58 protein-coding genes (1 of these 58 cut by a window edge) are annotated in these 55687 nt (G+C 70.8%); 24 read left to right on the top strand and 34 right to left on the bottom strand.

What is annotated here, in order from left to right:
- A protein-coding gene (locus ACFWW9_RS04635; protein ID WP_390371347.1) for a 2-hydroxy-3-oxopropionate reductase crosses the window boundary here: on the bottom strand, positions 1 to 807 show its 5' portion. It extends 72 nt beyond the left edge of the window; 807 of the gene's 879 nt are visible here — the first part of the coding sequence; the start codon lies at positions 805 to 807; its stop codon lies off the left edge, out of view.
- A complete protein-coding gene (locus ACFWW9_RS04630; protein ID WP_390371344.1) occupies positions 804 to 1595 on the bottom strand; it encodes a hydroxypyruvate isomerase family protein in 792 nt (263 codons plus the stop codon). Before ACFWW9_RS04630 ends, ACFWW9_RS04635 begins: the two co-directional genes overlap by 4 nt.
- Positions 1596 to 1750: 155 nt before the next feature.
- Here ACFWW9_RS04630 and uraD point away from each other — a divergent pair, with 155 nt between their 5' ends.
- The 4 genes from uraD (at position 1751) to ACFWW9_RS04610 (ending at position 5003) form a co-directional block, all read left to right on the top strand.
- Positions 1751 to 2230 (top strand): 2-oxo-4-hydroxy-4-carboxy-5-ureidoimidazoline decarboxylase, encoded by a 480-nt coding sequence (gene uraD / locus ACFWW9_RS04625; RefSeq protein ID WP_390371341.1) that lies wholly within the window; start codon positions 1751 to 1753, stop codon positions 2228 to 2230.
- Positions 2231 to 2259: 29 nt separating this feature from the next.
- Positions 2260 to 3138: a factor-independent urate hydroxylase gene (pucL, locus tag ACFWW9_RS04620; RefSeq protein ID WP_390371338.1), complete on the top strand. Its 879-nt coding sequence runs from the start codon at positions 2260 to 2262 to the stop codon at positions 3136 to 3138.
- 10 nt (positions 3139 to 3148) lie between these two features.
- Positions 3149 to 4585 carry a hypothetical protein gene (locus ACFWW9_RS04615; RefSeq protein WP_390371335.1) on the top strand — a complete coding sequence of 479 codons (1437 nt, stop codon included), beginning with the start codon at positions 3149 to 3151 and terminating at the stop codon, positions 4583 to 4585.
- Positions 4586 to 4697: 112 nt separating this feature from the next.
- On the top strand, positions 4698 to 5003 hold the full coding sequence (locus tag ACFWW9_RS04610; RefSeq protein ID WP_390371332.1) for an STAS domain-containing protein: 306 nt from the start codon (positions 4698 to 4700) through the stop codon (positions 5001 to 5003).
- A 12-nt stretch (positions 5004 to 5015) separates the two neighbouring features.
- On the opposite strand, the gene ACFWW9_RS04605 is transcribed toward ACFWW9_RS04610, so the two are convergent.
- Positions 5016 to 6206, bottom strand: coding sequence for a DUF6986 family protein (locus ACFWW9_RS04605; protein WP_390371330.1), 1191 nt, complete (start codon positions 6204 to 6206; stop codon positions 5016 to 5018).
- A gap of 1 nt (position 6207) precedes the next feature.
- A complete protein-coding gene (gene aceB / locus ACFWW9_RS04600) occupies positions 6208 to 7755 on the bottom strand; it encodes a malate synthase A (RefSeq protein ID WP_390371328.1) in 1548 nt (515 codons plus the stop codon).
- Positions 7756 to 7881: 126 nt separating this feature from the next.
- Here aceB and ACFWW9_RS04595 point away from each other — a divergent pair, with 126 nt between their 5' ends.
- Positions 7882 to 8637 (top strand): IclR family transcriptional regulator, encoded by a 756-nt coding sequence (locus ACFWW9_RS04595; RefSeq protein WP_390371325.1) that lies wholly within the window; start codon positions 7882 to 7884, stop codon positions 8635 to 8637.
- On the opposite strand, the gene ACFWW9_RS04590 is transcribed toward ACFWW9_RS04595, so the two are convergent.
- Together ACFWW9_RS04590 and ACFWW9_RS04585 are read right to left on the bottom strand one after the other, a co-directional pair.
- Positions 8627 to 9244, bottom strand: a complete 618-nt coding sequence (locus ACFWW9_RS04590) for a caspase family protein (RefSeq protein ID WP_390371323.1) — start codon at positions 9242 to 9244, stop codon at positions 8627 to 8629. The two genes, ACFWW9_RS04595 and ACFWW9_RS04590, sit on opposite strands and share 11 nt — an antisense overlap.
- Position 9245: 1 nt before the next feature.
- Positions 9246 to 9539, bottom strand: coding sequence for a hypothetical protein (locus ACFWW9_RS04585; RefSeq protein ID WP_390371320.1), 294 nt, complete (start codon positions 9537 to 9539; stop codon positions 9246 to 9248).
- Positions 9540 to 9714: 175 nt separating this feature from the next.
- On the opposite strand from ACFWW9_RS04585, the gene ACFWW9_RS04580 reads away from it, so the two are divergent.
- Together ACFWW9_RS04580 and rfbH are read left to right on the top strand one after the other, a co-directional pair.
- Positions 9715 to 10872 (top strand): nucleotide disphospho-sugar-binding domain-containing protein, encoded by a 1158-nt coding sequence (locus ACFWW9_RS04580; protein ID WP_390371317.1) that lies wholly within the window; start codon positions 9715 to 9717, stop codon positions 10870 to 10872.
- Positions 10869 to 12188 carry a lipopolysaccharide biosynthesis protein RfbH gene (gene rfbH / locus ACFWW9_RS04575; RefSeq protein WP_390371315.1) on the top strand — a complete coding sequence of 440 codons (1320 nt, stop codon included), beginning with the start codon at positions 10869 to 10871 and terminating at the stop codon, positions 12186 to 12188. Before ACFWW9_RS04580 ends, rfbH begins: the two co-directional genes overlap by 4 nt.
- A gap of 18 nt (positions 12189 to 12206) precedes the next feature.
- Here the strand turns inward: rfbH and ACFWW9_RS04570 are convergent, their stop codons facing one another.
- Positions 12207 to 12707: an FBP domain-containing protein gene (locus ACFWW9_RS04570; protein ID WP_390371312.1), complete on the bottom strand. Its 501-nt coding sequence runs from the start codon at positions 12705 to 12707 to the stop codon at positions 12207 to 12209.
- Between the two features lie 42 nt (positions 12708 to 12749).
- Positions 12750 to 14042 carry a signal recognition particle-docking protein FtsY gene (gene ftsY / locus ACFWW9_RS04565; protein ID WP_390371310.1) on the bottom strand — a complete coding sequence of 431 codons (1293 nt, stop codon included), beginning with the start codon at positions 14040 to 14042 and terminating at the stop codon, positions 12750 to 12752.
- Between the two features lie 107 nt (positions 14043 to 14149).
- On the opposite strand from ftsY, the gene ACFWW9_RS04560 reads away from it, so the two are divergent.
- Together ACFWW9_RS04560 and ACFWW9_RS04555 are read left to right on the top strand one after the other, a co-directional pair.
- Positions 14150 to 15298, top strand: a complete 1149-nt coding sequence (locus ACFWW9_RS04560; RefSeq protein WP_390371307.1) for an anhydro-N-acetylmuramic acid kinase — start codon at positions 14150 to 14152, stop codon at positions 15296 to 15298.
- Positions 15285 to 16826, top strand: coding sequence for a sodium:solute symporter (locus tag ACFWW9_RS04555; RefSeq protein WP_390371305.1), 1542 nt, complete (start codon positions 15285 to 15287; stop codon positions 16824 to 16826). Before ACFWW9_RS04560 ends, ACFWW9_RS04555 begins: the two co-directional genes overlap by 14 nt.
- Here ACFWW9_RS04555 and ACFWW9_RS04550 read toward each other — a convergent pair.
- A complete protein-coding gene (locus ACFWW9_RS04550) occupies positions 16812 to 17744 on the bottom strand; it encodes a GNAT family N-acetyltransferase (protein WP_390371303.1) in 933 nt (310 codons plus the stop codon). The two genes, ACFWW9_RS04555 and ACFWW9_RS04550, sit on opposite strands and share 15 nt — an antisense overlap.
- Positions 17745 to 17794: 50 nt before the next feature.
- Here ACFWW9_RS04550 and ACFWW9_RS04545 point away from each other — a divergent pair, with 50 nt between their 5' ends.
- The 8 genes from ACFWW9_RS04545 to ACFWW9_RS04510 all read left to right on the top strand — a co-directional run bounded on the left by ACFWW9_RS04545 (position 17795) and on the right by ACFWW9_RS04510 (position 23279).
- A complete protein-coding gene (locus ACFWW9_RS04545) occupies positions 17795 to 18370 on the top strand; it encodes a maleylpyruvate isomerase N-terminal domain-containing protein (RefSeq protein WP_390371301.1) in 576 nt (191 codons plus the stop codon).
- 82 nt (positions 18371 to 18452) lie between these two features.
- Positions 18453 to 18863, top strand: coding sequence for a hypothetical protein (locus ACFWW9_RS04540; protein ID WP_390371298.1), 411 nt, complete (start codon positions 18453 to 18455; stop codon positions 18861 to 18863).
- A gap of 5 nt (positions 18864 to 18868) precedes the next feature.
- Complete coding sequence (locus ACFWW9_RS04535) at positions 18869 to 19471, top strand: DUF3558 domain-containing protein (RefSeq protein ID WP_390371295.1); 603 nt, start codon at positions 18869 to 18871, stop codon at positions 19469 to 19471.
- 3 nt (positions 19472 to 19474) lie between these two features.
- Positions 19475 to 20797 (top strand): hypothetical protein, encoded by a 1323-nt coding sequence (locus tag ACFWW9_RS04530; protein WP_390371293.1) that lies wholly within the window; start codon positions 19475 to 19477, stop codon positions 20795 to 20797.
- A 47-nt stretch (positions 20798 to 20844) separates the two neighbouring features.
- Positions 20845 to 21654, top strand: a complete 810-nt coding sequence (locus tag ACFWW9_RS04525; protein WP_390371290.1) for an ESX secretion-associated protein EspG — start codon at positions 20845 to 20847, stop codon at positions 21652 to 21654.
- A 49-nt stretch (positions 21655 to 21703) separates the two neighbouring features.
- Entirely contained in the window at positions 21704 to 22042 is a 339-nt protein-coding gene (locus tag ACFWW9_RS04520; protein ID WP_106188068.1) for a hypothetical protein, read from the top strand.
- Between the two features lie 23 nt (positions 22043 to 22065).
- Positions 22066 to 22806: a lysophospholipid acyltransferase family protein gene (locus ACFWW9_RS04515; RefSeq protein WP_390371287.1), complete on the top strand. Its 741-nt coding sequence runs from the start codon at positions 22066 to 22068 to the stop codon at positions 22804 to 22806.
- 179 nt (positions 22807 to 22985) lie between these two features.
- Positions 22986 to 23279, top strand: coding sequence for a hypothetical protein (locus ACFWW9_RS04510; protein WP_390371285.1), 294 nt, complete (start codon positions 22986 to 22988; stop codon positions 23277 to 23279).
- A 30-nt stretch (positions 23280 to 23309) separates the two neighbouring features.
- On the opposite strand, the gene smc is transcribed toward ACFWW9_RS04510, so the two are convergent.
- The 4 genes from smc to ACFWW9_RS04490 form a co-directional block, all read right to left on the bottom strand.
- Entirely contained in the window at positions 23310 to 27137 is a 3828-nt protein-coding gene (smc, locus tag ACFWW9_RS04505) for a chromosome segregation protein SMC (RefSeq protein WP_390371283.1), read from the bottom strand.
- Positions 27138 to 27243: 106 nt separating this feature from the next.
- Positions 27244 to 27942: an anti-sigma factor family protein gene (locus tag ACFWW9_RS04500; RefSeq protein ID WP_390371281.1), complete on the bottom strand. Its 699-nt coding sequence runs from the start codon at positions 27940 to 27942 to the stop codon at positions 27244 to 27246.
- A complete protein-coding gene (locus tag ACFWW9_RS04495; RefSeq protein WP_259628025.1) occupies positions 27939 to 28427 on the bottom strand; it encodes a sigma-70 family RNA polymerase sigma factor in 489 nt (162 codons plus the stop codon). Before ACFWW9_RS04495 ends, ACFWW9_RS04500 begins: the two co-directional genes overlap by 4 nt.
- Positions 28428 to 28478: 51 nt before the next feature.
- Positions 28479 to 28775 (bottom strand): acylphosphatase, encoded by a 297-nt coding sequence (locus ACFWW9_RS04490; protein WP_390371600.1) that lies wholly within the window; start codon positions 28773 to 28775, stop codon positions 28479 to 28481.
- Positions 28776 to 29025: 250 nt separating this feature from the next.
- Here ACFWW9_RS04490 and ACFWW9_RS04485 point away from each other — a divergent pair, with 250 nt between their 5' ends.
- The 3 genes from ACFWW9_RS04485 (at position 29026) to ACFWW9_RS04475 (ending at position 30666) form a co-directional block, all read left to right on the top strand.
- On the top strand, positions 29026 to 29562 hold the full coding sequence (locus ACFWW9_RS04485; RefSeq protein ID WP_390371278.1) for a hypothetical protein: 537 nt from the start codon (positions 29026 to 29028) through the stop codon (positions 29560 to 29562).
- A gap of 128 nt (positions 29563 to 29690) precedes the next feature.
- Positions 29691 to 30212: a hypothetical protein gene (locus ACFWW9_RS04480; RefSeq protein ID WP_390371276.1), complete on the top strand. Its 522-nt coding sequence runs from the start codon at positions 29691 to 29693 to the stop codon at positions 30210 to 30212.
- 19 nt (positions 30213 to 30231) lie between these two features.
- Positions 30232 to 30666 (top strand): VOC family protein, encoded by a 435-nt coding sequence (locus tag ACFWW9_RS04475; RefSeq protein ID WP_390371274.1) that lies wholly within the window; start codon positions 30232 to 30234, stop codon positions 30664 to 30666.
- Positions 30667 to 30675: 9 nt separating this feature from the next.
- On the opposite strand, the gene ACFWW9_RS04470 is transcribed toward ACFWW9_RS04475, so the two are convergent.
- Together ACFWW9_RS04470 and ACFWW9_RS04465 are read right to left on the bottom strand one after the other, a co-directional pair.
- Positions 30676 to 31359: a response regulator gene (locus ACFWW9_RS04470; RefSeq protein WP_390371271.1), complete on the bottom strand. Its 684-nt coding sequence runs from the start codon at positions 31357 to 31359 to the stop codon at positions 30676 to 30678.
- Positions 31356 to 33848 carry a DUF4118 domain-containing protein gene (locus tag ACFWW9_RS04465; protein WP_390371597.1) on the bottom strand — a complete coding sequence of 831 codons (2493 nt, stop codon included), beginning with the start codon at positions 33846 to 33848 and terminating at the stop codon, positions 31356 to 31358. Before ACFWW9_RS04465 ends, ACFWW9_RS04470 begins: the two co-directional genes overlap by 4 nt.
- A 311-nt stretch (positions 33849 to 34159) precedes the next feature.
- On the opposite strand from ACFWW9_RS04465, the gene ACFWW9_RS04460 reads away from it, so the two are divergent.
- Positions 34160 to 34600 (top strand): MarR family winged helix-turn-helix transcriptional regulator, encoded by a 441-nt coding sequence (locus tag ACFWW9_RS04460; RefSeq protein ID WP_390371269.1) that lies wholly within the window; start codon positions 34160 to 34162, stop codon positions 34598 to 34600.
- 45 nt (positions 34601 to 34645) lie between these two features.
- On the opposite strand, the gene ACFWW9_RS04455 is transcribed toward ACFWW9_RS04460, so the two are convergent.
- From ACFWW9_RS04455 to ACFWW9_RS04415, 9 genes are all read right to left on the bottom strand, one after another.
- The gene (locus ACFWW9_RS04455) at positions 34646 to 35779 is read right to left on the bottom strand and encodes an HAAS signaling domain-containing protein (protein ID WP_390371267.1); all 1134 of its coding nucleotides are present in this window, start codon (positions 35777 to 35779) and stop codon (positions 34646 to 34648) included.
- A complete protein-coding gene (locus tag ACFWW9_RS04450) occupies positions 35776 to 36099 on the bottom strand; it encodes a PadR family transcriptional regulator (RefSeq protein ID WP_390371266.1) in 324 nt (107 codons plus the stop codon). The genes ACFWW9_RS04455 and ACFWW9_RS04450 overlap by 4 nt, the downstream gene beginning before the upstream one ends.
- Before the next feature lie 117 nt (positions 36100 to 36216).
- Positions 36217 to 37086, bottom strand: a complete 870-nt coding sequence (mutM, locus tag ACFWW9_RS04445; RefSeq protein ID WP_390371264.1) for a bifunctional DNA-formamidopyrimidine glycosylase/DNA-(apurinic or apyrimidinic site) lyase — start codon at positions 37084 to 37086, stop codon at positions 36217 to 36219.
- Between the two features lie 24 nt (positions 37087 to 37110).
- Entirely contained in the window at positions 37111 to 37353 is a 243-nt protein-coding gene (locus tag ACFWW9_RS04440) for a hypothetical protein (RefSeq protein WP_390371262.1), read from the bottom strand.
- Positions 37354 to 37357: 4 nt separating this feature from the next.
- Complete coding sequence (rnc, locus tag ACFWW9_RS04435) at positions 37358 to 38119, bottom strand: ribonuclease III (RefSeq protein ID WP_390371260.1); 762 nt, start codon at positions 38117 to 38119, stop codon at positions 37358 to 37360.
- Between the two features lie 72 nt (positions 38120 to 38191).
- Positions 38192 to 38374: a 50S ribosomal protein L32 gene (rpmF, locus tag ACFWW9_RS04430; RefSeq protein WP_106188086.1), complete on the bottom strand. Its 183-nt coding sequence runs from the start codon at positions 38372 to 38374 to the stop codon at positions 38192 to 38194.
- 2 nt (positions 38375 to 38376) lie between these two features.
- The gene (locus tag ACFWW9_RS04425; RefSeq protein ID WP_390371258.1) at positions 38377 to 38964 is read right to left on the bottom strand and encodes a YceD family protein; all 588 of its coding nucleotides are present in this window, start codon (positions 38962 to 38964) and stop codon (positions 38377 to 38379) included.
- A 98-nt stretch (positions 38965 to 39062) separates the two neighbouring features.
- Positions 39063 to 39779 carry a DivIVA domain-containing protein gene (locus tag ACFWW9_RS04420; protein ID WP_390371257.1) on the bottom strand — a complete coding sequence of 239 codons (717 nt, stop codon included), beginning with the start codon at positions 39777 to 39779 and terminating at the stop codon, positions 39063 to 39065.
- A 90-nt stretch (positions 39780 to 39869) separates the two neighbouring features.
- The gene (locus tag ACFWW9_RS04415; protein ID WP_390371255.1) at positions 39870 to 40280 is read right to left on the bottom strand and encodes a ribonuclease domain-containing protein; all 411 of its coding nucleotides are present in this window, start codon (positions 40278 to 40280) and stop codon (positions 39870 to 39872) included.
- Positions 40281 to 40396: 116 nt separating this feature from the next.
- Between ACFWW9_RS04415 and ACFWW9_RS04410 the strand changes: the two genes are divergently transcribed.
- Positions 40397 to 40789: a GNAT family N-acetyltransferase gene (locus ACFWW9_RS04410; RefSeq protein ID WP_390371594.1), complete on the top strand. Its 393-nt coding sequence runs from the start codon at positions 40397 to 40399 to the stop codon at positions 40787 to 40789.
- Between the two features lie 729 nt (positions 40790 to 41518).
- Here the strand turns inward: ACFWW9_RS04410 and coaD are convergent.
- From coaD to ACFWW9_RS04375, 7 genes are all read right to left on the bottom strand, one after another.
- Positions 41519 to 42001, bottom strand: a complete 483-nt coding sequence (gene coaD / locus ACFWW9_RS04405; RefSeq protein WP_259625715.1) for a pantetheine-phosphate adenylyltransferase — start codon at positions 41999 to 42001, stop codon at positions 41519 to 41521.
- A 54-nt stretch (positions 42002 to 42055) separates the two neighbouring features.
- The gene (gene rsmD / locus ACFWW9_RS04400) at positions 42056 to 42622 is read right to left on the bottom strand and encodes a 16S rRNA (guanine(966)-N(2))-methyltransferase RsmD (protein ID WP_390371253.1); all 567 of its coding nucleotides are present in this window, start codon (positions 42620 to 42622) and stop codon (positions 42056 to 42058) included.
- 5 nt (positions 42623 to 42627) lie between these two features.
- Positions 42628 to 43476, bottom strand: coding sequence for an arginase family protein (locus ACFWW9_RS04395; protein ID WP_390371251.1), 849 nt, complete (start codon positions 43474 to 43476; stop codon positions 42628 to 42630).
- On the bottom strand, positions 43469 to 44557 hold the full coding sequence (locus tag ACFWW9_RS04390; protein WP_390371250.1) for an MBL fold metallo-hydrolase: 1089 nt from the start codon (positions 44555 to 44557) through the stop codon (positions 43469 to 43471). Before ACFWW9_RS04390 ends, ACFWW9_RS04395 begins: the two co-directional genes overlap by 8 nt.
- A 45-nt stretch (positions 44558 to 44602) precedes the next feature.
- Positions 44603 to 45139 carry a hypothetical protein gene (locus ACFWW9_RS04385; RefSeq protein WP_390371248.1) on the bottom strand — a complete coding sequence of 179 codons (537 nt, stop codon included), beginning with the start codon at positions 45137 to 45139 and terminating at the stop codon, positions 44603 to 44605.
- Between the two features lie 21 nt (positions 45140 to 45160).
- The gene (locus ACFWW9_RS04380; protein ID WP_390371246.1) at positions 45161 to 45964 is read right to left on the bottom strand and encodes a polyprenyl synthetase family protein; all 804 of its coding nucleotides are present in this window, start codon (positions 45962 to 45964) and stop codon (positions 45161 to 45163) included.
- 160 nt (positions 45965 to 46124) lie between these two features.
- Positions 46125 to 49502, bottom strand: a complete 3378-nt coding sequence (locus tag ACFWW9_RS04375) for a pyruvate carboxylase (RefSeq protein WP_390371244.1) — start codon at positions 49500 to 49502, stop codon at positions 46125 to 46127.
- 384 nt (positions 49503 to 49886) lie between these two features.
- On the opposite strand from ACFWW9_RS04375, the gene ACFWW9_RS04370 reads away from it, so the two are divergent.
- On the top strand, positions 49887 to 51236 hold the full coding sequence (locus ACFWW9_RS04370; RefSeq protein ID WP_390371242.1) for a hypothetical protein: 1350 nt from the start codon (positions 49887 to 49889) through the stop codon (positions 51234 to 51236).
- 49 nt (positions 51237 to 51285) lie between these two features.
- Here ACFWW9_RS04370 and ACFWW9_RS04365 read toward each other — a convergent pair whose 3' ends face one another.
- A complete protein-coding gene (locus ACFWW9_RS04365; protein ID WP_390371240.1) occupies positions 51286 to 52392 on the bottom strand; it encodes an exo-alpha-sialidase in 1107 nt (368 codons plus the stop codon).
- A gap of 121 nt (positions 52393 to 52513) precedes the next feature.
- Between ACFWW9_RS04365 and ACFWW9_RS04360 the strand changes: the two genes are divergently transcribed.
- Positions 52514 to 54040, top strand: coding sequence for a hypothetical protein (locus ACFWW9_RS04360; RefSeq protein WP_390371238.1), 1527 nt, complete (start codon positions 52514 to 52516; stop codon positions 54038 to 54040).
- Here ACFWW9_RS04360 and ACFWW9_RS04355 read toward each other — a convergent pair.
- Complete coding sequence (locus ACFWW9_RS04355) at positions 54037 to 54750, bottom strand: hypothetical protein (RefSeq protein ID WP_390371236.1); 714 nt, start codon at positions 54748 to 54750, stop codon at positions 54037 to 54039. The two genes, ACFWW9_RS04360 and ACFWW9_RS04355, sit on opposite strands and share 4 nt — an antisense overlap.
- 7 nt (positions 54751 to 54757) lie before the next feature.
- Positions 54758 to 55456, bottom strand: coding sequence for a hypothetical protein (locus ACFWW9_RS04350; protein ID WP_390371235.1), 699 nt, complete (start codon positions 55454 to 55456; stop codon positions 54758 to 54760).
- Between the last annotated feature and the right edge of the window lie 231 nt (positions 55457 to 55687).

The following is a 55687-nucleotide window of genomic DNA, read 5'->3' as shown; positions in this document are numbered from 1 at the left end:
CCGTCCCGCCGCGATGAGCTGGGCGATCAGCCCCGTCACCGGAAGTGCGACGTCGACCTGCCGGGCCGCGGCCAGCGCGATGCCCATGTCCTTGTGGTGCAGGTCGATCCGGAAGCCGGGAGCGAACTCGCGGGCGATCATGCTGTCCCGCTTGAGGTCCAGGATCCGGTTGGCGGCCAAGCCGCCCGCGAGCACGTCGAGGCCCGCCTTGGCGTCCACACCGGACGCCTCCAGCAGCACGATGGCCTCCGCGACGAGCGCGTAGATGCCGCCGACCATCAGCTGGTTGGCCGCTTTCACGACCTGGCCCGCGCCGTGCGGTCCGACGTGGACGACGGTCTTGCCGACCGCGTCCAGCACCGGCCGGGCCGCCGCGAAGTCCGCTTCCTCACCGCCGACCATGATGGACAGCGACGCCTGCCTGGCCCCGGCCTCACCGCCGGACACCGGCGCGTCCAGCACCCGGATCCCCTTGGCGGCAGCGGCTTTCGCCACGGCCACCGAGGTCTCCGGCCGGATCGTGCTCATGTCGATCAGCAGCGTTCCGGGGGCCGCCAGTTCCAGCACACCGCCTTCGCCGAGGACGACGTCCTCGACCTGCGGGTGGTTCGGCAGCATGGTGATCACGACGCCCGCGCCCGCCACCGCGTCGGCGACGCTCGCCGCCGCCGTGCCGCCCGCCGCGACGAGCTTCGCGACCGAGTCGGCGCTGAGGTCGAAGCCGGTCACGGCGTGCCCGGCCGCGACGAGGTGCCCGGACATGGGCGAGCCCATGATGCCGAGGCCGATGAACCCGATGGTGGTCACTGGTCTTCCTCCCTGGTCAGCCAGCCGAAGCTGGCGGCGCTGGGGCCGGTCGGCTGGTACTCCGCGCCGACGAACCCCTGGTAGCCGTTGGCGTCGAGCCGGGCGAGCAGTCGTGGCAGTTCCAGCTCGCCGGAACCCGGTTCGCCGCGGCCGGGGGCGTCGGCGATCTGCACGTGGCCGATCCGCGCGGTGTGCTCGGCGATCACGGCGTCGAGGTCGTCGCCGTTGACGGCGAGGTGGTAGAGGTCGGCCAGCAGCGCCACGTTGGGCTTGCCGAGCCGGTCGACGACGGCGAGCGCGTCGGCCGCCGTGAGCAGCGGGTAGGCGGGGATCGCGCTGACCGGCTCCAGCAGCACGGTCGCGTCGATCGCGGCGGCCGCGTCGGCGGCGAACGCGAGGTTCCACAACGCCAGCGCGTCCTGCTCCGCGGGGTCCACGCCCTCGATCCGGTTGCCGTACAAGGCGTTGAACGCCCGGCAGCCCGTCTCACGGGCGATGCCGATCGCGATGTCGACGCTCGCCTTGAACTCGCCTTCCCGGCCCGGCCACGACACCAGGCCGCGGTCGCCGCCCGGCAGGTCGCCCGCGAAGAAGTTGAGGCCGACGAGCCGCACGCCCGCGGCGGTGATCGCGCCGACGAACTCCGCGACCTCGCGCTCGTCCGGCTGGGCGGTCGCGAAGGGCCACCAGAACTCCACCGCGTCGAACCCGGCGGCGCGGGCGGCGGCGGGTCGGTCGAGCAGCGGCAGCTCGGTGAACAGGATCGAGAGGTTGACGTCGAACCGCATGAGCAATCCTTCCACAATGCGGAAGTTAATTTCCGTACAACGAGAGCGTAGGCGGCAATCGCGGAAGAGCGCAAGACTGTTGACAGCACTCGACGCCGCTCGTACCGTCCCTCACTGCGGAAAAGGAATTCCGCGATACAGAAAAGGACACGCCCTTGCCGGGACTGCCAGGCTTCAACTCCGCACCGGCGGACGACCTCCGCCCCCTGCTCGCCGAATGCCTCGCGGTCCCCCGCTGGGTCGACGCCGTCGTGGACGGCAGGCCCTACGCGGACGTGGACGCGCTCGCGGCCAAGGCCGAGATCGACCTGGAGACCCACGAGATCCTCGGCGCCATCGCGGGCCACCCCCGCATCGGCGAACGCGCGAAGCACGACGGGATCTCGGCGAAGTGGTCGTCGGCCGAGCAGTCCGGGGTCGACGTCTCGCTCGCGGACCGGCTCGTGGCGGCGAACCTGGCCTACGAGGAGCGGTTCGGCCACATCTACCTGGTGTGCGCGACCGGCCTGAGCGGCGAGCAGATGCTCGCGGACTTGGCGGCCAGGATGGACAACGACCCCGACACCGAACTCCGCGTGGTGAACCGCGAACTGGCCAAGATCGCCGCCCTGCGGCTGCGCAAGGCCGTCGCGTGACCCCGCCGACCAGCAGAAGGAGCTGACGAATGGCCATCATCCTGGGGCCGAACCAGTACGGGAAGGCGGAGAACCGCCTCGTCGCCGTGTCCCGCGACGGGTCCGTGCACACGATCAAGGACCTCACCGTCAGCACCTCGCTGCGCGGCGACCTCGCGGACACCCACCACACCGGCGACAACTCCAAGGTGCTCGCGACGGACACGCAGAAGAACACGATCTACGCGTTCGCCAAGCAGGCGCCGATCGGCGAGATCGAGGACTTCGCCCTGCGGCTCGGACGGCACTTCGTCGACACGCAGGAGGCCATCACCGGCGCGCGGATCCTGGTCGACGAGCACGGGTGGAACCGGATCGACGCCAACGACCACTCGTTCGTCCAGGGCAGCAACGAGAAGCGCACCACCGCCGTGACGATCGCCGGGGCGGACGCGTGGGTCGTGTCGGGGCTGAAGGACCTCGTGGTGCTGAAGTCGACCGGGTCGGAGTTCCACGGGTTCCCGAAGGACCCGTACACGACGTTGAAGGAGACGGACGACCGCATCCTCGCCACGTCCGTGACGGCCCGGTGGCGCTACCTGGGCACGGACGTCGACTGGGCGAAGAGCTCCGCCGAGATCCGCGAGGTGCTGCTGGCGACGTTCGCGACCAAGCACAGCCTCTCGTTGCAGCAGACGCTGTACGCGATGGGCGAGGCCGTGCTGCTGGCCCGGCCGGAGGTGGCCGAGGTGCGGATGTCGATGCCGAACAAGCACCACTTCCTGGTGGACCTCAGCGCGTTCGGGCTGGAGAACGACAACGAGGTGTTCTACGCGGCCGACCGGCCGTACGGGCTCATCGAGGGGACGGTGCTGCGCGACGACGTCGAGGGCGCCGGGCACGCGTGGGACACGCTGCCCGCGTTCTAGCATCGGGGCCGTGCAGCCCTTGATCGTCCGGCGCGTGCTCGGCGACGGACCGTTCGCCGAGATCGGTGATCCCCTGGCGCTGGTCGAGCACGGGGACCTGGTCGCCGTGGGCGGGCACGTGTCGTGGCTCCAGCGGATCGGGATGTCGGCCGCGGGACGGGGGTGGAAGCCCCACGCGATCGGCGTCTACGACCGCGCGGACCTCCGGTGCCGGTTCCTCGTGCGGTCGCGGTACCCGGTGCGCTCGATGGCCTTCCACCCCCGATCACCGCTGCTGGCCATCGGCACCGGCAGCTACGACGGCGGGATGTCCTTCCACGGCGAGCTGCTCCTGCTGAACCTCGACACCGGCGAGGTCGTGTCGGCGCTGGAGTCGGGGCCCGAGGTGCGGGTGGTCGTGTGGCGGGCGTGGCGGGACGGGCAGGTGCTCGACCTCGCCGTGTCCCCGTACAGCGACGAGGAGTTGGGGCGGGATTCCTACACCGTCGGGTTCGACGCGATGGTCGTCCGCGAGGACTGGACGGCCGTGCGGGACGGGGAGATCGGCCGCCGGGAACTGGACGGGCCGATGCGGGAGAGCGGCGCGTCGGCGAGCGCGGAGGAGGCCCGCGCGCGCGTCGTGGGCCTCTGCCCGGAGTGGGCGCCACGACGGGACGTGTGGGCGGTGGAGCACCTGCCGGACGGCCGGGTCCTGGCCGCTCTGGACGGCGCCCGCGTCGAGTGCTGGTCCGCGGCAGGCGAGCGGGAGTGGGCGGTGGTGGACGGGAGCGTCGGCCAGCAGTTGGACCTCGCGCCCGAGTCGGTGTGGTGCGTGGCGCGAGTGGGCTGGGGCGCGTCGGTCGGCCTCCACTCGCTCCGGGACGGGAAGCCGCTGGACCCGCCAGACCCCCGTGTCGTCGACCTGCTGACGGCCCGCGCCGAGCACCGGATCGCGGTCCGGCACGGCTCCGCGTGGTACTTCCGGCACTCCCCGGACCACGACGTCGACCACTTCGTCCTGTCGCTGCGGGACGTCCGGGTCGCCACGGCGACTCCGGACGGCCTGGTGCGGCTGTTCCCGCTGGACTGGACCGGTGAGCACCGCCGGACGCCGTGGTGCGGGCCCGCCGTCGAGGTGGCGGGCGCGCTCGTGCTCACGGGCGTCTCGATCGACGGACCGCCGCGCGCCACCCTGGTCCGCAGGCGGCTGCCGGGCGGTGAGGTCGACTGGCACACCCACCTCGACCACCAGGTGACCGCGGTCGAGGTGAGCGGGGCGGTCCTCTACGCCGCGCTGGACTCCGGGGCGCTGCTGGCGCTCGACGTCGGGACCGGCGAGGTGCTGCGGGAGCACGCGCTGGTCGTGAACGGCCACCCGACGGTGGGGCTGTCGCTGGCTTCCGCCGGGCCGGGGCGGCTGCTGGTCGGCACGGTGGACGGGCGGGTGCTGGAGCTGCACCAGCCCTGACCTGCGATGTTCACCCGATAGTGGCGCAAGTCACTCGTTCGGCGGAATATGGTCGCTCACAGAGCACCGCTGAGTGACTGCAAGATGACGAAAAGGCCGTACTCTCGCAAACATGAGTGATGTCAAACGGGGTCTCTCGCCGGTCACGATGTTCCTGGACGACGAAGCCGTGATCACCGTGTCGGGGGCGCTGGACGCCACGACGGCTCCGGACTTCAAGCGCATGGTCGCCGACTTCTTCGAGGTGGCCGACCGCCCGGACGTCGACGTGCTGACCCTGGACCTCTCCTCCGTGTCCGCCTGCGACCAGGCCGCGCGCGACCTCGTCCGCTACGCGCAGGCCATCTGCGCCGACCGCGCGCTCGCCCTGCGCGTCGTGCCCAGCGCCCCTGTGAGCCGGGCCCTCACGAAGCACTAGGAACCGCAACAACTAGGCACTCCGGCTCGCCAACGCCCGCAGGTCCTCGACCGTCAAACCCGTCTCCCGCAGCACCTCGGCCTCGTCGAGCGCGCCGCAGTCCAGCGCGCGCAGGAACGAGGACGACAGCGCTTGCGCGGTCGCGGGCTCGTCGAGCACCGTCCCACCGGCCCGGTCCACGTACGCCTTCAACCGGCGAGCGTCGGCCTCGACGCCCTCCAGGTAGAAGGCGTGCACGGCCGCGTACCGGGTGACGAGCTGCGCCGGGTGCAGGTCCCAGCCCTGGTAGAAGCCGTGCGCCAACGACCGCCGCACGAGCCCGTAGTGCGTCCGCCAGCCCTCCGCCACGGCGTCGCCGACCGGCAGCACGTTGGTCGACCCGTCGGACACCCTGACCCCGGCGTTGGCCGCCGCCACCTGCATCACGTTGCGCGCGAAGTCGCACGCCCCGTGCGCCAGGTGCTGGTGCGCGGCCCCGAGCCCGCAGCCCGCCGTGTAGTCGTACGTGCCGAAGTGCAGCCCCGACACACGCCCGCGACCGGCCGCCAGGAACCGCGGGATCGCCAGCCTGCCCTCGGGGTCCACGATCGACTGCGTGGTCTCGACCTGGATCTCGAACCGCAGCGGGATCCCGAACAGGTCGAGGACCTCGCCGAACACCTCCACCTGCTCGACCGACGTCACCTTGGGGAACGTGATCACGAAACCGGGCGGCGGATCGCCCAGCGCGGTCAGGAACACGTCCAACGTCCGGAGGCCGCGCTCGCGCAACGCCTTGGTGTCGAACGACTTCATCCGCAGCCCGACGTACGGCGGCAGCCCGCCGTCGTCGCGCCAGCCTGCCACGACCCGCGCGGTCCGCTCGGCGTCGGCGTCCTCCACGGCGTCGTCCGGAGCCCCGTAGCCGTCCTCGAAGTCGATCCGCAGGTCCTCCACGGGTTCGGCGGCGAGCTTGGCGCGCACCCGGTCGAGGACGCGCGGGGCCAGGGCCTCCGGCAGCAGGGCGGTCACCGCGTCGGGCTGGGAGTCCAGCGCGGCAAGCGCTTGCGCGCCCCAGGAGCGGACGACGTCCTCCGTCACCGCCGACGCGGGGACGTAGCAGGTGTGCACGGGCTGGCGGCCGTCCGGCAGCACCCGCTCCACATCGGACAGCCGCGCGGTGGCGGCCGCGACCGCCACCGCGTCGAGCGAGGTCCTCACCACGTCAGGGGATCTTGGCGTAGGCGGGGACGGTGAGGAAGTCCGCGAACTCCTCGGACAGGGCGACCTGCTCGAACAGCTCGGCCGCCACGTCCACGTGCTCGCCGGACAGCTCGGACTTGGTGCGCGCCAGCACTTCCCGCACCAGGTCCGCCGTCACGGGTGTGCCGTCGCTGAGCACAACCTCGTTGTGCACCCACTGCCACAGCTGGGACCGGCTGATCTCGGCGGTCGCCGCGTCCTCCATCAGGTTGTGGATGGCCGCCGCGCCGTTGCCGCTCAACCAGGACACGAGGTAGCGCAGGCCGACGTCCACGGCGGACTCGACGCCCGCCCTGGTCGCCTCGCCGCCGGTGGCCTTGAAGTCCAGGAGCTGCGCGGCCGTCACGGACACGTCGTCGCGCTGCCGGTCGAGCTGGTTGGACTTGCCGCCGAGCTGGGCGTCGAAGATCTCCCGGCACACCGGCACGAGGTCCGGGTGCGCGACCCACGAGCCGTCGAAGCCGTCGGTGGCCTCGCGGGTCTTGTCGTCGCGGACCTTCGCCAGCGCCCGCTCGGTGACCTCGGGGTCGCGCCGGTTCGGGATGAACGCGGCCATGCCGCCCATCGCGAACGCCCCGCGCTTGTGGCAGGTGCGCACCAGCAGTTCGGTGTAGGCGCGCATGAACGGCGCGGTCATGGTGATGCTGTTGCGGTCCGGCAGCACGAAGTCCGCGCCCGCGTCGCGGAAGTACTTGATGACGCTGAACAGGTAGTCCCAGCGGCCCGCGTTCAGGCCCGACGCGTGGTCGCGCAGCTCGTAGAGGATCTCCTCCATCTCGAACGCGGCCGGGATGGTCTCGATCAGCACGGTCGCGCGGACCGAGCCGTGCGGGACGCCGAGCTGCTTCTCGGCGGCGGTGAACACGTCGTTCCACAGCCGCGCCTCGAGGTGGCTCTCCATCTTCGGCAGGTAGTAGTACGGCTTGCCGAGCGAGGCGTTGTGGAAGAAGTGCAGGCCGAAGTCGACCAGCGCGCCCACGGCGGGGCGGCCGTCGATCTCCAGGTGCCGCTCGTCGAGGTGCCAGCCGCGCGGGCGGACCACGATCGCCGGGCGCTCCACGTCGTCCTTCAGCGCGTAGTGCTTGCCCTCGGGCGAGGTGAACTCGATGGTGCCGCGCGCGGCGTCGTAGAGGTTGACCTGGCCGGAGACCACGTTCTCCCAGTGCGGGGTGTTCGCGTCCTCCAGGTCGGCGAGCCACACCTTGGCGCCGGAGTTGAGGGCGTTGATCGCCATCTTCCGCTCGGTCGGCCCGGTGATCTCGACGCGCCGGTCGGTCAGCGCGGGCGGGGCGGCGGCGACGCTCCAGTCACCCGCGCGGACGTTCGCCGTCTCGGGCAGGAAGTCCAGCTTCCCGGTCGCGCGGCGTTCGGCGCGGCGCTTCAGCAGGTCGTCGCGGGTCGAGGCGAACGCCCGGTGCAAACCGGCCACGAAGTCGAGCGCCTCCGGGGTGAGCACCTCCTCGTCCCGTTCGACCTGGGAGCCGAGTACAGCGACACCGATGTCGGGCATGGAGGTCCTCACTCTTTCTTGGACACACAGCTTCTGGGGGTACTTTTCTACTTCGCGGACTATAGTTTTTGCATAGCGGAACTGCAACGACGACTAGACTCCACCCGGCCGACTACGGGAGTGATCATGGCGCGCGAGTCCTCAGGTGGAGTGCAGTCCCTCCAACGCGCCTTCGACCTGCTCGAACGACTGGCCGACGCGGGCGGCGAGGCGAGCCTGTCCGAGCTGGCCGCCACCACCGGGCTGCCGCTGCCGACCATCCACCGCCTCATCCGCACCCTTGTCACGCTGGGGTACGTGCGGCAGAACCGCAACCGTCGCTACACCCTCGGTTCGCGGCTGATCCGGCTCGGCGAGAGCGCGGGCCGCCAGTTCGGCACGTGGGCGCGGCCGTTCCTGACCGAACTGGTCGACGAGGTCGAGGAGACGGCGAACCTCGCGGTGCTCGACGGCGACGAGGTCGTGTACGTGGCGCAGGTGCCGTCGAAGCACTCGATGCGGATGTTCACCGAGGTCGGCCGACGGCTGCTGCCGCACGGGACGGGCGTCGGCAAGGCCATGCTGTCGCAGCTGCCGCGCGCCGAGGTCGTGGCGCTGCTGGAGCGCACCGGGCTGCCCGCGTACACGCCGAACACGATCACCGACCCGCAGGAGCTGCTGGACTCGCTGGCCCAGATCGCCGAGCAGGGCTACGCGCTGGACGAGAGCGAGCAGGAACTCGGCGTGCGCTGCATCGCCGTGCCGCTGGTGGGCGCTCCGACCCTGTCGGCCGTGTCGGTGTCCGGTCCGGAGGGCCGTCTCACCAAGGACGCCGTCGCGCGGATCCTGCCCGAGGTCTTGGCCATCGCGAAGCGGTTGACGGACCAGGCCGCTAGTTCCTGAGCGTCCAGGGCTTCGGCCTCCCGGCGCCCAGCAACCCCCGGTAGACCACGCTCAGCCGGTCCGCGGTGCCCTCGGCCCGCAGGACGTCGACCAGGCGGCGGGTCAGCAGCCCCGAAGCGCGGGCGGCCACCAGCGTGGGCACGCCGGGGATGTCGAGCTGCTCGGAGAGCACCGACCGCGGATCTCCCAGCGCCGCAAGGACTTCAGGGGCGAACGCGCAGTCCAGCACCAGCACCCGCTGGTGGGCCGGGGCGTCCAGCAGCACGTCCCGGACGTCCCGGAACGGCAGCGCGGTCCACCGCACCCGGTCGAGCCTGGTGTCCGGGGTGGCGAGGAACAGCCTGCCCCGCCCGTCCAGCAGCCCGTGGCCCGAGTAGTACGCGAACAGCAGTTCCTCGGCCTGCGAGGCGGCCAGCTCCAACTCGTCGCCGAACACCCGGACGGTCCGGTCCGCCAGCACCGAGCAGCGCAGGCCCCCGTCGACGAGGACCTCGGCCAACTCCGCCAGGTCGCTCCGCACCGCGGGCAGCTCGGCCAGGCCGGGGTCCGCCGCGCGGCTGGTGCCCATCAGCACCGCGCGCGACCGGACGCCGTCGGGTAATCGCACGTCACTCCCGACCGCGGGTCAGCTCGGCGGTCCCGCCGTCCGGCGCGGTGAGCAGCACGGTCACCTCGGCCTCCCGCCGGTCGAGCCACGCCGACACCGACTCGGCGAGCGGGGACGTGCCACCTGCTCCGAGCGAGACCAGGACGACGGTCGCGAGACCGCCCTTCTCCCCCGGCTGGGCGCCGGGCAGCTCGAAGGTCACCCGGTCGTGGAACTCGGGGGTGCCCGCGAGCCAATCCCGCAACGCCAGCAGGTCCCCGTGCGTGCCACCGGCCACCTGAAGTCGCGCCCGCACCGCAGCCCCCTTGATCAGCGAGAAACAGCAGGTTACTCCACCCCTAGGCAGGTTTCGAACCCACGTTAGGGGCCCGCCAGGGGTGTTCGCCCACTGACGGTGTCCCTATCGTTTTATCTCGAGTATCGCCATTCCGCCATATCGCGGTAACGACTGGAGAAGGCGGCGCATTCGCATGAAGGTATTGGTTACAAGCTGCCCCAACCAGGGGCATTTCTACCCGATGATCCCGCTGTTGTGGGCGCTTCGGAGCGCTGGTCACCACGTCGTCGTCGCGATGCCGAAGACCATGGCGGGCGTGACCGCGTCGGCGGGGGTGTCGGCGATCTCCCTCGGCGACGACGTGCCGCTGGCCGAGCTCGTGGCCGACCACGCCCGGCGGCCCCCGCAGGACGCCAGCGTCGAGTCGCTGGCCGAGCACGTCGCCGACTACTACGGCCCGCTGGCGGAGCGGCACGTCGGGAAGCTGTTCGAGATCGCCGAGCGCTGGCGGCCGGACGTCGTGATGCACACGTCGTGGGAGTACGCGGGCCCGATCGTGGCCGCCCGGCTCGGCATCCCGACGGTGAAGCACGGCTGGGGCCTGACGCTGCCGCCGGAGGTCGACGAGCTGGTGCACCAGCGGCTGGCGTACCTCTACCGCGACTGGGGCCTGCACGGCGCGCCGCCGCCGCCCGTGCGCTGGATCGACGTGTGCCCGCGCAGCATGCAGGTCGGCAAGCCGCCCGCCGAGTCGCTGCCGATGAGCTGGATCCCGTTCAACGGGTCCGCCGTGCTGCCGGACTGGCTGCTGGACAAGCCGCTGGGCAAGCGCGTGGCCGTGACCTTGGGGAACGTGCCGATCCGGGGCAAGCACTCGGAGGTGCTGCACACGACGCTGGAGGCGATGCGGGACATCGACGCCGAGGTCGTGGTGGCCGCGGGCTGGGGCCTGGACCACGACGGCGACCTGCCCGCGAACGTTCGCGTGGTGCGCGGGATGCCGCTGCACGACCTGCTGCCGACGTGCGACCTGGTGATCAACCACGGTGGCGCGGGCAGCCTCCTCGCCACGATCGCGCACGGCCTGCCGCAGGTGGTGCTGCCGCAGATGTGCGTGCACTTCCAGCACGGCGACCGGCTCGCGGCCATCGGCGGCGCGGTGTCGCTGCACCCGGCCGAGCAGACCGTGGAGAACATCCGCGAGGCCGTCTGCGGGCTGCTCACCCACTCCGGCGCGCGGCTCGTCGCGGCCCGGCTCCAGCAGGAGAACGACGACCAGCTGTCCCCCGCGTCCGTGGTGAAGCACCTCGAGACCGTGGTGTCCCCGCGCACCGAATGGGCTGCCGCATGAGCCTCGAGGAAGAAATCCTGGAAACCGTCCGGAAATACCACCGGGAGAAAGCGGAGACCGCGGAATTCATTCCCGGTGAAACGCCGATCCTCACCGGAGGGGCGGTGTTCGACGAGGACGACCGGGTGGCCGTCGTCGAGGCCGCGTTGAACATGCGGATCGTTTCCGGGAAGTCGACGCGGGAATTCGAGACGGCGTTGGCGCGGACGTTCGGCCTGCGCAAGGCGTACATGGTCAACTCGGGCTCGTCGGCGAACCTGGTCGCGGTGACCGCGCTGACGTCCCGCAGCCTCGGCGAGCGCAGGCTCCAGCGCGGCGACGAGGTCGTGACCGTCGCGGCGGGCTTCCCGACCACGGTGAACCCGATCATCCAGAACGGTCTCGTGCCCGTCTTCGTCGACGTGCAGCTGGGGACCTACAACGCCACCGCCGAGGCCATCGCGTCCGCGGTCGGCCCGAAGACCAAGGCGATCGTGCTCGCCCACACGCTGGGCAACCCGTACGAGGTCGAGGAGATCGCCCAGATCGCCCGTGACAACAACCTGTGGCTCGTCGAGGACAACTGCGACGCCTTGGGTTCCACCTACCGCGGCAAGCTGACCGGCACGTTCGGCGACCTGGCGACCGTGAGCTTCTACCCCGCGCACCACATCACCACGGGTGAGGGCGGCTGCGTCGCGACCGGCAACCTGAAGCTGGGCAAGATCGTCGAGTCGGTCCGCGACTGGGGCCGCGACTGCTGGTGCGAGCCCGCGCACGACAACACGTGCCACAAGCGCTTCGGCTGGCAGCTGGGGACGCTGCCGCAGGGCTACGACCACAAGTACACGTACACGCACATCGGCTACAACCTGAAGTCCACCGACCAGCAGGCCGCGCTGGGCGTGACCCAGCTGGCGAAGCTGGAGACGTTCTCCGCGGCCCGCAGGCGGAACTGGCAGCGGCTGCGCGACGGGCTGGCCGACGTGCCGGGCCTGGTCCTGCCGGAGGCCACGAAGGACAGCGACCCGAGCTGGTTCGGGTTCCTGCTGACGCTGGGCCGCGAGCTGCCGTTCCGGCGGGCCGAGCTGGTGTCGTTCCTGGAGGGCCGCAAGATCGCCACGCGGCTGCTGTTCGGCGGCAACCTGACCCGCCAGCCCGCCTACCAGGGCGCGGAGTACCGCGTGGTGGGCGACCTGACGAACAGCGACGTCATCACCGAGCGCACGTTCTGGCTGGGCGTCCACCCGAAGCTGACCGACGAGATGATCGACTACATGACGTCGTCGATCCGCGAGTTCGTCCGCTCGAAGGTGGGGTCGCTGGCCGCTGTGTGATCCGTGGGACGAGGTCCTCTACGCGTTGTCGGTGAGGACCTCGTCCACGAACCGGTTCAGGTTCGACACGGTGCGCTCGATCCGCTCGTCCACGCTCAGCGCCTCGGTCGGCTTCGGGCCGGACGCGCTGCGCCTGCCGCGGGTGTACTGGCAGCAGGCCAGGTCCGCGCAGATGTACGTGCCGACGGTGTTGCCGAGCTTGCCCGCCGCCCCGACCCGGCGGGCCGAGAACAGCGACACGTCGGCCTGGCCGTGGACCGTGCAGCAGAACGCGCACATCGACTGCTTGACCCGGCCCTTGGGCTGGGTCGCGGACGACAGCGCGAGGCCCACGAGCCCGTCCTCGCGCGGCAGCACGACGTAGGCGTTGTTCACCGCCTTGGGGTCGCGCCAGCCCAAGAAGTCCAGGTCCGACCACGCGATGTCGGCCAGCTTCCCCGGCAGCGTCAGGCGCTTCGCCTCGCCCTTCGAGCAGTTGACGAACGAGTTCCTGATGGCACTTTCGGCTAGCGCGTCCACGGGCCGATCATCCGTTCCGGTCTCGGTGCGGGGCAACCGGATTTAGCCGAGCAGGGCGTCCACGAAGGCGCCCGGCTCGAACGGGGCCAGGTCGTCGGCCCCCTCGCCGAGGCCCACGAGCTTGACCGGGACGCCGAGTTCGCGCTGCACCTGGAAGACGATGCCGCCCTTGGCGGTGCCGTCGAGCTTGGTGAGGACGATGCCGGTGATGGCGACGACCTCGGCGAACACGCGGGCCTGGGTGAGGCCGTTCTGCCCGGTGGTGGCGTCGAGGACCAGCAGCACCTCGTCCACTTCGGACTGCTTCTCCACGACCCGCTTGACCTTGCCCAGCTCGTCCATGAGGCCGGTCTTGGTGTGCAGGCGGCCCGCCGTGTCGATGAGGACGGTGTCCACGCCGAGGTCGATGCCGCGCTTCACGGCCTCGAACGCCACCGAGGCCGGGTCGCCGTTCTCCGGGCCGCGCACGGTGTCCGCGCCGACCCGTGAACCCCAGGTCTGGAGCTGGTCGGCGGCGGCGGCGCGGAACGTGTCCGCCGCGCCCAGCAGCACCGTGCGGCCGTCGGCGACGAGCACGCGGGCCAGCTTGCCGGTGGTGGTGGTCTTGCCGACGCCGTTGACGCCGACGACCAGCGCGACGGCGGGCTTGCCGTCGGCGTGGGGCAGGGCGCGCACGGAGCGGTCCAGGTCGGGGTGCAGCTTCTCGATCAGCACCTCGCGCAGCAGCGCGCGGGCCTGGTCGGGGGTGCGCACGCCGCGCGAGACGATCTCCGCGCGGAGGGTCTCGACGATCTCCATCGTGGTGGCCGCGCCGAGGTCGGCGAGCAGCAGCGTGTCCTCGACGTCGGTCCAGGAGTCCTCGTCCAGGTCGCCCGCGCCGAGCAGGCCCAGCAGGCCGGTGCCGAGCGTGGAGCGGGACCGGGAGAGCCTGCCGCGCAGGCGTTCCAGCCTGCCCGAGGTGGGCTCGATCTCGTCGAGCGCGGGCTCGTCCTCGACGTGCTCGGGTTCGGGTTCGGCCTTGGGTTCGACCACGACCTCGTCGGGGATGGCCACGTCCACGAGCGGCCGCTTGACCGAGTCGCGCGGCACGGACGCGTCGTCGCCGACACCGGGTTGGCCGTCGACCTCCGTCCGGTCGGCGACGGGGTGCTCGGCGGGCGCGAACGCGATGCCGCCCCCCGCCTTGTACCCGGTGGCCTTCGGGGTCTCCTCCCGGTCGGTCAGGCTGATCCGCCTGCGGCGGGCCAGGACCACACCGACGACGAGGGCCACCGCGAGCACGGCCACTACGGCTACAACGATCCAGATCACGGTCTCGGTCGACACGGGCGCCATCCTCGCACGGTGCCCCGTGTGGCCAGTCGACAAACCACTCCCGCAGTCGGCGAATCACCCACGAACAGACCTTGCGGTCCCGAGCCGTGTGCAATAGACCACACAACGTGAAGGTCATCGGGGTGATCTCGGGTACGTCGATGGACGCCGTCGACGTGGCTCTCGCCGATCTCCGCCTCGACGGCGACGCGGTCGTGCTCACCCCGCTGGGGCACGCGGAGCACCCGTTCCCCGACGGCCTGCGGTTCACCTCGGCCGCGGAGCTGTGCCGCGCGGACACCCGGCTCGGGCAGGCGTTCGCCGCCGCCGCGCTCGCGATGGGCGAGGCAGACCTGGTCGCCTCGCTGGGCCAGACCGCGCACCACTGGGTCGAGGACGGCCGTTGCCTCGGCACCCTGCAACTCGGGCAGCCCGCGTGGATCGCGGAGGCGACCGGGCTGCCGGTCGTGGCCGACCTGCGGGTCCGCGACGTCGCCGCGGGCGGGCACGGGGCTCCGCTGGCGAGCACCCTGGACGCCCTGTGGCTGGCGGACCTGGCCGCGTCCACCGGCCGCCCGGCCGTGGCGCTGAACATCGGCGGGATCGCGAACGTCACCGTCGTCGCGCCGGGGTCGCCGCCGGTCGCCTACGACACCGGGCCGGGCAACGCGCTGCTGGACGCGGCCGTGCTGGAACTGTCGCACGGCAGGCGCGCCCACGACGTGGACGGTGAACTGGCCCTGCGCGGGACCGTGCTCCCGGCCCTGCTGGACGCGCTGCTGGCCGACCCGTACTACGCGCTGCCCGCGCCGAAGTCGACCGGCAAGGAGCTGTTCGACCTCGCCTACCTGCACCGGACGACCACGGGGACCGTGCGCGGCGAGGACCTCGTGGCCACGCTGGTCGAGCTGACCGCGCGCACGATCGCCGCCGCGTGCCGGGGCGCGGGGACCGTCGTCGGGTCCGGCGGCGGGATGCGGAACCCCGCACTCGTGGCCGCGCTGACCCGTGAACTGGACGGCGTGGACCTCGTCACGAGCGACTCCCTCGGCCTCCCGTCGGACGCGAAGGAGGCCTACCTGAGCGCCCTGCTCGGCTTCCTGACGTGGCACGGCGTCCCGGCCAACGCGCCGAGCGCCACGGGCGCGTCCGGCCCCCGTCTGCTCGGCGCGATCACGCCCGGCCGTGATCCACTTCGGCTGCCGGAACCGGCGGGCACGCCGGTGACCCGACTGAGGATCGCCAACCCTCCAGGAGGACCCTGTGCGCGCCCTTGACCTGGCCATCATCGCGATCTTCCTGGTGGGCATGCCCCTGCTCGGGGTGTGGATCGGCGGGCGGCAGAAGTCGTCCACGGACTACTTCGTCAGCGAGCGGCGCATCTCGTGGTGGGTGGTGTGCGTGTCCGTCGTGTCGGCGGAGACGTCCACGCTGACCGTGCTGAGCGTGCCGACGGTGGCGTACCTGGCCACGCCCGAAGCGGGCGGGATGACGTTCCTGTCGCTGTCGATCGGCTACCTGCTCGGCCGGATCGTGGTGTCGTTCGTGCTGCTGCCCCGCTACATCGCGGGCGACCTCGTGACGGCGTACGGGTTCCTCGGCAAGCGGTTCGGCAAGGGCCTCCAGAGCACCGCGTCGGTGACGTTCCTGCTGACCAGGCTGCTCGCGGACGGGCTGCGGCTGTTCGCCACGGCGATCCCGGTGAAGGTCGTGCTCACCAGCTACGGCGTGGACGCCTCGTACTGGACGATCGTCGTGGTGCTGGGCATCGCGATGGTGTTCTACAGCTTCTTCGGCGGCGTGCGCGCGGTCGTGTGGGTCGACGCGATCCAGATGCTCTGGTACGTCCTCGGCGCGGTCGCGGTGATCGTGGTGCTGTCCGGCAAGCTGCCCGACGGCTGGTTCGGCCGGGCCGTCGACGCCGACAAGTTCCAGCTCCTCGACGTGTCCTCCAGCCCGTTGACCAGCCCTTACGCGATCCTCACGGCGCTGGTCGGCGGCGCGGTGCTGTCGATGGCGTCGCACGGCGCGGACCAGCTGATCGTGCAGCGGCTGATGGCGACCAAGGACGTGCGGGCGTCGCAGAAGGCGCTGATCGCCAGCGGCGTCGTGGTGTTCGTGCAGTTCGCGCTGTTCCTGTTCATCGGCGTGATGCTGTGGGCGTTCTACAACGCGGCGAAGCCGGTGCAGGACCTCGGGCTCAACAACAACGACGAGCTGTTCGCCAGCTTCATCGTCAACGACATGCCGACGGGCCTGTCCGGGTTCGTGATCGCGGGCATCCTGGCCGCGGCGCTGAGCTCGTCGCTGGGGGCGTTGGCGTCGTCGACGGTGACGGACGTCTACCAGAACGTGGTGCGGCGCGAGCTGACCGACGCCGAGGTGTTCAAGCACGGTCGCGTGTGGACCGTGGTGTGGGCCGGGCTGCTGATCGTCTGCGCCGGCCTGTTCGCGACCCTCACCAAGCGCGGCAACCCCATCGTGGAACAAGGTCTGTCCATCGCGGGCTTCACCTACGGGGCGCTGCTGGGGGCGTTCTTCCTGGGCCTGGTGTTCAAGGCGGCCAGGCAGGCCGACGCGGTCGCCGCGTTCGTCACGACCGTCGTGGTCATGGCGTTCGTCATCCTCGGGGTCAAGTTCGTCGGGCCCGACCTCTCGCTGGAGATCGACTTCGCCGCGGCGAGCGCCACGGCGAAGGTCCTGGCCTACCCCTGGTACACCCCGCTCGGGGTGCTGGTCACGCTGGTGGTGGGCGGGCTGCTCTCGTTGCGGCACAAGGCACCGGCGGACTCACGCGGCCTTTGACCGGTAGGCGACCAGCTCGACGTGCAACCGGAAGCCGAGCCTGCCGAACATGTGCTCCGACGACTCGTTGCCCGCCAGGATCGACGCCGCCACCTGAGGTCGGGCGCCGTGCAGGGCCGCGAGCTTCCAGACCAGCTCGGTGACCAGCGCGGCCCCGACGCCGTGGCCGCGCAGGTCGGGTTCGACCGCGACGAAGTCGACGTAGTGCTCCTCGGCCTGGGCCTTGCCGGCGGCGTAGCCGAGCACCCGGTCGCCGTCCATCGCCACGACGACGGTCCGCTCGGTGGAGCCGTCCACGAGCGACGCGCCGGACAGGTAGGTGCGCGGGAAGCACCGCTCGTGCAGCACGGCCACCGCCTCGTGCACGGCGGCGTCGGTCGGCAGCACCCGCATCTCCCGCGCCGGGCCGGTGCGCGGACACCCCGCTTCGCGCAGCAGGAGGGACCGGAGCCCGTCGCCGCCGAGCACGAAGATGCTCGACGGCTTGCCTTTCGAGAACCCGTGCCTCGTGGCGAACGCCTCGAGTCGACGGTGGTCGGTGTGCCCGTACAGCTCGCGATCGGCGATCTCGCCGATCAACGGCTTCGCGGTCTGGTAAAGGTCGTCGGCGGTTTGATCCCAGATCCGACTGCCCGCGGGGTGGTTGACCGGCACGTCCACGAACGGCCCGTGCAACCAGGCCCGACCGAGCTCGACGTCGACCTCGACGCTGAGCACGCCGCACACGCGGCCGTTGTCGTCGGTGGCCACGACCGTGCAGGACGGCCAGTCGGGTTCGAACTCGGCCAGCTCCTCGGTCAGTTCGCCGAGGGTTTCACCGAGGTAGCCGATGTGGTGGGCGCTGTCGGCCTGGAGGCGGACGAGCAGCGCGAGAACAGCGCCGAGGTCGCCGGGAACGGCGAAACGAGTGTCGTACATGTCTGGAATGGTCACCCTCGGGACGAGACGAAGCGAGGGAGTTTTCGGGCGTGGACACGAGTGATCTCCGAACGACGGCGGCGGAGTGCGCGACCTACCTGGACGGCGTGGCCTCCCTGGACTGGACGGCCCCAGTCCAGGACCTGGGCTGGACCGCGGCGTCCACCGTCACCCACATCTGCGACGGCCTCCTCTGGTACGCCACCGACTTCGTCGCGGGCCCCGCTGAACTGAGCACGATGGACCTCGCCGTCAGACCTACCACATCACCTTCTCTGCTGGTCAGAACCCTTTCCATGGCTGCGGAGACCCTGGCTCGCGTCCTCGACGCGGGCACTCCGGCTGACCGCGGCTGGCACCCGTTCGGCCTCTCGGACGCCTCCGGCTTCGCCGCGATGGCGTGTGACGAACTCCTCGTCCACACCGCCGACACCGCCACCGCTCTAGGCCGCCCTTTCACCCCACCCGCAACCCAGGTCGCTCGAACCCTCCACCGCCTGTTCCCGGACGCCCCGACGGGCTTCGCGCCGTGGCCGACTCTGCTGTGGGCGAACGGCCGTGCCCCACTGGGAGACGTGCCGCGTCGCGAGAAGTGGACGTGGCGCTGCGCACCCCTGGAAGGTTGAACGACTGGTTGATTCCCCGGACGGGGAACCGCGGCCATGCCATCATCGTCACAAGGACTGGGTGTGAGGGGAGCACGGAGTCATGGCACTCATCGGATTCGACGCGATCACCGCGGGCGGCGCGGCAGGCGCGGCAATCGGCTCCGGCCTCAGCAGCACGGGCCCCGCGCCCACCACCACGAAGATGCAGGTAGACCTCGCCGAAGCACCAAAGCTGATCCAGGGGCTGAAGGACGCCATCGAGAAGCTGCAGGAGGCCTACCGCGAATCGGAGGCGCTGCGAGTCACGCCGTCGCCCGGCAAGGACCCGTACAGCGGTGGCGCGACCGACGTCATCAAGAAATCATCCGGAAACGACGCCGGAGGTTACGGCTGGGCCAATCTCGAAGCCCAGAAAGCCCTCCAGAAAACCATCGAGAACATCGAGAAGTCGATCTCGGACTACAGCGAGACCGACTCCTCGGCCCGCGATTCGTTGACGACGAAGGAATAGAACCGTTGAGGTCCACCACTCCGCTGCTGGTCACGATGGCGGTCGCCACTCTCCTGCTGTCCGGGTGCTCGCAGAAGAACGCCGGTCAACCGACTCCGGAGACTGGGGCGACCGAGACTTCTCAAACCACCCCAGCGGCCACCTCGACGAGTTCACCCGAGTCGGGGTTCACGGTGAGCAAGTTCGCGAGTGACCCGTGCTCGCTGCTCAAGGCGGACCAGACCGCGAGCCTGGGGACGTTCAAAGCTCCGGAGAAGAGCGAGAGCGCGGCCGGGAAGCGCTGCACGTGGACTGCCCAGGACGTGACCAAGGGCATCACCTACTCGGTCGTCGTGGGCACCAGCGGAAGCACCTTCGCCGACATTGCGGAAAGCTCGAAGGGCGTCAAGGTCTACCGCCAGACGACCGTCGACAAGTTCCCGGCCGTGAGTTCCGACAGCACGACCGGCCAGGGGAACTGCACGACGGCCGTGGGAGCGGCGCCGTCCAGCAAGGAAGTCTTCCTCGTGCAGATCAGCACGCTGAAGCAGGGCACGCCCGAGTACAACGATTCCTGCGGTGCGACCGAGAAGGTCGCCGCGCTCGTCGTCCAGAACCTGAAGGGGTAGCTGATGGCTCCGTCCGACGCGAACGGCTTCTTCTCCGGCCCGATCGGCGTGTGCGTGAGCGCCAAGGCCGTCTACGGGTGGTTCAAGGACGGCAACCCGCAGGTGACCGACGCCGGTCACGAGGCTTGGGGCAAGGTGTCCGGGCTGCAGACGGAGATCAGCACGCTGATCAACAAGGCGGTGAACGACTCCGGCGCGACCTGGAGCGGCACCGCGGGTGACTCGATGCGGTCGGCGACGTCACCGATGGCGACTTGGGCGGACATGACCGGCACCAACGCGAGCGCCGGGTCCTCCGCCACCGCCGAGATCAGTTCGGCCTTCCGGGCTGCTCAGAACTCGGTTCAGCAGCCTGTCGAGGTGCCGGACAAGCCTTGGTACAACAGTGTGGTGCCGTGGGACACGGACTACGACGACGCGGTGGAGAAGAGTCAGGGGGTCGATGAGGCGAACATGCGGGTGATCAACGCCTATGCCGATCGCACCAACTACGCCTCCTCGAACATGCCCACGTTCGAGGCTCCCGCGGACTCGACGGCCGAGATCGACGACAGCGGGTCCGAGCCGTCGAAGAAGGTCGACTACTCGCACGAGAGCAACGGTGAGCTCTCCAACAACCGGACCGACACCGGTGGGAGCAACAGCAGCTCCAACACCAACCAGGGGCGGAACGACGTGTTCACGCCCTCGACGAACGACACGAACGGGAACAGCGACAACCCCAACGACACGACCAACACCAGTGACACCGACGGCACCACGCGGCCCTCGGACGTCAACGACCCGAATCGGCCTCCGGTCGGCACGCCAGGGCGGCCGCCGACGGGTACGCCGGGTGGCATCGGGGATCCCGGTGGGCCCGGAATGGTGGGGCCGTTCGGGCCCAACGATCCCCGCAACCCGGCCAACAAGCCGGGTGGTGGGGCCGGCGGTGGCCGTGGCGGTGCTGGTGGCGGAGGCCTGGGTGGCGGTAGTCGTGGCGGGCTCGGAGGCGGGCCCGGCGGTGGCGCTGGAGCTGGAGCTGGTGGGATCGGGGCTGGGCGTGGTGGGTTGAGCGGGCCGGGTGCCGCCGCTGCCGCCGGGCAGTTCGGTGGGGCCGCCGGAGCCGCCGGTGAAGGGGCCGGGCGGGGTGGGGCCTTCGGGGCCGCTGGTGGGGCCGCCGGTGGGCGTGGGGCCGCTGGTGGGGCCGGTGCCATGGGTGGTGCCGGGCACGGCGGCAAGGGTGAAGGGGGTGACGACCTGGAGCACACCTCGAAGTACCTGCAACCCAGTGACGAGTACTTCGGTGACGGGACGATGGTCGCGCCGCCCGTCATCGGTGGCTGACCTCAACGGAAACGGAAACGGAAACGGACAAGCGCGGGGGGACGAACGTGTTGCGCAGCCGAGTCGTGCTGCCCGTGGCGGCGCTCTACAACGCCTGGCAGGCCGCCGGCCTGCCCGAGTTGCACCGGGCGCTCTACACGCGGATCGACTTCGACTCCGACTCGCTCGCCGACGGTGACCTCACCGGGGCGATGGCGGTGTTCGAGGGCGGGTGGACGGCGTTGGAGCGGCTCGGGCTGGGGCGCGGGCGGACCGTGCACCCGGACCTGGGGCGGTCGCTGCGGTTGATCGCCGAGGCGGGCACGGAGTACTACGCGTACTTCAACCACGGCGACGAGGAGCCGCGGACGGCGCTCGTCGCGGTGTCCGGCGAGGAGGCGATCCGGGTCGTGCTGACCCCGGACAAGCACTTCGTGCTGGAGCCGGTCCGGGCCGAGGACGGGCCGAGTTCGCTGGTGGCCGTGCTGCCCGAGGCCGCGGCGGGCAAGGGCGCGCTGATCTCGCTGCCCGCGGACGCCCTCGCGCCGAAGCCGCGGCACCAGCGTGAGGAATCCGACGGTTTCCTCCAGCAGAACCGGTACGCGACCACACCGCAGGAGCAGCAGGTGATCGCGCTCAGGAAGCTGCTCGCCGAACCACGGGTCGGCGGTGGCCAGCTGTACGCGGCGCGACGGGACCGGTTCGGCCGGAAAGTGCGCTGCCCCAAGCCCTTGACGTTCTTCGACACCGCCGCGGGCCGCTACCTCCAGTACCAGGTGTCCAGCAACGGGCTGCCGTGGAACACCGTTCAGCCCGCCGATTTCGGGGCCATGACGTCCCGGCTCGCGATGCTCCCCTCAACGATTCCGATCGGCTGAACCCCTGGACGGGCTTGCAGCCGCTCAGCGGTTGGGAGACCCTTCCAAGGTGAGTGAGAAAACGATCCAACTCGAACTCAACGAATCCGGGGTGGCGGTAGACCTGCCCCTGCCCGCAAATCAGCGGGACGCGGTACAGGGAGTCCCCTACCGCCCGGTCGAGTTCCGTGACGACGACCTGCCCACCGCGTTGGAGCGGGCGGCTTCCTGGCTCAGGCAGACGCAGGACTGGCTCGGCGAGCCGGTCGACGTGATCGCCGTCCACCTGGACTACGACGACCGCAAGGGTTCGCCGTACTACGACCTGAAGCTCCTCTGCAACGAAGAGGACCTGGCGGGCGTGCCACGCGCCATGCGCGGCAAGGAGGACACCGCCACCGACGGGTAGTCGGGCCAGCTACCGTTCAGGTCATGTCAGATCGCGTGTACCCCCCGGTGATCGCCGCAGCCAAGCTCCTGAGCCGAGTGATCGACTGTCGGCGCAACGTGGTGGGCGGGCACCACATACCCCGCGAAGGTGGCGCGGTGCTGGCGAGCAACCACGTCAGCTACCTCGACTTCATCTTCGCCGGGTTCGGTGCGCAGCCGTCCAAGCGCCTGGTGCGGTTCATGGCGAAGCAAGAGGTCTTCGCGAACCGCTACGCGGGTCCGCTCATGCGGGGGATGCACCACATCCCGGTGGACCGGAGCGCCGGTCTCGCCTCCTACCGGGAGGCGTTGGCGGCGCTCCGGTCCGGGGAAGTCGTCGGGATCTTCCCCGAGGCCACGATCAGCCGCTCCTTCACCGTCAAGGAGCTGAAGTCCGGCGCGAACCGCCTCGCGGCGTCGGCGGGCGTGCCGCTCATCCCGGTCGCCCTGTGGGGCACGCAGCGGCTGTGGACCAAGGGCAGGCCGCGCACCCTGACCAGGCGGCACGTGCCGGTCACGATCCTCGTCGGCGAGCCGATGCACCCGCAGCCGCGCGACAAGCACGACGTGGTCAACGCCGAGCTGCACAAGCGCATCCAGGAGCTGCTGGACCAGGCGCAGCAGGAGTACCCGGAGAAGCCGTCGTCGGAGGACGAGCGCTGGTGGCTGCCCGCGCACCTCGGCGGCACCGCCCCCACGCCCGAGGAAGCCGCCGCGCTGGACGCCGACGGCCGCGACGACTAGGACCGCTGGTCCACGCGGGTGCCGCAAAGCACCCGCGTGGCGCGGGTTATTCCACGACGTCCTTCGCACAAACGTGCGATACTGGCTGTCGAGGCGACCCCAGGTCACGTGACCGGGCGCCCGCCAGCCCCAGCTGAAGTCTCGGCGGGGCCGATCCGTCGGAGTCGCGCAGCCCTACCGTGCGCGCGTCACCCGGCAAGGAAGGTCATCCCATCATCGAGCACACTCACGACGCCCTGTTCTCCGAGACGGCGCCGGACCTGTTCCCCAAGGAGCAGGCCGCGAGCACGCACAAGAGCACGACGTCCGGCCGCGCCCTCGGCAGCACGCAGTACGAGGGCCTGTTCCAGCAGCCGCCGCTCCTGCCCGAGTCCGACTCGCCGTCGAACTTCGTGGTCGACGAGAACGAGCAGCAGCCCGACTCGTCGGAGGCACCGCGCCAGCGCTCGTCGTCCAGGCGTCGGTTCAACTAGCCCCTGACCAGGGGTGACACCGGTCGACGATCAGTCGACCGGGGCTTCGTCAGCGCTGTCGGCAGCGGTCTCGTCCGCGACGACCTCAGCGTCGACAACAGGCTCGTCGACCGCAGGTCCGTCGACCGCAGGCTCGTCGACGACGGCCTCGGCTGACGACTCCAGCTTCGCCACGGTCGCCTCGGCGGCCGCCACGGCTCCGTCGGCGACGGCGACCGCGGCTTCGGCGTCCCGATCGGGCGCCGTGCCGACCGACTCGATCACGGCGGGCTTCGCGCCACGGCCGCGCAGTCGCTGCGAGATCACCTGGCTGATGCCGTCGCCGCGCATCGACACGCCGTACAGCGCGTCGGCGATCTCCATCGTCGGCTTCTGGTGGGTGATGATCAGCAGCTGCGACTTCTCCCGCAGCTGCTCGAACAGCCCGATCAGCCGGTGCAGGTTCGTGTCGTCCAGCGCCGCCTCGACCTCGTCCATCACGTAGAACGGCGACGGCCGGGCGCGGAAGATGGCCACGAGCATGGCGACGGCCGCGAGGGACTTCTCGCCGCCGGACAGCAGCGACAGCCGCTTGACCTTCTTGCCCGGCGGCCGCGCCTCGATCTCGATGCCCGTGGTGAGCATGTCGTCGGGGTCGGTCAGCACGAGCCGCCCGTCGCCGCCGGGGAACAGGGTCGCGAACACCACCAGGAACTCGCGGGCCACGTCCTCGTAGGCCGCGGTGAAGACCTCGAGGATCTTGTCGTCGACGTCCTTGACCACGGTCATCAGGTCGCGCCGGGTGGCCTTGATGTCCTCGAGCTGGTTGGACAGGAACTTGTAGCGCTCCTCCAGCGCGGCGAACTCCTCCAGCGCCAGCGGGTTGACCTTGCCGAGCAGCGACAGGTCCCGTTCGGCGCGCTTGGCGCGGCGGGCCTGCGTGTCGCGGTCGTACGCCATCGGCTGCGGCGGGGTGACCTGCTCGCCGCGCTCCTTGGCGGCCTCGTACTCGGCGACCTCGGGCGCGGTCGGCGGGATCATCATGTGCGGCCCGTACTCGCTGACCAGGTCTTCCAGGCCGATGCCGAAGTCGTCCGCGATCTTCGTTTCGAGCTGTTCGATGCGCATCCGCTGCTCCGCGCGCAGCACCTCGTCGCGGTGCACGGCGTCGGTCAGCTTCTCCAGTTCGCCGGACATCTCCCGCACGACGCCGCGGACCTGCGTGAACAGCGCCTCGTGCTTGGCCCGCCGTTCCTGGGCGACGTCGCGCTCGTGCACGGCCCGGCGCAGCGACTCCTCGATGCGGTCCAGCGCCAGTTCGCCGCCGCGCACGACGGCCTTCGCCACCACGGCCCCGTGGGCGCGGGCGGCGTGAGCGCGCTGGGCGCGTTCACGGGCCTCACGCTCGGCGCGGGCGGCCCGGCGCAGCGCGTCGGCCTTGCCCTGTACGGCGCGGGCGCGTTCCTCGGCGGTGCGCAGCGCCAGCCGCGCGTCCATCTCGGTCTGCCGGGCGCTCGCCAGTTCGGCGGCGGCCTCGTCGCGCTGGGCGGTGTCGGGCTCGTCGTCGAGGGTCTGCTCCTCCTGCGCGACCAGCAGGCGCTCTTCCAGCTCCTCCAGCTTGCCGAGGGCTTCCTCGCGGGCCAGTTCGACCTTCGCGCGCTGGCTGCGCACCCGTTCGACCTCGGCCTCGGCCGACTTCACGGCCTGCGCGAGCCGGTTGAGCCGCTCGGAGGACCGGGCCCGGCGGACCTTGGCCTCGTTCAGCTCCTCCTTGATCGCGGCCACTTCGGTGCGGCGGGCCTGCTGCTCGGCGCGCGCGCCGTCCAACGACGCGGCGGACTGCTCCAACGCCTGCTCGGCGATGGCCAGCTTCTCCTCGGCCTCGTCGACCGCGGCCTGCACCTCGATCACGCTCTGGCTGCGGCCGGAGCCGCCGATCGCCCAGTCCTCGCCGAACAGGTCGCCCTCGCGGGTCACCGCGCGCACGTCCGGCGCGGTCCGCACCAGGTCCCGCGCGGCGTCCAGGCCGTCGACCACGGCCACGCGGTCCAGCGCCCGGTGCAGCGCGGGCAGCAGCCCGTCCGGCGCGCGCACCAGTTCCACGGCCCACCGCGCGCCTTCGGGCAGCGACGGCCACGAGTCGGTCCGCACGGTCGAGCGAGCCCCGCCGACGAGCACTCCCGCACGCCCGGAGTCGTGCTCCTTCAACAGCTTCAGCGCTTCCAGCGCGTCGTGCCCGCCTGCGACGGCGACCGCGTCCGCGATCGGCCCCAGCGCGGCGGCCAGCGCCACCTCGGCGCCCGGCGACACGGTCAGCAGCGCCGCCACGGACCCGAGCAGGCCCGGCAGCCGCGACCCGGCGGCCAGCAGCGCGCCCGCGCCGTCCTTGCGGGTCAGCCCGAGCGACAGCGCGTCCACGCGGGCCCGCCACGACGCGATGTCGCGCTCGGCGGTCCGCTCCGCCTTGACCAGCTCCTCGACCCGGTTCTTGGCCGCGTCGTTGGCCTCCACGGCGTGCCGGTGGCGTTCGTCGAGCCCGGCGTCACCCTCGTCCTCGGTGCCGGTGGTGGCCTCCTGCTCGGCCTGTTCGAGCTGCACGACCTCGGCCCGCTGCACGGCCTCGCCGAGCGCGACGGACATGCGCTCGATCTCCTCGGAGGTGGCGTTCGTCTTGCTGCGCAACGCCTCCACCTGGCCGGACAGCCGGGCCAGGCCTTCACGGCGGTCGGCGATGGCCCGCACGGCGGCGAGGTGCGCCTTCTCCGCGGCGGACACCATGCGCTCCAGCTCGCTGCGGATCTCCAGGGCCTCGGCCAGCCCGACGCGGGCCTCCGTGACGCCTTCCTGGAGTTCCAGCTCCATCTCGGCGGTCTGCTCCGCCTCGGCGTCCAGCTCGTCCGGATCACGGCCGCCGCGCGGGGCCTCGACGGCCGCGGACAGGTGGCGGGCGCGTTCGGAGGCGAGGCGCACGGTGCCGCGCAGGCGTTCCTCCAGCGCGGACAGCCGGTACCAGGTGTCCTGGGCGCGGGACAGCTTCGGCGCGTCCGCCGCGACCAGTTCCTCCAGCTCGTTCTGCTGCACGGTCGCGACCTGCAAGGCCGCCTCGACCTCGGCGCGGCGGGCGCGGGCCGTGGCCTCGTCCTGCTCCTCGCGGGCGAGCTGGGACCGCTGGGTCACCAGGTCGTCGGCGAGCAGGCGCATCCGGGCGTCGCGGAGTTCCGACTGCACGGTCTGGGCGCGGCGAGCGATCTCGGCCTGCTTGCCCAACGGCTTGAGCTGGCGGCGGAGTTCGGCGGTGAGGTCGGTGAGGCGCGTCAGGTTGGCCTGCATCGCCTCCAGCTTCCGCAGCGCCTTCTCCTTGCGCTTGCGGTGCTTGAGGACGCCCGCGGCCTCCTCGATGAAGGCGCGGCGCTCCTCGGGCTTGGACTCCAGGATCGCGGCGAGCTGGCCCTGGCCGACGATGACGTGCATCTCGCGGCCGATGCCGGAGTCCGACAGCAGCTCCTGGACGTCCATGAGCCTGCACGAGCTGCCGTTGATCTCGTACTCGGTCGCGCCCTCGCGGAACATCCGCCGGGTGATCGACACCTCGGAGTAGTCGATGGGCAGCGCGCCGTCGGCGTTGTCGATCGTCAGCGTCACCTCGGCGCGGCCCAGGGGCGCGCGGCCGGACGTGCCGGCGAAGATGACGTCCTCCATCTTGCCGCCGCGCAGGTCCTTCGCGCCCTGGGTGCCCATGACCCACTTGAGGGCGTCCAGCACGTTGGACTTGCCGGACCCGTTCGGGCCGACGACGCAGGTGATGCCGGGTTCGAAGCGCAGCGTCGTGGCCGAGGCGAAGGACTTGAAACCCTTCAGCGTCAGGCTCTTGAGGTGCACGTCCGGTCGGCCTTCCCGCGTCCTGGTCGGTTGCTTATCCGGTGGAGACTACCGGGGCGCTCACGGAGGACGTGGGAGGCGTGGCCCCTGACCAGCGGATCGATGATCAGGCGGGCGGGCGGAGCGTCACGAGCACCTGCTGGTCGGCGACGACCTCCATGTGGTCGATGCCGTCCACGGCGAACGACGACGAGCCGGGGATGACCTCGCCCTCGGTGCCGCCGGTGCCCCACCAGCCGCCGATCTCCTTGGTGCCGCTCTTGGCGTAGAGGACGACCATGCAGCGCAGGCCGGGCGGCACGTCGCGGAGCTTCAGCCGCACCTCGGTGCCCCAGCCGTGGCTCACCATCGCCACCGACGCGGCCACCCCGGTCTTGTTGTCCATCGCCGACCACGTCGGCGGCGCGGCCGAGGTCGTCGTGGGCGGCGGCGCGGCGGCGGGCGTCGCGTCACCCCCGGTCAGCCGGGGCAGGAACACCCCCGCGGCGACCAGCAGCACCAGCACCAGACCGGCCCCCACCAGCAGCAACGGCCTGCGGGACTTCTTCGGTTCCGGCTCGGGCGCGGGCCGCACCACGGCCAGCGGCGGCAGCGGCTGGTTGTCGTAGGGGTCCGGGTCGTCGAACGGCAGCTCCAGGTCGGCCAGGGTGACCTGGCCGAGCAGACCGGGCAGCGGCGCGAGCCGGATCAGCTCCTCGCGGCACACCTGGCAGGTGTTGAGGTGCCGCTCGAACACCGACCGCTCGGCCGGGTCGAGCGCGCCGAGCAGGTAGGCGCCCAGCGACGTGATCTGGAAGCAGCTCACGACTCGGTCACCCCCCTTTCGGCCAGCGCGTCGCGCAGCGCGCGGAGAGCGTAGAAGCTGCGGGACTTCACCGTGCCGGGCGGGATGCCGAGCGCCTTGGCGGCCTCGGTCACGGTCCGGCGCCGGTAGTACAGCTCGATGACGACGCTGCGGTGGTCGGCGCTGAGCGCGCGGAGGGCTTCGGCGACCTGCCAGCTCTGCAACACGTGGTCCACCTCGTCGGCAACGGGCGGGAGGTCGGCGGGCTCGATCGGGATCTCCGTCGCCCTGGCCACCCGGCGGCGGTAGCCGGACACCACGAGGTTGCGCGCCACCGTGTACAGCCAGGGACCGGCCTGCTCGGGGCTCAGCTCGTCGGAGTGGCGCCAGGCGCGGAACAGCGTCTCCTGGACGATGTCCTCGGCGTGCTGGTAGTCGCCGCCGACCATTCGGAGGACATAGCCGTGCAACGGTCCGCGCCAGCGACCGTACAACTGCCTGACCACATCTTCACCGGGCTCCACATCGACTTACTACGCCGTTGGTGCGGAACTCGTTCAACGCTCTACGAAACCGACCAGGTTTCCCCTCGGATCGGACCAACGTTCTACCACAGCATCCACCCGTCCGGGTGAATCCCCTGAACGCAGCGCGACCAGGAGCTGCCTGCACGTAGTTTCCGGGCCCTCGGCGTTGACCTCGACGCGGCCGTCGCGGAGGTTCGACGCGCTGCCCACGAGACCGAGCTCCAGGGCCCGCGCTCGGGTCCACCACCGAAATCCCACGCCTTGGACGTTGCCGCGCACCCACGCGGTCAACCGGACCACCGGCTCTGCTGACGACACGGCACACATCCTGCCGGCCGATCCGGCGAACACCCTTAATTCACCCGTTAGTGATAGGTTGCGCGACCGTGGCAGCACGCCGGAGTGACGGAACCCCCGACGGAACTCCACCACACGGTCTCCCGGTCGCCGGTTCGAGACCAGGGTCCACCAAGTGGACCAACTCCGCCCCGCACCGTGACGAGTGCGCCGGCCACTCGTTCACCACCACAGGCCCCGCAGAACTGCGGCCCCACGAGCGACGAACCCTGGAGACGGTGTGAACGACGGGCAGCACGAATCCCCGGCCCCCACCAGCCCGAAGCCCCGCATCGCCCCCCGCGTCGCCCTGGCGGCGGCGGGCGTCGTGGTCGCCACCCTGTTCGCCACCGTGGCCGCGCTGACCGCGAGCCCCGAGGACGAGGCCTCTCCCGGCTCGCACAACCCGCTGGAGGACGTCGTCTCCCGGAGCACGCTGCGCAGCGCGCCGTCGCTCACCAGCTCGCGGGCGGCCGGCAAGTCGGAGGTGGACGCGCTGTCGTCGACCCCGGACGCGCCCACGACGACCACCACCCCGGTGAAGACCAGGGTCACGACGGTCACGCACGCCGACGGCACCACCACGACCACGACGGTCGAGGACACCACCGCGGACCAGCCGACCAAGCAGACCACCAACCCGCCTGCGCAGACCTCGTCCACGACGTCGCGGACGACGACCACCACAACGACGACCACCACGACCACTCAGGACACGACCACCACGACGACCACGACCTCGGAGTCGGTGCCCGCACCGAACGACGGCACGCCGTAACAGTGACGGTCAAGTAGCGGGGTGTCACACGAAGGTGTGGTAGGTAGCCCGAAAGGTGTGGCTACCAGCGCTTTCCGCCGATGAATCGAGCACGGAACCATCCGTCCGGGTTTCCACAGGGAGATGGTGTGTTCGAGCAAGAGCAGTCGGAGTCGACCGAGTCGGCGGAACCCCGCACGGAGAGGAAGCTCTCGTCGGTGGTGCTGCTGGCCGCGGGCGGGGTGCTGGTGGCGACGGTCTGCGCCACCCTCGCGTCGATGCTGGCCACCGGCGGCGCGAGCAAGCCCGAGGCGGGACCGCCCAAGGCGAAGGCCGAGGTCGAGGTCGACCAGCCCGCGACGACCAGCACGTCGATCAGCGTCGCGCCCGACGGGAGCACGGCCACCGTCGTGATCACCGTGCCGGGGACGAAGGCGCGGGGCGAGCAGGCGGCCAAGAACGCCTCCGGGCCCGCGGACGGGGAGGCCTCGGCGCCGACGGTGGCGGAGACGCAGACCTCCCAGCCCACCAGCACCCCGAACACGACCAAGCGCCCGCCGAGCACGTCGACGCCCGTGCCCACGACGTCGTCGTCGGCGCCGTCGTCATCGGCCCCCACCACCACGACGGAGGTCGTTCCGCCGGTGTCCGGGGATCCGACGAAGCCCTGATCCCCCTTAAAGTGGGCTGATGGTGTCGGTTCGGCAGGTCCAGGTCACGTTCGACTGCGCGGAGCCCCAGCGGGTCGGGCGCTTCTGGTGCGAGGTTCTGGGGTACGTCGTCCCGCCCCCGCCCGACGGGTTCGACGGGTGGGACGAGTACGAGCTGACGCTGCCCGCCGAGCGCCGGGGGGCGTCGTTCGCGTGCGCCGACCCGACCGGGGTGGGGCCGCGGCTGTACTTCCAGCGGGTGCCCGAGGGCAAGGTCGTCAAGAACCGGGTGCACCTGGACGTGCGGGTGGGCACCGGGCTCGTGGGGGCCGAACGGCTCGCCGCGCTGGAAGCCGAGTGCGCCCGGTTGGTGGAGTTCGGCGCGGTGCAGGAACGGATCCTCCACGCCGATGAGGAGAACGAGTCCTGCATCGTCATGCGTGACGTCGAGGGCAACGAGTTCTGCCTCGACTGAGGCCGGGGCTCACAGTTCGAAGCGGTAACCCATTCCCGGTTCGGTCAGCAGGTGGCGGGGGTGCGAGGGTTCGGGCTCCAGCTTCCGGCGCAGCTGGGCCAGGTACACCCTCAGGTAGTGGCTCTCCTTGGCGTAGGCCGGACCCCACACCTCTTGCAGCAGCTGCTTCTGGCCGACCAGGCGCCCTCGGTTCCGGGTGAGCATTTCCAGCAGCCCCCACTCGGTGGGGGTGAGGTGCACCTCCTGCCCGTTCCTGTGCACCTTCTTCGCCGCCAGGTCCACGGTGAACGACGCGGTTTCCACCACCGCGTCCTCACCCGTGGCCACGGAGGCCGCCGACCGGCGGACCGCGGCGCGCAGGCGGGCCAGGAGTTCGTCCATGCCGAACGGCTTGGTCACGTAGTCGTCCGCGCCCGCGTCCAGGGCCGCGACCTTGTCCGAGGAGTCCGTTCGCGCGGACAGGACGATGATCGGCACCGTCGTCCACCCCCGCAGGCCGCCGATCACCTCGGTGCCGTCCAGGTCCGGCAGGCCCAGGTCCAGGACCACGACGTCGGGCTTGCCCTCGGCCGCGACCGTGAGGGCCGTGGCGCCGTCCGGAGCCGTCAGCACCTCGTAGCCGCGCGCGGTCAGGTTGATGCGCAGGGCGCGCACGATCTGCGGTTCGTCGTCGACCACCAGCACCCTGGTCATGCGAACACCGGCAACGCGATCACCACCGTCACCCCACCTCCCGGTGTGTCCTCGGCCTTGATCGTGCCCCCCATGGCCTCGGTGAACCCCTTCGCCACGCTCAAACCCAGGCCGACTCCCGGTGCGGCGTCCCGGTCGCCCAGGCGCTGGAACGGGGCGAAGACCTCCTCGGCCGCGCCGCGGGGCAGGCCGGGGCCGTGGTCCACGACCCGCAGCTCCACCCACGCGGCGTGGGCGCTGGCGCGGATCGCCACCTCGCCCCCGCCGTGGCGCAGGGCGTTGTCCACCACGTTCGCCACCACCCGTTCCAGCAGTCCCACGTCCGCGCGGACCGGGGTCAGTTGTTCGTCCACGTCCACGGTGACGCGGCTCAGGTCGTCCACTCCGGACAGCGCCCGTGCGACCACCTCGTCCATGCCCACGGCCCGGAACAGCGGGCGGACCGCGCCGGTCGCCAGGCGGGAGGAGTCGAGGAGGTTGTCGATCAACCCGGTCAGGCGGTCCGCCGAGACCTCGACGGCCTCGTGGAGCTCGCCGATGTCCGAAGGGGACAGCGTGAGTTCCGGGTCGCGCAGGCTGCCGATGGCGGCCTTGATCGACGTCAACGGCGTGCGCAGGTCGTGGCCCACGGCGGACAGGAGCGCGGTGCGGAGTTCGGTGCCCTCGGCTCGGCGCTGGGCCTCCCTCGCCTGGTCGGTCATCCGCTGCTGGCGCAGCGCCAGGAGGGCCTGGCCCGCCGCGGCCTCCAAGACCCGGCGGTCGGACGCGGGGAGCGGGCGGCCGCGCAGTTCGAGGCGGACGTCGGGGGTCACGACCACGTCGGCGTCGGGCTCCCCGGTGGACAGGACGCCGGTGCTCTCGACCCGCGTCCACTCGCCGTCGGCGCGTTCCAGGAGGACGACCGAGGTGAGGCCGAAGTTCTCCCGGACCTTCTCCAGCAGGCGGACCACCGGGTGCGGGTCCGCCAGGACCGTGCGCGCGTAGGACGCCAGCAGGGTCGCCTCCGTGCGGGCCCTCGCGGCCTGGGTGGCGCGGCGGGCAGCCCGGTCCACGACCAGCGCCACGGTCACGCCGACCACCACCATCGCCACGAGCGTGACGACGTTCTGCTGCGTGTCGACGGTGAAGGTGAACACCGGCGGGGTGAAGTAGAAGTTGAGCAGCAGCGCGGAGAACACCGCCGCGAACACCGCTGGGCCGAGGCCGCCGACCAAGGCGACCAGGACCGTGGCGAGGAAGTAGTCGACGACGTTGGTGGACTGGATCAGGTCCTCGCGCAGCACCACGCCCACGGCGGTGGCCACGGCGGGCGCGAGCACGGCCAGCACCCAGCCCAGGACGCGCCGGGAGGGCTTCAGCGGGCTGCGGGCGACCGCCGCGCGCCAGCCGGTGCCGGACTGCGCGTGGGTCACCATGTGGACGTCGATGGGGCCGGACTCCTGGAGGACCGTCGCGCCGATGCCCTCGGAGAACAGCCTCGCCAGCCTGGTCCGGCGGGACGTGCCGATCACCAGCTGGGTCGCGTTGGTGGCGCGCGCGAACTCCAGCAGGGCCGTCGGGACGTCGTCGCCCACGACGGTGTGGAACGTGGCGCCCACGTCCGCGGCCAGCGTCCGGTAGCGCGCGACCGCGGCCGGGGCCGCGCCCGCCAGGCCGTCGCCGCGCAGGATGTGGAGGACCTGCAACTCCGCGCCCGCCCGCGTGGCCACGCGGCGGGCTCGGCGGATCAGCGTCTCGCTCTCCTTGCCGCCGGTGATGGCCACGACCACGCGTTCACGGGTCTCCCACGTGTCGGTGATGCTCTGCTCGGCGCGGTAGCGCCGCAGGGCCACGTCCACCTGGTCGGCCACCCACAGCAGCGCGATCTCGCGCAGGGCGGTGAGGTTGCCGAGGCGGAAGTAGTTGCCGAGGGCCGCGTCGATCTTGCTGGCGGGGTACACGTTGCCGTGGGCCAGGCGGCGGCGGAGCGCCTCGGGGGTCAGGTCCACCAGCTCGATCTGCTCCGCCCGGCGCACGACCTCGTCCGGGACGGTCTCCCGCTGGGGGACGCCGGTGATGCGCTGCACCACGTCGTTGAGGCTCTCCAGGTGCTGCACGTTGACGGTGGACAGCACGTCCACGCCCGCTTCCAGCAGCTCCTCGACGTCCTCCCAGCGCTTGGCGTTGCGGGAACCGGGCACGTTCGTGTGGGCGAGCTCGTCGACCACGGCGACCTCGGGCCGCCGGGCCAGCAGGCCGTCGACGTCCATCTCCTCCAGGACCAGGCCGCGGTGCGCCACGCGGGAGCGCGGCAGCACGTCCAGGCCGTCGAGGAGCTCGGCGGTCTTCTCCCGGCCGTGGGTCTCGACCAGGCCGACCACCACGTCGGTGCCGCGCTCACGACGTCGGTGCGCCTCGCCGAGCATGGCGAAGGTCTTGCCGACGCCCGGAGCCGCGCCGAGGTAGATGCGCAACTCGCCTCGTCTGCGTCGATCGTCCACGTCGGTCAGTCTGCCCGGTGGTGACCGTGTTCCCACATGGACACACAGTGCGCCGGAAGGTCACCCGATCGTGGCTCGTTGATGCCGTCTTGACACCGGCGATGCCGGAATTGACGTGATTTTGACAAGCCCCGGTCTTTCATCCTGATGGCGGTAGAACCGGGTGCCGCGACCTGCAGCGTTACGGCAAAGGTGTGGTCGCGCCGCGCAGGAGGACACTATTCGTCGCGTGCGCTGGACAGCGGTGGTGCGAAAGTGCGAATGTCCTGTCCGAATTCGGACAATCGCTCACCGCAGAGTGAGCACGCGGAGGCCCATTCATGACCACCACCAGTGTGACCAACCAGGAAGCACTGCAGCTCGTCGTGGCGGTGCACCGGTTGGTACGCAGCCTCCGCCAGACGGCGACGGTGCGCCGGTTGCAGCCCACCCAGATGCTGGTGCTGTCGGAATTAGCCATGCACGGCCCGATGCGCATCGGCGAGATCGCCGTGCGGGCGCTGTGCTCCCAGCCGACGGCCACGACGGTCGTCACGGGACTGGAGGCCTCCGGCCTCGTGCACCGCGAACCCGACCCCGCCGACGGCCGCGCCACGATCGTGGAGCTGACCGGGCCCGGCCGGGAGATGATCATCTCGATGGCGCACGGCGAGGCCGAACTGCTGTCCGACCGGCTCGCCCAGCTCACGCCGTCCGAGCAGGAACTGCTCCTCGCCGCCACGCCGCTGCTGCGCAGGCTCGGCGAACCGACCCAGCAGTAGAGGAGTGGAGGAGCGGGACCCCCGACCGGCCCCGCTCCCCCGCGGTCACTTCGAGGTGGGCGCCGTCGGCGGCGCCTCCGACACGCTCGAGGGTGGCGTGACCGAGCTGGAGGGCGTGCTCGTCGCCGACGCGGACGGCAGGAACGACGACGTCTGCGGGATGGACACCGCGAACGGCACGCCACCGATCTCGCGGCAGTTCCCGCGGCTGTCGTAGTCGACCTTCGGCCTCGGGTACCGGTTGTCCTCGCGGTACTCCCGACCGTCCTCGCCGCAGCCGTAGAACGAGGACTCCAACGGCTTGCCGTCCTCGTCGTACAGGTAGACGTCCGTGAGCGCCTTGCCGTCCTTGTCGAACACGTAGACGTTGCTCGGCACGGTGCGCTGGGCCGGGGCGTACGACGTCGGGTAGCTGTCGTTGTAGCGGGTGTTCGGGATGACCGAGCCGATGATGAACAGCAGCGTCCCCGCGGCGAACGCGGCGGCGGGCAGGCTCACCCACAGCCAGCGGCGGTCCGTCTTGGCGCGCGGCCCCGACAGCAGCGCGAGGGCCGCCAGCGCGAGGCTGAACAGGAACACCACGCCGATGCCCTCGAGGACCAGGCCGGAGATCGCGATCAGGAACGCCCGCGCCAGCCACCACGCCGGTTGCAGCGACCTCAGGTAGACGATCGTCTTGCCCAGCGGACCCTGTTCGGCCTGCTCCAGCGCCGCCTTGAGGGCGAGCGTCTCGGGGAGGTCGCCGACCTGCCCGATCAGCGGCTCCTTGCGGTTGAGCAGCACGATCGACCACACCACGAACACGGCCACCAGCAGCGCGAGCGGGAACCCGTCCCGGCCGCCGATGCCCATGCCGAACGCGGCCGCGGTGCCCGCGACCAACGACCAGAACGCGAACCTGGCGGCGAACACCGGCTTCGGCGGCACCTCCGCTCTGGTCGCGGCGGGCGGGTACCCGGCGGCGGCGCGCAGCTCCCGCGCGTACACCTCGGGCGTGCCCAGCCGGGTGGTGAGCGCCTCGGCGGAGAACTCCTCGCCCAGCTCGTCGGCCACCTCGACCACGTGCGCGCCCGCGTCGTCCATGATCTCGGAGATCTCGACGTCCGGCAGGTCCGCGAGCGCGGTCCGCATCCGGGCCAGGTAGTCCTGGACCTCGACGCGAGTGTGCGTGCTGCTCATGCCACCACCCCCAGCAGGTCGTCGAGCGTGTGCGCGAACGACCGCCATGTCCTTCCCGACTCGGCCAGGCGCTGCCGCCCCGGCTCGTTGAGGCTGTAGTACTTGCGGTGCGGTCCCTCTTCGCTCGGCACGACGTACGAGGTGAGCAGACCGGCGTTGTAGAGCCTGCGCAGGGTCCCGTAGACGGAGGCGTCCCCGACCTCGTCGAGCCCACCGGCGCGAAGTCTCCGCAGCACGTCGTAGCCGTACCCGTCTTCCGAGCGGAGAACCGCAAGGACGGCGAGGTCCAGCACCCCCTTCAACAACTGACTTGTGTCCATGGCGCTTCTCCCCGGTGATGTGCTGTGGAGACTACTACGGATAGCGCAGTAGTGTCCACAGCGTTGGTCCATCCGGGGCTTGCCATGGACTAACGGCAGGTCAGAGGGGGTGCGGGACTACCGGGGCTTGGGCTGGCAGACCGGGCAGGAGAAGGAGGAGCGGTTCATGAACGGCTCGCGGACGATGATCGCGCCGCAGCGGGTGCACGGTTTGTGCTCCTGGCCGTAGGCCGCGAGGGAGCGGTCGAAGTAGCCGGATTGGCCGTTCACGTTGACGTACAGGGCGTCGAACGAGGTGCCGCCCTGGCCGAGGGCCTCGTTCATCACGTCGGTGGCGTGGCCGAGGAGTTCCTCGGTCTTCGCCTTGGTCAGCTTGTCGGCGCGGCGGAGGCCGTGGAGCTTCGCGCGCCAGAGGGACTCGTCGGCGTAGATGTTGCCCACGCCCGAGACGAGGGTCTGGTCCAACAACGCGCGTTTGATCTCGGTGCGCTTGGAGCGCAGCGCCTTCACGGCGGCGGCCGGGTCGAACTTCGGGTCCATCGGGTCGCGGGCGATGTGGGCCACCGGCTCCGGGAGCCTGGTGCCGTCCACCTCGACGATGTCCGCGAGTGCCAGGCCGCCGAACGTGCGCTGGTCGACGAAGCGCAGCTCGGGGCCCTGGTCGGCGAACGCGATGCGGACCCTCAAGTGCTTCTCGTCCGGGGTGGTGGACGGTTGGACGAGCATCTGGCCGCTCATGCCGAGGTGGGCGAGCATGGCCTCGCCGTCGGTGGTGCCAGGGCCGTCGAGGTCGACCCAGAGGTACTTGCCCCGACGGCGGGCGGCGAGCATCGTCTGGCCGGAAAGGCGCGCGGAAAAATCCGCCGCACCGGGGAGGTGGCGGCGGATTGCTCGCGGGTGCAGCACTTCCACGGCCGAGATGACCCGGCCGGAGACGTGGGCGTCCAGGCCGCGGCGAACGACCTCTACTTCAGGGAGTTCGGGCACGGCCCTAGTGAATCAGGTGGGACTTCAGGCCTCGGCCTGGGCGTCCTCTTCGGTCGCGCGGGCGGCCTCGAGAGCCTCGAGGGCCTCCAGGTCTTCGTACGCGGCGGCCTGCGGCTTGGTGGGCTTGAGCATCCACCCACCGGCCTGGGCGGTGTCGCGGACGAGCACCAGCCCCTGGATGCCCCCGCTGCGCGAAGCGCTCAGGGGACGGGTGGGCCGGTTGACGGAGCGTGCGCGTCGGTTGGTGCGGACGTTGGTGGCGTACATCGCGTCAGACTTCCTCGGTGGGTGAGGTCTCGGGTGAAGCCGAGTTACCAGCAGCATGGCCGTTCTCGGTCGCGACCGCTTCTCGATCACGGTGCGCCTGCTCCGACAGCACGCGATAGGCGGCCGCGGCCGCCTTCTGCTCGGCTTCCTTCTTGGTGCGACCATCGCCTGAGCCGTAGGTGTTGCTCGCCACGACCACGGTCGCGGTGAACTCCTTGCGGTGATCCGGACCCTGGTCGTCCACCCGGTACTCGGGCACTCCAAGGCCTGCTGAGGCGGTGAGTTCCTGAAGACTGGTCTTCCAGTCGAGGCCCGCGCCGCGCAAGGGCGCCTCGGCCAACAACGGGTCGAACAGCTTGTGCACAAGTTTGCGCGCGGTATCGATACCGTATTCCAGGTACACCGCGCCGATGACGGCTTCGAGGCCGTCGGCGAGGATGCTCGCCTTGTCCCTGCCGCCGGTCAGCTCTTCCCCGCGACCGAGGAGCAGGTAGCCGCCCAGTCCGTCGTCGCCCAGACCTCGGGCGACCCCCGCCAGTGCGTGCATGTTGACCACGCTGGCGCGGAGCTTGGCGAGCTGCCCCTCGGGCAGATCGGGGTGGGTGTTGTAGAGATGGTCGGTGACGATGAGTCCGAGAACCGCGTCGCCCAAGAACTCGAGGCGCTCGTTCGGCGGCAAGCCGCCGTTCTCGTAGGCATAGGACCGATGTGTCAAGGAGAGCACGAGGAGCTCGGCGTCCAGTTGGACGCCGAGCGCTTCGAGCAACGGGGCGCGATCGGCGGACCGATCACGCGACGACCTACCCCCCACGGTTCGCCGCTACCTTCGCCAGGAGACTCAGGCCGGCTGAACAACCTGGCGGCCGTCGTACTGGCCGCAGGTCGGGCAGGCGATGTGCTGGGGCTTGGGGGCGCGGCACGCCTTGTTCGAGCACGCCACCAAGTGCACGGCACTGGTCTTCCACTGGGCGCGGCGCGAGCGCGTGTTCGAGCGCGACATCTTCCGCTTCGGGACGGCCACGACTAGTTCTCCTCCGAGTTATCACGATTCCCGCCGAACCGCTCCTGCAACGCGGCCCAGCGGGGATCCATCGTCTCATGCCCGTGGTCGGGCCCAAGCTCCGCCAGCTTGCCCCCGCACTCGACGCACAGCCCAAGGCAGTCCGGCGAACACAGCGGCACCTGCGGCAGCGCGAGCACGATGGCATCCCGCACCACAGGTTCGAGGTCGATCAGATCATCGGAGATCCGGCTGACCTCGTCCTCATCAGTGGTCTCGTCCGTGGCGCTGTCCGGGTACGCGAACAGCTCCACGATCTTGATCTCGACGTGGTCGTCGATGGGGTCGAGGCAGCGCGAGCACTCCCCCTCCACGTCCGTGGACGCGGTGCCGGAAATGAGCACACCCTCCACGACCGACTCCGCCAACACGTCGAGCTCGACCGTCCCGCCTTCCGGAACCGCGATCACGTCGAGCAGGCCGAGGCCTGCCGCGGGGACAGACCGCTGGTAAGGGCGGCTGCCGCCCGCTCTACGACCGATGTCCCTGGTGTCGATAACCCAGGGCCCGGTTGCTGTGGGACGCGCGGAGGCGTGACGATGCTCAGACATGATGTGTTGGTTTCGCTGTCGGGGGACCTACCACGGCCAGCCGCTCCAGGGTACGCGACGAGTGGGCCGTGGGCGAAATCCGCAGGTGAACGTCAGGTTCAGTCGTGGTAGTCGAACGGTGCGGACGCCGCGGCGACAGCCGGACCGCGCAGGTGCGAGCGGCCCTTGCCGACGCTGCGCAGCGTGTGCGCCAGCAGGTCCTCGAAGTCGGCGAGCTTGCCGTCCACGTACGCGTCGCACTCGTTGCGCAGCCTGATGGCCTCCGACTGGGCCGCGTCGAGCACCCGAGCCGACTCCGCGTGCGCGGCCGCCACGACCTCCGTCTGGTCGACCAGGCGGTTCTGCTCGGCCCGGCCCTCCTCGACGGCGCGCTCGTAGTTCGCCCGACCCGCCTGCACCATCCGGTCGGCCTCGGAGTGCGCGCGACCCACCAGGTCCTCGTACTCCTGGCGACCGGCCGCGACGGTCCGCTCGGCCTGGTTCTCGGCCTCGCCGACCATCCGCTCGGCCCGCGCGCGCGCCTCGGACAGCATCCGCTCGGCCTCGGCGTGCGCCTCGGAGAGCATGCGGTCGGCTTCCGACCGGGCCTTGCTGACACCCGTCTCCGCCTCGTGCGCGGCCTTGCCGACCAGCTCTTCCTTGTGGTCGAGCACGTCCTGCGCGTCGTCCAGCTCGGCGGGGATGGAATCACGAACGTCGTCGAGGAGTTCGAGGACGTCGCCACGCGGCACGACGCACCCTGAGGTCATCGGCACTCCACGCGCTTCCTCGACGATCGTGACCAGTTCGTCGAGGGCCTCGAACACCCGGTACACGTCACTCTCCTCGCAACCCAAGTCCAGTACCGGACCAGTCTGCCCTGCCGGTCCCACCCTGGTGGGGAGATCGGCAGGGCGTGTCCGGTTTTACCTGCCGATGTCGACGAGCTTGAAGCTCGCGTAGTGGTCCGCCGTGTAGAAGTACTCGCCGCCGTTGCCGGTGATGATGCGGCGCGCGCCGCGGGTGGAGGAGCCGGGCGTTTTGACGGTGTACTCGTGGTAGTAGCCGGTGGAGCAGGCCGGGAGGATCTTCTCCCGGTTCTGGAAGGTGGCGCCGTCCTGGGAGTACGGGTAGGGGCCGCCGCGCTGGATCAGGCGGACGGTGTCCGTGGCCTGGGTCGGGAGGGAGGAGAGCGCCGCCTTCGGGAAGCCGGAGGTGACGCCGCAGGCCGGCTGGGCTTGGGCCTGGGGGACGGCAGTTGCGGTGCCGAAGGTGGTGAACAGGGTGAGCAGCAGGGCTAGCACCGTGGTCGCGGTTCGCGAGGTGTAGGGGCTCATGGTCATGCACGCTAATGGGTGATCATGGCGGTGTCATTAACCGAGAGTGATGGGTTGGGTGCGTGGAGTTCACTATCAGGGTCGCTGTCGAGGGTGATGTTCCGGCGATCGTGGAGATGCTGGCCGACGACCCGCTGGGGGCTGGGCGGGAAGCGCCAGGGGATCCGGGGTACCTGGCGGCGTTCCGGGAGATCGTCGGTGATCCGCGGCAGGTGTTGGCGGTCGTGGATGTCGGTGGGGAGGTGGTGGGGACGTTGCAGCTGACGGTGATCCCGGGGCTGTCGCGGGTGGGGATGACCCGCGGGGTGATCGAGGCGGTGCGGGTGCGGCGGGATCAGCGGGGGAATCGGCTGGGTGAGCGGTTGGTGCTGTGGGCTGTTGAAGAGGCACGGGGGCGGGGGTGCGGGTTGGTGCAGTTGACCACCGACGCTTCGCGGGTGGAGGCGCATCGGTTCTACGAGCGGTTGGGGTTCGTGGGGTCGCACCTGGGGATGAAGATGGCGCTGTGAGCTGGGGGTTCTTGGGTTTCGCCTGATCGGGTGAACCGGGTTTTGTCGGTGGTGGGTTGTAGGTTGTGCGTCGGGGGGTCCTGCTCGATGGGGGACCTCTGCGGAGCGTGTTTTTGGGCTGGGTGGCGGGTGTGGGTTCCGGCGTGGTTCGTTTCGGTGGCTGCTCGTCCCGGCGTGGTCCCCCGGCGGCTCTTGATCCAGCCGGATCACTCCTGCGGCTCTTGGTCCAGCGTGGTCACCTTGCGGCTCTTGATTCCGCTGGGTCGCCCAGGTGGCTCTTGATCCAGGTGGGTCACCCGGTGGCGCTCGTTCCAGCGTGCTGTGGCCGATTTGACTCGGGGACCCCTCGTTTTGCCCCTTTGTCGGGCCAAAACGGCAGGTGGAAAGCTTGCCGCCCGACAAATTTTAAGGGGCAAAACCCCCGAGTAAAATCGGCCACGTTCCGTGGCCGCCCCGCTCGTCCCGCCGTGGTCACCAGCTAGCTGTCAGCACCGCCGTGCTCACCAACTGGCCCGCCGATCCCGTCGTGGCCGCCAAGCCTCGGCGCCACTCTTGTCGCGGTCACCAACTGGCCCGCTGGTCCCATCGCGGCCACCAAGCCCCGGCGCCACTCTTGTCCCGGTCACCAGCTGGCCCGCTGGCCCCGTCGTGGCCGCCAAGCCCCGCGCCACTCTTGTCGCGGTCACCAGTCGGCTTGTTGCCTGGTGGTTGAGCTGGTGCCTTTGCCGGCTATCGGCGTTCTTCGAGGCGTTGCATGAGGCGGCGTTCGATGGTGGGGGGCAGCAGGGTCGAGACGTCTCCGCCGTACGTCGCCACGTCCTTCACCAGCGAGCTGGCCAGGAAGCTGTAGATCGGGTTCGTCGGCATGAACAGCGTGTCCACGCCGCTGAGCTGGTGGTTCATCTGGGCCATCTGCAGCTCGTAGTCGTAGTCGCTCACGGCGCGCAGGCCTTTGACGATGGCCTTGATGTCGTGTTCGCGGCAGTAGTCGACCAGGAGGCCGTGCCACGAGTCGATGCGGACGTTCGGCCACTGCGAGGTGACCTCGGCGAGCATGTCCGTGCGCTCCTCAACCGAGAACAGGGTCTTCTTGTTCTTGTTGATGAGCACGGCGACGACGACCTCGTCGAAGAGCTTCGCCGCTCTGCCGATGATGTCCAGGTGTCCGTTGGTGACCGGGTCGTAGGAGCCGGGGCACACGGCACGCGTCATGGTTTTGGACGGTAGCACCCGATCGGACGCGGCCAGAGGGGTCCGTGTCGCTGATCACCCCGATGGGGTGCGGTGTTCCGCCCAGTAGAGGGTGGTGTCGCCGTAACGCTTGTCGCGCAAGGATTCCACCGGGGACGGCCACAGGGGGCGGGGGCTGCGGGACGCGCGTTCGACGATGAGGACCGTGCCTGGGGTGGTCCAGCCGTTGAGAACGAGGCCGTCGAGGACCTTGGCGAGCTGGGCGTCGGTGATCGCGTACGGCGGGTCGGCGAAGACCAGGTCGAACGGGGTTTCGGCGGTGACGGCGACCACCGACTCGGCGGGGCGGGCGATGACCGTGACCTCGGGGAAACGCAGGTCCTTGGCGTTGGCGCGGAGGATGTCCGCCGCCCTGCGGTCGGCCTCCACGAAGGTGGCGGACCGCGCTCCTCGGGAGAGGGCCTCGAAGCCGAGTGCGCCCGAGCCCGCGTAGAGGTCGAGGACGCGCAGGTCGTCGAGGTCCAGGACGACCTCGAGGGCGCTGAACATCGCCTCGCGCACGCGGTCGGAGGTGGGGCGGGTCACCTTCGGGGGCACTTGCAGGCGGCGGCCACCGGCCGAACCGGCCACGATCCTCGTCACGAGTCCTATCGTCCCAGGTGCGCGCCGAAGCCCAGGCACGCCCCGACGGCTTCGAGCAGCGGGACGAGCGCGCGCAGGGCCTCGGGGTCATCGGTGGCGCACTCGGTGATGCCCGCGCCGACGACCGGGGTGGTCGCGGCGATGGCGCGGATCGAGCCCACCAGTTCGGCGACGGTCAGGCCGCCCGGTGTCGGGCAGCTCACGCCGTCGAACTCGGCCGGGTCCAGGACGTCGAGGTCGACGTGCAGGTAGACCTCGTCCGGGTCGCCGGTCTCCAGGACGGCGTTGCCCGCCATCGTCGACCGCCTCGCCGCGTGCACGGGCAGGTAGCGCACGGTCTGGCGCCACACCTGCTCGCGTTCGGCGGGCTCCATCGACCGCGCGCCCAGCAGCACGGTGCGGCCGCCGCCGATGCGCGGGTCGGCCACGAAGTCCGGGTCGCCCTCGCCCATCGCGGCGCGCAGGACCATGCCGTGGAACGCGTGCGACGGCGAGGTGTCGGGGGTGTGCAGGTCGCCGTGGGCGTCGAACCAGGCGAGCGCGAGCGTGTGGCCGTAGCGCTCGCGGGCGGCGCGGATCGGCTCCAGTTCGACGCCGCAGTCGCCGCCGATGGTCAGCACCTTCGACCGGGTCTTCAGCGCCACCCGTTGCGCGGCGCGGTTCTCCAGCAGCGCGGCGCGGTTGGCGATGCCGTCCACGACCGGGGTTTCCTGCTCCCCCACCGGGATCGCGCGCACGTCCGCGCCCAGGACCTCGCCGGTGAGCTTGGCGAGCGCCCGCCCGCCCGACGGCAGCGACACGGCGCGGGCCACGACCGCGCCCTGCCGCTGCGGGACGGAGTGGACCTCAGGCAAGTGCCTGCCACCAACCGTCCACCGCGGGTGGGTCGTTCACGTCGACGCGTTCGCCCGGCCGTGGCACGGCCAGGTCGATGCCGTTGGCCTTGGTCTCGCGCCACACCCGGTCGACGGGCTCGGACCAGTCGTGCACGGACAGGTTGAACGTGGCCCAGTGCACGGGGATCAGCAGGCCGCCGTTGAGGGCGAGGTGCGCGCGCACGCCTTCCTCGGGCGTCATGTGGATGTCCGGCCAGCCGACGCTGTACGCGCCGATCTGCACCAGGGACGCGTCGAACGGGCCGTAGGTCGCGCCGATGTCGGCGTAGCCGTCGAAGTACCCCGTGTCACCGCTGTAGAACACCCGGTGGTCCGGGCCCGCGATCACCCACGACGCCCACAACGTGGTGTCGCGCTTGAACCCCCGGCCGGAGAAGTGCTGCGCGGCCGTCGCGGTCAGCCGGATCCCGGCGACCTCGTGGTGCTCGTCCCAGTCCAGCTCGACGATCCGCGACTCCGGCACGCCCCACCGGCGAAGGTGCGCGCCGATGCCCAGCGGCACCACGAACGGGGCCGTCTCGGACTCGGTCAGCGCCCGCACGGTCGGCAGGTCGAGGTGGTCGTAGTGGTCGTGCGAGATCACGACGGCGTCGATCGGCGGCAGGTCGGTCAGCTCGTGCGGCACGGGGTGCAACCGCTTGGGGCCGACCAGTTCCGACGGCGAGCAGCGGTCGGACCAGATCGGGTCCAGCAGCACGCGGGCGCCGTCGATCTCCACCAGCGACGACGCGTGGCCGTACCAGGTGACGTGCAGGCCCTCGGCGCTCGTCGGGCCGGACGGCGGGCCGACCAGCGGCACCGGGCCGGACGGCTTGCGGCGGCCGCCGCCGAAGAGGAACTCGCGGAAGACGCCCGCGCTCTCCTCGTTCGGCGCGGTGCTGGTCTTCTTGACGTTGTGGAACGTGCCGTCGCGGAAGCGGGGCGACCGGCGCAGCTGCGCGGGGTCGGGCTTGCCGCCCAACGCCGCGGGCACGCCGCGCACCGCCCACGCGAGTCCAGCCGCCGCCAAACCGAGCACCGCGCCCGTGGTCTTCCTCATGGCACCTCCACCGTTCCGCCAGGCCATCGTCACATGCATGTGGCCTCAGAGCTTGTCGGCGACCAGCACGGTCCGGTGGCCGAGACGGGCCGACAGCTCAAGGACGAACTCGGGGCGCAGCGGCGGCCAGTTCCAGAACGTCAGTCCCAGCGCGCCGAAGCCCCACGGTGGTTCCCAACGCCAGCCGTTCGGATCCAGTTCCCTGGTGCAGATGGGGCACGGCCGGGTGCCGTCGGCCCCGTGCTGCCACTCCTCGAAGGCGTCGGCGATCCGGTCGAGGTCGATCTCGGCTTCGCAGTGCGGGCAGAAGATGGCCTGATCAGGCGCTTTGGCGTAGTAGACGGCACGGCCGACCTCCACGCGGAGCCCGTTCCAGGCCAGCGTCCGCAGCTCCTCGTCGCCGTTCACGACGGCGCGGTCGAAGTTCGGGCCGGGCGCGTGACCTATGCCACAGGCGCAGTTGGTCCGCTCCTTGACCACGACGCCGATCTCGACCAGCCAGTCGACCACCTCCTGGGCCAGGTGCGGGGCCTCCTGCTCGGTCGCTTCGATGTCAGCGATCGTCTGGTAGCGGTCGTCCATGAACGCGAGGTTCTCACAGCATCAGCACAACTTGGTCAACTGCGCCAAACGATCGCGACTGGCCCCCACCGGCAGGCGGCGCAGCTTGCGCCGCGCCCGACCCCCGTACTGCTGCACCAGCCGCTCGGTCGACGGCAGCCGCATCGGGGCCGCGTCGGCGCGCAGATGTGTTGCCATCCCCAGGTTTTCGCCGAATCCGGCGAGCGCGCGGGCCTGCTCCGGGGTGGCCCCGCCGAGCACCGCGCCGATGCGGCAGGCGGCCGCGAGGACGGTCGTCTTGAGCTTCGCGATCCGCAGGTATTCCGCGGGGGCGCGCGGGGAATCCTCGGCCAGCGCGAGGGCGAGTTCCGCGCCGCGGCTGGCCTGGACGCCCGCCTCGGCCTGGATCCGGGTGGCCTCGGCGACCTGGTCGGCGGTCGCCCCGCGGTCGCGGCACTCGTCGATGAGGCCGAAGCCGCGGAACGTCAGCGAGGTGGCGGCGACGATCGCCCGTTCCGGGCCGAAGCGGCGGTGCACGGCCACGCGGCCGTGCCGGATGTCGTCGCGGCCCATCAGACCCTCGTGGACGAGGCTGCCGACGTGGACGCACTCCACGCCGATCGCGGCGGGCAGCACGCGGTGCAGGTCGCCGCCGACGGCGAGCGCGGCGCGCAGCACCAGCAGCGAGCGCAGGAGCGAGCCGACGGGGATCAGGGCGTAGCGGTCGACCGGGTCGAGCGCTCGGGAGTCGGGCCAGCGGGCGGCGAACTCGGCGCGCAGCAGCGAGCGGAGGTCCTCGTCGTCCGGGCTGAGGGGCGGGACGCGGGTGGCGGCTTCGTCCAACACGGTGCTCCTCTGGGGGTGGGGAGCACTCCATGCTGGGGGTCGCGGACCCGGATTTCGGGCACGTGACCCGGACGGTGGAACGACGCCACACGCCTGGAGCAGCCGAACGGGTGCCCTCCGCTGCTCGGCGCGGCGGAGGGCACCCGTCGGTGGTCCGGTGCTACTGGAGGACGATCAGCAGGTCACCACCCTCGACCTGCTGCACGGCCCGCACGGCGAGGCGCGCGACCGTGCCCGCCTTGGCCGCGGTGATCGAGGCCTCCATCTTCATCGCCTCGATCGTCGCGACGGTCTGGCCCGCCTCGACGGTGTCGCCCTCGGCGACCGACGGCGTGACGACGCCCGCGAACGGCGCGGCCACGTGGTTCTGGTTGGAGCGGTCGGCCTTCTCGGCGGCCGGGACCTCGGCCGCGATGGACCGGTCACGGACCGAGATCGGCCGCAGCTGGCCGTTGAGCGTGGCCATGACGGTGCGCATGCCGCGCTCGTCCGCCTCGCCGATGGCCTCCAGGCCGATCAGCAGCCGCACGCCGGGCTCCAGGTCGACCGAGTACTCCTCGCCCGGCTTGAGGCCGTAGAAGAAGTCCTTACTGCGCAGCACGGACGTGTCGCCGTAGGCCTCGCGGTGCGCCAGGTACTCCTTGGTCGGCGCGGGGAACAGCAGCCGGTTCAGCGTGCCGCGGCGGTCCGTCTCCAGGCCCTTCGTGTCCGCTTCGGACAGCTCCTCGACGCCCTTGGGGGCCGAGCGGCCCTGGAGCGCCTTGGTGCGGAACGGCTCCGGCCAGCCGCCGGGCGGGTCGCCCAGCTCGCCGTGCAGGAAGCCGATCACCGACGCCGGGATGTCGAACTTGCCGGGGTCCGCCTCGAACTCGGCCGGGGTCACGCCCGCGCCGACGAGGTGCAGCGCGAGGTCGCCGACGACCTTGGACGACGGCGTCACCTTCACCAGGTGGCCGAGCATCCGGTCGGCGGCGGCGTAGACGGCCTCGATGTCCTCGAACCGCTGGCCGAGCCCGAGCGCCACGGCCTGCGTGCGCAGGTTCGAGAGCTGGCCGCCGGGGATCTCGTGCTTGTAGACGCGGCCGGTCGGCGCGGGCAGGCCCGACTCGAACGGCGCGTAGATCCGCCGGGTCGCCTCCCAGTACGGCTCCAGGTCGCACACGGCCTCCAGGTCGAGCCCGGTGGCGCGGTCGGTGTGGTCGGTCGCGGCGACGATCGACGACAGCGCGGGCTGCGACGTCGTGCCCGCCATCGAGGCCGCCGCGCCGTCCACCGCGTCCACGCCCGCCTGGATCGCGGCCAGGTAGGTGGCGAGCTGGCCGCCCGCCGTGTCGTGGGTGTGCAGGTGGACGGGGAGGTCGAACTCCTTGCGCAGGGCCGTGATCAGCCGGGACGCGGCGGGCGCGCGGAGCAGTCCGGCCATGTCCTTGACGCACAGCACGTGCGCGCCCGCGCCGACGATCTGCTCGGCGAGCTTGAGGTAGTAGTCGAGCGTGTAGAGGCGCTCGTCCGGGTCGGACAGGTCCGAGGTGTAGCAGAGCGCCACCTCGGCGACGGCCGTCCCGGTCTCGCGCACGGCCTCGATCGCGGGCCGCATCTGCTCCACGTCGTTGAGCGCGTCGAAGATCCGGAAGATGTCGATGCCGGTCTTCGTCGCCTCCTGCACGAACGCCGACGTCACCGCGGCCGGGTACGGCGTGTACCCGACGGTGTTGCGCCCGCGGAGCAGCATCTGGAGGTTGATGTTCGGCACGGCCTCGCGGAGCTGCGCGAGCCGTTCCCACGGGTCCTCGGCGAGGAACCGCAGCGCCACGTCGTAGGTCGCGCCGCCCCACGCCTCCAGCGACAGCAGCTCCGGCGTCAGCCGGGCCACGTGCGGCGCGACGGCGAGCAGGTCCTTCGTGCGCACTCGGGTCGCGAGCAGCGACTGGTGGGCGTCGCGGAACGTCGTGTCGGTGACGCCGACCGCGCGGCTGTTGCGCAGCCACGCGGCGAAGCCCTCCGGGCCCAGCTCGGCGAGCCGCTGCTTGGAGCCGGGCACGGGCTCGGCCTTGAGGTCCACCAGCGGCAGCTTGTCGCGCGGGTCGATGCTCGCCGGGCGCTCGCCGTTCGGCTTGTTCACCGTCACGTCGGCCAGGTAGGTGAGGATCCTGGTGCCGCGGTCGGCGGAGTGGCGGGCGGTCAGCAGGTGCGGGCGCTTCTCGATGAACGACGTCGTGACGCGGCCCTCGTAGAAGTCCGGGTCGTCGAGCACCGCCTGGAGGAACGGGATGTTCGTGGACACGCCGCGGATGCGGAACTCCGCGACCGCGCGGCGGGAGCGGGCCACCGCGGCGGCGAACGTCCGGCCGCGGCAGGTGAGCTTCACCAGCATCGAGTCGAAGTGCGCGCCGATGGCCGTGCCCGCGCCGATCGTGCCGCCGTCGAGCCGGATGCCGGAGCCGCCGGGCGAGCGGTACGCGCTGATCACGCCGGTGTCCGGGCGGAAGCCGTTGGCCGGGTCCTCGGTGGTGATGCGGCACTGGAGGGCCGCGCCGCGCAGCTGCACGGTCTCCTGGCTCAGGTTGAGGTCGGCCAGCGTGGAGCCGCTCGCGATGAGCATCTGCGACTGCACGAGGTCGACGTCGGTCACCTCCTCGGTGACCGTGTGCTCGACCTGGATGCGCGGGTTCATCTCGATGAAGACGTAGTTGCCGTTCGGGTCGAGCAGGAACTCGACCGTGCCCGCGTTGCGGTAGCCGATGTGCCTCGCGAACGCCACGGCGTGGGCGCACATGCGGTCGCGGATCTCCGGCGCGAGGTTCGGCGCGGGCGCGATCTCGATGACCTTCTGGTGACGCCGCTGCACCGAGCAGTCGCGCTCGAACAGGTGGATCACGGTGCCCTCGCCGTCGGCGAGGATCTGCACCTCGATGTGGCGGGGCTCGACCACGGCCTGCTCGATGAACATGGTCGGGTCGCCGAAGGCGGACTCGGCCTCGCGCATGGCGGCCTCGAGGGACTCGCGCAGCGTCGACGGGTCCTCCACGCGCCGCATGCCTCGACCGCCACCACCGGCGACGGCCTTGACGAACACGGGGAAGTTGATGCCCTCGGCGGCGGCCAGCAGCTCGTCCAGGTCGGCCGACGGCGCGGACGACTCCAGCACCGGCAGCCCGGCCTCGCGGGCGGCCGCGATCGCGCGCGCCTTGTTGCCGGTCAGCTCCAGCACCTCGGTCGGCGGGCCGACGAACGTGATGCCCGCGTCCTTGCACGCCTGCGCCAGCTCCGGGTTCTCGGACAGGAAGCCGTAACCGGGGTAGACCGCGTCGGCCCCCGCCTGGCGGGCGGCCTTGATGATCTCCTCGACCGACAGGTAGGCGCGGACCGGGTGGCCCGGATCGCCGATCTGGTAGGACTCGTCGGCCTTCAACCGGTGCAGCGAGTTCCGGTCCTCGTGCGGGAAGACGGCGACCGTCCCCGCGCCCAGTTCGTAGGCGGCTCGAAACGCCCGGATCGCGATCTCGCCGCGGTTCGCGACAAGGACCTTGCGGAACATAGCGGCGTTCCCTCCCGGTTACTCGACTGGGTCGTCGGCACGTTACCGTGCGCTTCCCGCCCCTCGGGAGTTCCATCTCACGTGACGGACGTCATCCTGATCGGTTCGCGGCACGGTCAAGTGGCCCGTCGGCCCCCGCCGTGAGCTGGGGCCATGGTCTGAGAGTCTGCCGCAGCCGAGCGCCTCGCGCAGCCCCTGGGAGGAGCAGCCGCGTTAGCGCCCGATCACCGGGACGTCACGTCCGGTAACCGAAACCCGCCGAGGTTGCGTCGAATGCAGTAGGTGTGGCCCTCTTCACGGCGGTACCCACGCGGTTGCGCTGATGCGGTGGGATTCGCCGCTTCGGGTGACTTAACGGTCGGAAACCTCGGTAGTGTTGCCCCCATGGCCGGGCCCGATGGGAATGGGCAGACAGCTGCCCGCACAGCTCACTTCGACGTCGTCCTGCGCGGGTACAACCAGCGTCAGGTCAACGAACGCGTCACCCGACTGGAGTTCGACCTCAAGAACGCCAGTCGCAGCCGTGACGCCGCCGCCGCGCAGGTGGCCGAGCTGTCGAAGGTCGTGGCGGGGGCGAGAGCCGAGCTGGACAAGGTCAAGGCGCAGCTCTCGAACCTGGCCGCCGCGCCCATCAGCGCCTCCAACGTCACCGAGCGCGTCCGCATCATGATGGGCCTCGCCGAGGAGGAGATCGCCGACATCCGCAAGGCGGCGGTCGACCACGCCAACGCCACCCGCGCCGAGGCGGACCGGTTCGCGGCCGAGCAGAAGGCCCTGCACCAGCGCAAGAACGCCGAGACCGACGACCGGCGCAGGCAGCTGGAGCAGCAGCACCAGCAGCACCGGATCGAGCTCGACAAGAAGTTCGACCAGCGCAAGGCCGAGCTGGAGACCGAGCAGCAGGAGCTGCGGACCAAGCTCACGACCGAGCACAACGCCCTGCTGGCGGAGACCCGCGCCGAGGCCGAGCGCGTGACCACCGAGTTCGACGCCAAGGCGGCCGAGCTCGAGAAGACCCGCGTGGCGCTGGAGCAGAAGTACAAGAAGTACCACGACGACCTGGACAAGGAGTACGACGACCTGCGCATGAAGCTCCAGAAGGAGCACGAGCGGCACGTCGTCGAGGCGAAGCAGGCGGCCGAGAAGATCGCCGCCGACTCCGAGGCGAAGCGGGCGGCGGCCGAGAAGGGCCTCGCCGAGTCGCTGGCCGCGAAGAAGGCCGAGTCGGAGAAGCTGCTGGCCGAGCTGGAGTCCGAGGCGCTGGCCAAGGTCGAGAAGCTGACCGCGGACGCGACCGGCCGGGCCGAGAAGGCCGTCCGCGACGCCGACCAGCACGCCGCGAAGACCGTGCGCGAGGCCGACGACCACGCGGCAAAGACCGTGCGCGAGGCGGAGGAGCGGGCCGACAAGACGGTCCGGGACGCCGACGAGCACGCGGGCAAGCGCGTGACCGAGGCGGACGAGCGGGTCACGACGCTGCGGACCATGCACCAGTCGTTGACCGAGCAGTTCGCCGCGGCGCAGGCGGCCGTGCTCCAGGCGGTGTCCGTGCTGGGCCCGCTGCCCGACGACCCGACCGCGTCGAGGGCGTCGACCGGGTCGACCGCCTCGGCCGCGAAGCCGCAGACCAAGCCCCAGGCGGCGCGAGAGGCGGCCAAGGCCAACGGCGTCCAGGCGGGCGGCGACGCCCCCACCGCGAAGCTGCCGATCCAGAAGAAGCCGAAGGACGCGTAACCCCCGCTCCGAGAACGCCCCGCCGTGCTCGGCGGGGCGTTCTTCGTGCTCAGCGAGGCGGGAGCGCCCCCGTGGCGTACCGGACGACGCACCGGCCGTCCTCGTCGTAGTCGCTGGCCAGCTCCAGCACGTCCCGGCCACCGTTCAGCACCACCAGCGACGGGTGGTAGTTCGGGCAGTTCACGTCGCGGGCCTTGGGCACCGCCACCGGCGCGGGCGCCTCCACCCACGGCCCCGCGGCACCGTTGTCGCTCACGAACAGCGTCGCCCCGTTGCCGTCGGCGACCTTCCCGTCCTGGTCCATCAGCATCTGTCCGATCAGGACGATCCGCCCGCCGGGCCCGAGCTCCACGGTCGGCGTGTGCGCGAAGTACCGCCCGTCGGCGCTGTGCACCGGGGTGCCGGGGTCCGCCGGGTCGCCCCAGTCGGCCCCGTCCGGCGACGTCCGGAAGTAGGCCTCGCAGAAGTACTGGCCCCGCTGCCCGCAGATCTCGTAGGTCATCAGGTACCCGCCCTCCGGCAGCCGCCGCACGTACGGCATCCCCGGCCGGTACCCGCGCGGCGACACCGCCACGGTCAGCACCTTCTCGCTCCACGTCAGCCCGTCGGCCGACGTCGTGCGGGCCAGCACCTGGCTGTGCCCCGGCACGGTCTCGTCGGCGAAGTGGCACACCAGCAGCCCGGCGTCGTCGACGGACAGCTCGGGCTCCCACATCCCGCCGTTCTCGACCGACACCCCGCACGTCGACAGGTAGCTCCACGACGACCCCCGGTCGCCGCTGCGCCAGATCCGCGTCATCATCCGGCCGTAGGCGTACCCGACGCTGCCCGCCCACAGCAGCGTCCCCTTCGCCAGCCCGCCGACCCGGCGCGGCAGCTCGAACAGGTGCGCACAGCACAGCCCGCGCACGGCCTCGGGGTCCTCGATCACCCCGACCCGCCGGAACGACGCCCCGGTGCCGCTGCGGTAGACCTCCGCCACCCCGCCCCCGGTGTCGACGCTCGCCACGACGTCGCCGCCGCTCAACCGGATCGCGTGCGGGTACCGCGCGGGCCCGTCGCTCAGCAGCCGCGGCGCCCTGGCCGCGGTTGTCGGGGTCACGACCCCACCGAGCAGCAGCGACACCACGACCAGCACACCAAGGATCCGACGCACGAGCCCGGACGCTAGATCAACTTCGCCCGCCCGCCGGGCCGCAACGCCACACCCGAAAGTGGGACCCCTGCGCCACATGGGCGCTATCGGCGCCCCTCGGTTCACGCCACGCTGGAACGCGATGACGACCAACCGGCAGCGGCACCTGAACCAGGCCCTCATGCGGATCCCGAGGCGCGCCGAGAACACCGACCGCCACACGCTCGCCACCACCTACGTCAGCGCGGGCTCGTTCTCGGCGATGCTGCACTCCACCGACCACCAGGTCCTCTACGGCCGTCGCGGCACGGGGAAGACGCACGCGTTGCAGTACCTCAGCGACGTGATCGACCGCGCGGGCGACATCGCCGTGTACCTCGACCTGCGCACGATCGGCTCCAGCGGCGGACCGGAGGCGGACGCGGCCACCCGCGGCACGCACCTGCTCGTCGACACCCTGGAAGCCGTCCACGACGAACTGCTCGCGCTCGCCGTCGAGTCCGAGGACCGGCTCCTCGGCTCGCTCGACGCGCTCGCCGAGGCGGCCACGGTCGTGGAGGTGGTCGGCGAGGTGGAGCGGGAGTCCAAGACGGCGGGCTCCAGCGAGACCAAGCACGGCTTCGACGTCAGCCCCACGCCGTCGGCGAAGATCACCGCCGAGCGCAGGCACACGGCGTCGGCGGAGAACCGCGTCCGCCGCACCGGCGTGGAACGCCACCACGTCGTGTTCGGGCCGTTGAGCAGGGCGCTGCGCGACATCAGCCGCTCGCTGGGCCGCCGCAGGCTGTGGCTGCTGCTGGACGAGTGGAGCAGCGTCCCCCTGGACCTCCAACCGCTGCTGGCGGACCTGCTGCGGCGCAGCGTCCTGCCGGTCACGGGCATCACCGTGAAGATCGCGGCGATCGAACGGCGCTCCCGCTTCAGCGTCCCCGGCCCCGAGGGCGACTACGTCGGCATCGAACTGGGCGCCGACGCCGCCACGGCCGTCAGCCTGGACGACTTCCTGGTGTTCAACCGCGCCCGCACGGACGCGCAGGAGTTCTTCGGCCAGCTGTTCTTCAACCACTCCAAGGAGTTGCTTGTGCGCATGGTCGGCCCGACCGCGCCCACCGACACCACCGCGTTCGTCGAGCAGACCTTCCAGCGCAACGCCTTCCCGGAACTCGTCCGTGCGGCCGAGGGCGTGCCGCGCGACGCCATCAACATCGCCGCCCTGGCCGCCCAGTACGCCCACTCCGACCTGATCGACCTGGAGGACGTCCGCCGAGCGGCCCGCGACTGGTACCTCCGCGACAAGCAGACCGCCATAGACTCCAACCCGACCGCCCGCGCCACGCTGCGCAAACTCGTCGACGAGGTAGTGGGCAAACGCCGCTCCCGCACGTTCCTCCTGGAACGCTCGGAGGACGCCGACCACCCCGCGGTGGACGTCCTCTACGACGCCCGCCTCCTGCACGTGCTGCGCCGCGGCATAGTCGACAAGCACCACCCCGGCACCCTGTACGACGGCTTCGCCATCGACTACGGCTGCTACGTCACCCTCCTGCTGGACGGCGAACTACCGTCCCGCCCCAGACACCGCGGCGGCTGGCTCAACTGGGCCCACTCCGTCCCCCCGGACGGCTTCGACTTCGGCGCCGAGGCGATCACCCTGTCCTCTTCGGACTAGACCCGCGGCACCACGACCTCCACCGGCTTCCCCCACCCGCTGAACCGAGTAGTCGACTCCCGCCGCTCATCAAGCGGAAAAACTGCGGTCACCTTCACCGGCAACCCAGTCCCATCCACCCACACCGTCACCCCCACAGCACGACGCACACCAGCAAGATCGTCAAGCAACTTCCGCCGAAACGGATCAGCCTGCGACCCGGCGACCTTGGCCGGATCAACCTCCACCGAGTACCGAGTGGCATCCACCCCGTCCACCCGCTCGGCCCCAGACGCCTTCACCACAGCCCCAGGCGCATCCAGGAAGTCGAGCTCAGCCCCTACCTCGGACGACAACCCAAGTCCCCCAAGCGGACCGAAGTACGCCTCAGGATCAGACTCCTCGGCAACCGTCCAAGCCTCAGCCCCCGCAACCCGCGAGTAGAGCACCCCAGGCGCCACCACGACATCAACCACCGGCTTGGTAGTCCGCACCGCCATGGTCGCCGAAACCCCACCAGCGTCCCGCCGCCAAACCCCGTCCACCACGGTGTCGACACTCCGACCACCATCACCCACCCCCGTCGCCTCAGTGCGATAGGAGGCAGACCCACTCTCATCCATCCGCGCCCGCACCCGAGCGGCAACCGCCCCCAGGTCGACGTCCTCCACAGAGGTCCCGCACGACGCCAACACCAGACAGGCAACCACGACCGCAACAACCCGGCGCACGTCAAACCTACTTCGGCAACTGATCAGCAGGCACGGTCTCCCCAACAGGAGGCGCGACAACCTCCACCGCACTCCCCCACTCACTAAAACGGGTAGTGGAACTCTTCACCACTTTCCCATCCTGCTCAAACCGATACTCAGCCTTCAACGGCACCCCAGTCGCATCCACCCACGCGAACGCACTGATCGTCACCCCGTACTCAGCCAACTGCGTGTGCTGGAGCTGCAAATCCGGATCATCGAGCAACTTGGCGATCTTCACCGTGTCCACAGCGATGTCGTACCGAGTCACAGCAACCCCATCGAGCTGCTCAGCCCCTTTCCGCAACACCAACGCAGCAGTCGGTTTCAAGTAATCAAGCTCAGCCCCAGCCATCCCAGAAGGCCCAAACCCACGCAACAACCCAACAATCTCACCACTGTTCGCAGCCGTGTACTGAGCCCACTTCTTCCCGGCAGGCATAGGAGCCCCGTCAAGATGCGCGAAGAGACTGTCCTTCAACACCACCATGTCGATCTTCCGAGCAGCCCCACCGGTATCAACGTTCAACGTGAAGGCCCCGTACACCCCACCACCAGCATCCTGCGTGATCACCCCATCAGCAGAATTCCGCACCTCAGTAGCCCCACCATCAGACGCAAAGCCTTCGGTGTGAAACTTCGCGGTCTTCAACTCCGCCCGCCGCGCAGCGATCGACTCGGCCAACACAGCCAACTCACCCTTGGGCAACGCAGAGGTAGGCACAGGCGCAGGCGGCTGCCCAGCCCCACAACCAACAAGCAGGACAACCGGAATCACAGCAAGAAGACGGCGCACAAGAAGCCGATGCTAGCCCCACCACCCTGCAACCCAGGTAAAGCCACATCCCACCACCCCACACAGCACTTCCCTCAGACCCCAAGCCAGCCGTCGACCACCACCTGACCGACCCAGCCC

The organism is Umezawaea sp. NPDC059074, from assembly GCF_042738955.1.
In the GTDB taxonomy this organism is placed as follows: Bacteria; Actinomycetota; Actinomycetes; order Mycobacteriales; family Pseudonocardiaceae; genus Umezawaea.
The sequence above is the reverse complement of the archived record's forward strand: the minus strand, read 5'-3'. Positions and strand labels throughout refer to the sequence as shown.

Bases quoted from the DNA above. Each gene is read 5' to 3' on its own strand.
- ACFWW9_RS04455 (WP_390371267.1), bottom strand. From the start codon at position 35,779: ATGAGCAGCACGCACACTCGCGTCGAGGTCCAGGACTACCTGGCCCGG.
- ACFWW9_RS04410 (WP_390371594.1), top strand. From the start codon at position 40,397: ATGCTGGCCGACGACCCGCTGGGGGCTGGGCGGGAAGCGCCAGGGGAT.
- ACFWW9_RS04360 (WP_390371238.1), top strand. From the start codon at position 52,514: ATGACGACCAACCGGCAGCGGCACCTGAACCAGGCCCTCATGCGGATC.
- ACFWW9_RS04460 (WP_390371269.1), top strand. From the start codon at position 34,160: ATGACCACCACCAGTGTGACCAACCAGGAAGCACTGCAGCTCGTCGTG.
- ACFWW9_RS04415 (WP_390371255.1), bottom strand. From the start codon at position 40,280: ATGAGCCCCTACACCTCGCGAACCGCGACCACGGTGCTAGCCCTGCTG.
- ftsY (WP_390371310.1), bottom strand. From the start codon at position 14,042: ATGGCGCCCGTGTCGACCGAGACCGTGATCTGGATCGTTGTAGCCGTA.
- ACFWW9_RS04540 (WP_390371298.1), top strand. From the start codon at position 18,453: ATGGCACTCATCGGATTCGACGCGATCACCGCGGGCGGCGCGGCAGGC.
- ACFWW9_RS04515 (WP_390371287.1), top strand. From the start codon at position 22,066: ATGTCAGATCGCGTGTACCCCCCGGTGATCGCCGCAGCCAAGCTCCTG.
- ACFWW9_RS04630 (WP_390371344.1), bottom strand. From the start codon at position 1,595: ATGCGGTTCGACGTCAACCTCTCGATCCTGTTCACCGAGCTGCCGCTG.
- ACFWW9_RS04370 (WP_390371242.1), top strand. From the start codon at position 49,887: ATGGCCGGGCCCGATGGGAATGGGCAGACAGCTGCCCGCACAGCTCAC.
- rfbH (WP_390371315.1), top strand. From the start codon at position 10,869: ATGAGCCTCGAGGAAGAAATCCTGGAAACCGTCCGGAAATACCACCGG.
- ACFWW9_RS04440 (WP_390371262.1), bottom strand. From the start codon at position 37,353: ATGTACGCCACCAACGTCCGCACCAACCGACGCGCACGCTCCGTCAAC.
- ACFWW9_RS04470 (WP_390371271.1), bottom strand. From the start codon at position 31,359: ATGACCAGGGTGCTGGTGGTCGACGACGAACCGCAGATCGTGCGCGCC.
- ACFWW9_RS04475 (WP_390371274.1), top strand. From the start codon at position 30,232: ATGGTGTCGGTTCGGCAGGTCCAGGTCACGTTCGACTGCGCGGAGCCC.
- ACFWW9_RS04425 (WP_390371258.1), bottom strand. From the start codon at position 38,964: ATGTCTGAGCATCGTCACGCCTCCGCGCGTCCCACAGCAACCGGGCCC.
- ACFWW9_RS04530 (WP_390371293.1), top strand. From the start codon at position 19,475: ATGGCTCCGTCCGACGCGAACGGCTTCTTCTCCGGCCCGATCGGCGTG.
- ACFWW9_RS04490 (WP_390371600.1), bottom strand. From the start codon at position 28,775: ATGTGTGCCGTGTCGTCAGCAGAGCCGGTGGTCCGGTTGACCGCGTGG.
- coaD (WP_259625715.1), bottom strand. From the start codon at position 42,001: ATGACGCGTGCCGTGTGCCCCGGCTCCTACGACCCGGTCACCAACGGA.
- ACFWW9_RS04390 (WP_390371250.1), bottom strand. From the start codon at position 44,557: ATGAGGAAGACCACGGGCGCGGTGCTCGGTTTGGCGGCGGCTGGACTC.
- ACFWW9_RS04450 (WP_390371266.1), bottom strand. From the start codon at position 36,099: ATGGACACAAGTCAGTTGTTGAAGGGGGTGCTGGACCTCGCCGTCCTT.
- pucL (WP_390371338.1), top strand. From the start codon at position 2,260: ATGGCCATCATCCTGGGGCCGAACCAGTACGGGAAGGCGGAGAACCGC.
- ACFWW9_RS04595 (WP_390371325.1), top strand. From the start codon at position 7,882: ATGGCGCGCGAGTCCTCAGGTGGAGTGCAGTCCCTCCAACGCGCCTTC.
- ACFWW9_RS04610 (WP_390371332.1), top strand. From the start codon at position 4,698: ATGAGTGATGTCAAACGGGGTCTCTCGCCGGTCACGATGTTCCTGGAC.
- ACFWW9_RS04385 (WP_390371248.1), bottom strand. From the start codon at position 45,139: ATGGACGACCGCTACCAGACGATCGCTGACATCGAAGCGACCGAGCAG.
- ACFWW9_RS04550 (WP_390371303.1), bottom strand. From the start codon at position 17,744: ATGTACGACACTCGTTTCGCCGTTCCCGGCGACCTCGGCGCTGTTCTC.
- ACFWW9_RS04375 (WP_390371244.1), bottom strand. From the start codon at position 49,502: ATGTTCCGCAAGGTCCTTGTCGCGAACCGCGGCGAGATCGCGATCCGG.
- aceB (WP_390371328.1), bottom strand. From the start codon at position 7,755: ATGCCCGACATCGGTGTCGCTGTACTCGGCTCCCAGGTCGAACGGGAC.
- ACFWW9_RS04580 (WP_390371317.1), top strand. From the start codon at position 9,715: ATGAAGGTATTGGTTACAAGCTGCCCCAACCAGGGGCATTTCTACCCG.